This window comes from Pseudomonas frederiksbergensis (genome assembly GCF_003732705.1).
Taxonomy (GTDB): domain Bacteria; phylum Pseudomonadota; class Gammaproteobacteria; order Pseudomonadales; family Pseudomonadaceae; genus Aquipseudomonas; species Aquipseudomonas frederiksbergensis_F.
Map to the genome: position 1 here is coordinate 344,897 of NZ_MOBR01000009.1, position 56,537 is coordinate 401,433.

The window sequence follows — 56,537 nt, forward strand, 5'->3', positions numbered from 1 at the left end:
GGTTCGAGCAGTGCAAGGGCGACGTGGTGATTACCCTCGATGCCGACCTGCAAAACCCGCCGGAAGAAATCCCGCGATTGGTGGCCCAGGCTGAACTTGGCTACGACGTGGTCGCCACCGTACGCAACAATCGCCAGGATTCGGCCTTGCGCCGCTGGCCGTCGAAACTGATCAACCTCGCCGTGCAACGCTCCACCGGCGTGGCCATGAGCGACTACGGCTGCATGCTGCGGGCCTATCGCCGCACCATTGTCGACGCGATGCTCGCCTGCCGTGAACGCAGCACCTTTATCCCGATCCTGGCCAACAGCTTCGCCCGGCACACCACGGAAATTCTGGTGACCCACGCCGAGCGCGAACACGGCGAATCCAAGTACAGCCCGATGCGACTGGTCAATCTGATGTTCGACCTGATCACGTGCATGACCACCACCCCGCTGCGCCTGCTCAGCATCGTCGGCTTCTGCATGGCCGGTCTTGGCGTGCTGTTTGCCATCGCACTGATTGTCCTGCGCCTGGCCTTTGGCGCCGGCTGGGCTGGCGGCGGTACGTTCGTGTTGTTCGCCGTGCTGTTCGTCTTCACCGGCGGGCAATTCATCGGCATGGGCCTGCTGGGTGAATACCTGGGCCGCATGTACAGCGATGTCCGGGCACGCCCGCGGTTCTTTATCGAAAAAGTCTTGCGTAGCCAACCCGCCTCCCCTGCTCCCGTTGTCACGGTCGACGGTCTTACTTCCACTTCTTCAGAACAGGTTCTCTCATGAGCAAAAAAGCTGTTGTCTTCGCCTATCACGATATCGGCTGTGCCGGCATCGACGCCCTGCTTGGCGCAGGTTTTGAGATTGCGGCCGTGTTCACCCACGCCGATGACCCGAAGGAAAACGCTTTCTACGGCTCCGTTGCGCAACTGTGCGCCAACCAAGGCATTCCCGTGCACGCCCCGGAAGATGCCAACCATCCGCTGTGGGTCGAGCGCATCGCCAAGCTCAACCCGGACTACATCTTCTCGTTCTACTACCGCAACCTGCTGAGCGAACCGCTGCTGGCTACCGCGAGCGAAGGTGCGTTCAACCTGCACGGTTCGTTGCTGCCGCTCTACCGTGGTCGCGCACCCGCCAACTGGGTACTGGTCAACGGCGAAACCGAGACCGGCGTGACCCTGCACCGCATGGTCAAACGTGCCGATGCCGGCGCCATCCTCGCCCAGCACAAAGTTGCAATCGAGCGCTCCGACACCGCCCTGACCCTGCACGCCAAGCTGCGCGACGCCGCCAGTTCCCTGCTGCGCGACACCCTGCCAGCGCTGCTGCAAGGCAAAGTCAGCGAAACCCCGCAGGACGAATCCAAGGCCACCGTGTTTGGCCGTCGTACCCCGGCCGATGGCAAACTGGTCTGGAAAAAACCGGCGCAAGAGCTGTTCAACCTGGTGCGCGCCGTCACCCAACCATACCCGGGCGCGTTCTGCGACGTCGGCGAGCACAAGTTGATTGTCTGGGGCGCGCAAGTCGTCAAAGGCAATGAAGGTCAGGCCCCAGGCCGCGTGATCAGTGTCGATCCGCTGCGCATTGCCTGTGGCGAAGACTCGCTGGTGGTCACTGCCGGCCAGCGTAACGACAACGGCCTGTACCTGAGCGGCCCGCAATTGGCCAATGAGCTGGGCCTGGTCGACGGTTCGGTGCTGCGTGGTGCTGAATCCGGCCGAGCGCCGCGCCGTACCCGCGTGCTGATCCTCGGCGTCAACGGTTTCATCGGCAACCACTTGTCCGAGCGCCTGCTGCGTGACGACCGCTATGAAGTCTATGGCCTGGACATTGGTTCCGACGCCATTGACCGCCTGCGCAGCCACCCGAATTTCCACTTCGTCGAAGGCGACATCAGCATCCACTCCGAGTGGATCGAATACCACATCAAGAAATGCGACGTGGTCCTGCCGCTGGTGGCCATCGCCACGCCGATCGAATACACCCGCAACCCATTGCGCGTGTTCGAACTCGACTTCGAAGAAAACCTGAAACTGGTGCGCTACTGCGTCAAGTACAACAAACGCGTGATCTTCCCATCGACCTCGGAAGTCTATGGCATGTGCCAGGACGAGCGCTTCAACGAAGATACCTCCAACCTGGTGCTTGGCCCGATCAACAAGCAACGCTGGATCTACTCGGTCTCCAAGCAATTGCTCGACCGCGTGATCTGGGCCTACGGCCAGAAAGGCCTGAATTTCACCCTGTTCCGTCCTTTCAACTGGATGGGCCCACGCCTGGACCGTCTGGACTCGGCACGGATCGGCAGCTCCCGGGCAATTACCCAACTGATCCTCAATCTGGTGGAAGGCACGCCGATTCGCTTGTTCGACGGCGGCGAGCAAAAACGCTGCTTCACCGACATCGCCGACGGCGTCGAAGCCCTGGCGCGGATCATCGACAACGACAATGACGTGTGCAACGGCCAGATCATCAACATCGGCAACCCGGACAACGAAGCCAGCATCCGCCAGTTGGGCGAAGAGCTGCTGCGTCAGTTCGAGGCGCACCCGCTGCGCAGCAACTTCCCACCGTTCGCCGGTTTCCGCGACGTGGAAAGCAAGGCGTTCTACGGCACTGGCTATCAGGACGTGTCGCACCGTAAACCAAGCATCGACAACGCCAAGCGCCTGCTGGACTGGACGCCAACGGTGGAGATGAGCGAAACCATCGGCAACACACTGGATTTCTTCCTGCGTGAAGCCATGCTCGAAATCGCGGACAAGCGCTGATGCAGGCAGGCCTTCGAATCGATGTCGACACGTACCGAGGCACCCGTGAGGGGGTGCCCCGGTTGCTGGAAATCCTCGATGAGGCCCAGGTCAAGGCGACGTTTTTCTTCAGTGTCGGGCCGGACAACATGGGGCGCCACTTGTGGCGCCTCATCCGTCCTCAATTCCTCTGGAAAATGCTGCGGTCCAACGCCGCCGGCCTGTATGGCTGGGATATTTTGCTGGCCGGTACTGCCTGGCCGGGCAAACCGATTGGTCGCGACCTCGGGCACCTGATGCGTCAGGCCCGGGCAGCCGGTCATGAAGTCGGCCTGCACGCCTGGGATCACCACGGCTGGCAGGCCAATGCCGGGACCTGGAGCGATGCGCAACTGATCGAGCAGATTCGCCGGGGCGTCGACAGCCTCAGCGACATCCTCGGGGAAAAAATCGACTGCTCGGCCTCCGCCGGTTGGCGGGCAGACGAGCGCGTGATCGAAGCCAAGCAAGCGTTCGGCTTTCGCTACAACAGCGATTGCCGCGGCCAGAGCCTGTTCCAGCCGACCTTGGCCAATGGCCTTCTGGGCGCACCGCAAATCCCGGTGGACTTGCCAACCTTCGACGAGGTGGTCGGGCCAACCGTGGCGGCAAAGGACTTCAACGCCTTCATTCTGGACCGCTTCACCCCTGAAAAACTCAATGTCTACACGATCCACGCCGAGGTAGAAGGGATTCTGATGGCCAACGATTTTCGTCAACTGCTGGCCGATGCGCGCCAGCGTGACATCTGTTTCAAACCCTTGGGCGATCTGTTGCCCGAGTCATTCGCCAGCCTGCCGGCCGGGCGTGTGGTACGCGGCGCCCTCGACGGCCGTGAAGGCTGGCTGGGAGTACAAGGCGCATGAGTAAACGCTGGGCCTTGCCTGTGTTGCTGGTTGTCATGTTGCTGGCTTACCTGTTGCCGTTGGGCACCCACGGTCTGTGGATTCCCGACGAAACCCGTTATGCGCAGATCAGCCAGGACATGCTCCTGAGCGATAACTGGGTGTCACCGCACTTTATGGGTTTGCGCTATTTCGAGAAACCGGTGGCCGGTTATTGGATGATCGCCCTCGGCCAGGCGCTGTTTGGCGAAAACCTGTTCGGTGTGCGCTTCGCTTCAGCCCTGAGCACCGGGCTGAGTGTGTTGCTGTGTTTCCTGATTGCCCGCCGCTTGTGGAACGACCCACGCAAAAGTTTTGCCTGCGCCTTGCTGTACATGAGTTTCACCGTGGTGGCCGGTCAGGCCGGTTATGCCAATCTCGATCCGCAATTCACCTTCTGGGTCAATCTGAGCCTGGTAGCCCTGTGGTTTGCGCTGGACAGCAAAAGCACCGGTCAGCGGCTGTTGAGTTGGGCTGCGTTGGGACTGGCCTGCGGCATGGGTTTCATGACCAAGGGGTTTCTCGCCTGGCTGCTGCCGGTGCTGATCGCCCTGCCCTGGATGCTCTGGCAGAAACGCTGGCGTGAATTGCTGGTTTACGGCCCGCTCGCGGTGATTGTGGCTATCGCCGTCAGCCTGCCGTGGGCCTTGGCCGTGCATGCCCAGGAGCCCGATTACTGGCGGTTCTTCTTCTGGCACGAGCATATCCGGCGTTTTGCCGGCGACGATGCCCAGCATGACGCGCCCTGGTGGTTTTACCTGCCGCTGCTGGTGGCCTTCAGTCTGCCGTGGGCGGTGTTGCTGCCGACGGCGCTGAAGCAGGCGTGGCACACCCGCCGTCAGGCGAGCATTGCTTTCCTGCTGTTGTGGCTGCTGATGCCGTTGGTGTTCTTCAGCCTGAGCAACGGCAAACTGCCGACCTACATCCTGCCGTGCCTGCTGCCTCTGGCCCTGCTGCTGGGCAATGCCGTGGCCGATCGTTTGCAGCTTGAGCAAGGCCGGGCGCTGGGGCTTAACGGTTTGCTCAACCTGGTGCTGGGCCTGACGGTTCTGCTGGCCCTGGTTTACCTGCAACTGAAAAAGCCGCTGTACGAACTCGAGCTGCACAATTTGGTGCTGGTGTTTATCGCGCTGATCGGCTGGATCATGGCCAACCTGCTGCAAGCCTTCCGGCCCTTGCAATGCTGGGCGGCACCGGCGTTCGGCAGCTTGCTGTTCATCGGCCTGATCCCGGCCGGGTTGCCCAACTCGGTGGTGTCGAACAAGACCCCTGACCAATTCATCCTCGAACACGCCCAGGAACTCAGCCAGACCAGCCAACTGATGAGCAACGATCTGGGGGCCGCATCGGCACTGGCCTGGCGTCTGCAACGTCCGCAAGTGGCGTTGTACAACACCGTCGGTGAGCTGAAATACGGCCTTGATTTCCCCGAAGCACGCGATCGCCGAATCACCCTCGACAAAGTGCAACAGTGGATGCGCGATGCTCGCAAGCAGGGTTCGGTGGGCGTGGTCATGCGGGTCAAGGGTGACGAAGAACTGCAGGAAGTGGATCTGCTGCCTAAAGAAGGCAAGCGCTACGAGCAAGGCAATCTGGTGATTCTGATCATCCCCAAGGAAGCGTCATGAGCCTGCTTCTGTTGCTTACCGCTTGCCTGCTGACATGCCTGGGCCAGGTCGCCCAGAAGTACGCCGTCGAAAGCTGGCGCGGCAAAACCACTGGCTGGGGCGAAAAATTACGCTCGCCGTGGCTGTGGTTGGCGCTTTTCTCCCTCGGTATGGGCCTGCTGGTCTGGCTGTTGGTATTGCAGCGCCTGGAAGTCGGCGTCGCCTATCCGATGCTCAGTCTCAATTTTGTGCTGATCACCTTGGTCGCACGCTTCGTCTTTCACGAACCCGTCGACCGACGCCATTGGCTCGGTGTGGCGCTGGTAATCGGGGGTGTGGTTTTGCTGGGGCAACACACATGAACCTGCGCCGTGGAATCACCTTTGCCCTGGGCAGCGTAATGCTCGCCAGCGGCGCGCAATTGGGTATGCGCTGGAGCATGAGCCGGTTGCCGCAACCGGATCAATGGCTGACCGCCCTGGGCAATGGCAGCGTCGATCCGGTTGCTGTCGGCGTGGTGCTGGCAGCCATCCTCGCCTACGCGTTGTCGATGCTCAGTTGGCTGTTGGCCCTGCGCGACGTACCGCTGGGGCGGGCCTACTCGCTGCTGAGCATCAGCTATGCGCTGGTGTACCTGCTGGCCGCCAGCCTGCCTGCGTTCAACGAACATTTCAGTCTTGCAAAAAGCCTTGGGGTGGCCCTCGTCGTTCTGGGTGTCATCACCATCAACTCTCGACCTGCTCGCGTCTCCGTTCTCAGGAATGACCCATGAAAATCAGTGTATTTGGTAGTGGTTACGTTGGCCTGGTACAGGCTGCCGTTCTGGCTGAAGTCGGCCACGATGTGATCTGCATGGACATCGATGCCAAAAAGGTCGAATTGCTCCAGCAGGGCCATGTCAGCATCTTCGAACCGGGGCTGGCCAGTCTGGTCAGGGAGAGTCTGGAGGCCAAGCGCCTGCAGTTCACCACCGACGAAAAACTGGCCGTGCAGCATGGCGAGGTGTTGTTCATCGCCGTGGGCACGCCGTCCAGTGAAGACGGCTCGGCCGACCTGAAATACGTGCTGTCGGTCGGTGATGCCGTGGCCCGTCATCGTGAGCAACCGGTGATTCTGGTGGAAAAATCCACCGTGCCGGTCGGCACCGGCGACACCCTGCGCGCGCACATCGAGTGCCGATTGGAAGAGGCCGGCCGCCAGTTGCAATTCGATATCGTCTCCAACCCCGAATTCCTCAAGGAAGGTTCGGCGGTGGCGGACTGCCGGCGCCCGGACCGCATCATCATCGGCTGCGAGCGTGACGAAGTGCGCGACGTCATGCGCGATCTCTACGCCCCGTTCAACCGCAACCACGATCGCATCATGTTCATGGACCTGCGCAGCGCCGAGCTGACCAAGTACGCTGCCAACTGCATGCTGGCGACCAAGATCAGCTTTATCAACCAGATCGCCGAACTGGCCGAACACCTGGGCGCCGATATTGAATCCGTACGCCTGGGCATCGGCGCGGACTCGCGTATCGGCTATCACTTCATCTATCCGGGCTGCGGTTATGGCGGTTCGTGCTTTCCCAAGGACATGCGCGCGCTGATCCATAGCGCCGAACAGGCCCACTGCTCCAGCGACCTGCTGCAAGCGGTGGAAGCAATCAACCAGCGGCAGAAACACAAGCTGTTCGAACGGGTGAATGCGTTCTACAAGGGCAACCTGACTGGCAAGACCTTTGCCGTGTGGGGCCTGGCGTTCAAGCCCAATACCGACGACATGCGCGATGCGCCGAGCCGGGTGTTGCTGGAATCCTTGTGGGCCGCAGGCGCCAATGTGCGGGCATTCGACCCGGAAGCGATGCAGGAAACCCAGCATCTATACCCGGACGAATCGAAGCTGATGCTCATGGGCACCCCGGAATCGGTACTGGCCGGTGCCGATGCGCTGATCATCTGCACCGAGTGGCAGCAGTTCAAGGCACCGGATTTCGACCTGATCCGCCAGCGCCTGGCTGCGCCGGTGATCTTCGACGGGCGCAACCTGTATGACGCCGAACGCCTGTCCCGCAGCGGCTTCCTGTACTTCCCGATGGGCCGTGGGGATTCGCGTAACCTGCCGATTCCATACCAGCAATGGTCTTCCATTTCGTCGGTTGCCTGACGGTGGATGCTCAGATCCGTCGACAGTCCCTCGGTGCAGGGCTGTTGGCGCTGCTGTTGTTCATGGCCGGGGTTTATCAGCAGACTGCAATCGGCTTCGATTCGCGGTTCGTGTTGTTCGCCCAGGAAATGTTGCGCCACGGGCCAACGGTGTTCCCGACCACCTATGGCCAACCCTATGCCGACTATTCGGCGATCAGCACATTATTCGTCTGGTTGCTGTCGTTGCCGTTCGGGCAGGTGAATGCCTTCAGTGCCTGGCTTCCCAGTGCATTGGCCGGTGCGGTCATCGTCACGTTGATGTACCGACTGCTGGCGCCGTACTCCACCCGTTGGGCGTTGCTGAGCATCGCCCTGCTTCTGCTGACCAACACCTTCGTCACCGAAACCCGCGCCGTGTCCCTGGACTTGATGCTGGCGGCGGTGGCGTTTTCGGTGTTCTACCTGGGCTATGCCGCCGATCACTTTGGCGCGCCACGTCGCTGGTTGCTGATTCTTGCCTTGTTGCTGCTGGGTTTCGGGGTGCGTGGGCCGATCGGGCTCGTGGTCCCCACTGGCATGTTGTGCAGCTATTTCCTGCTTAATCGTCAATGGCAACGACTGTTTGCTTTCGGGCTGGTCGCCGCTGGATTGCTGGTTGTGTGTGTCGGTTTGCTGTTGCTGCTGGCCAAGCTCAGTGGTGGTCCGGCCTTTATGCAGGACGTGATTCGCATGCAGTTCATGGGACGCATGGATGGCAGTGAGGGGGTCAGCGGCTCGCTGTATTACTTCACCAGCTCCATGGGCAACTATGCGCTGGCGTATCCACTGGCGGTGTTGGCCCTGGCAGCGATCTGCCTGACCAACCCGCGTGAGGCCGGACCGCCATTGCGTCTGGTGCAGTACTGCGCGGCGGCCGGGCTGATCGTGATGCTCGGGCTGTCGATTCCCCAGGCGAAAAAAGCCCGATACTTGCTCCCGATGCTGCCCATGGCGGCGATCATTGCAGCGTATCCGTTTCAGGTGATGCAAGGCCGATGGTTTGGCGTGTTGCGTGGCTTGATGCAAGGGTTGTGGCTGGTGATTCCGGGGCTGTTGATCGTGGCATTGATGGTTGGCCAGCGGCGGTTCCCCGGGGTATTGACCGCACTGACACCGATATTGATTGTGCTGGGTGCGTTGCAGGTGATCGCGTTGGCCGCGTTTTTCCGACCAGCCTGGCGGGCGCAGGCAATGGCGTTTTGTGCGGTGCTGGGGCTGTGGTCGGTGTATATCCTGGTGTTCGAACCGGTGGAACGCCAACTCTACGATTCGCGCAGCTTCAGTCGCGCAGCCTTCGCCCTGGTGCAACAAGAACCGGCGCCGCTGGTGCTGTACGGCATGGGCAAGGACGCGAAGGCGATCAAGTTCATGGTCAATATCGAACAGGATTTGCAACCGGTGTTCACCGAGTCGCCGCAGGAACTGGAAACCCTCAAGACGCCAGTTTGGGTAATGATGGATCAGGGTGATTACAACGCCATGAAAGACACTTCGCTGCGGTTGCTGGAGCCCGCATTGACCGGTCGTTTCGATAAAAACGATTACGTCTTGCTGCATCTCAAGCCTTAACGCATAACCCCTGTAGGCGCTGGCGTAGGCTGCGATCTTTTGACTTTGCCGTTAAGATCCAAAGATCGCAGCCTCCGGCAGCTCCTACACAACAATCATGACTATCACCCTGCGCCGTGCCCAACCTACTGACGCCAACGCCCTCCCCGCCATCGAACGGTCGGCGGCGGCATTGTTCCGCACCGACCCGTCACTTGCCTGGCTCGCCGACTCACCCGTGACCGACGCCCGGCAACACCTGCACGCCATCGAAACCAACGATGTTTGGGTCGCTGAATCGCCCGATGGTGTACTTGCGGGATTTCTCAGTGCCGAACAAGTCGACAACCAATTGCATATACAGGAACTGTCCGTCAGCCAACACTTTCAGGGCCAGGGCATCGGTGGAAAGTTACTGTTAGCGGCGATTGAACATTCCCGTAAACGAGAACTCGGCGGTCTGACCCTGACCACCTTTCGCGACTTGCCGTGGAATGCAGCGTTTTATCAACGGTTCGGCTTTGAAACATTGAGCCCTGCTGAAACCAGCCCATGTTTATTGGCGATTTTGCGTCAAGAAGTCGCCCACGGTTTGCCCGGTGAACGGCGGTGTGCGATGTGCCTGCTACTCACACCGGCGCTTTCAAATCCACACCCAACGCCTGGGCAAACGCCTTGACCAACGGACTGCGCACGGTGTTGTGACGCAGGATCAGATTGAACGGCGTGACGATATAAATCAGGTCCGGGCGCACTGCCCGGAATTGCCCCTGAGCCACCAGGTTGGCGGCGTAATGTTGCGGCAGGAAGCCCACAAAACAGCCGGTCTTGATCAACAGCGCCACGGCTTCGACCTGGGTCGCCGAGGCTGAAAAACTGTCGTAGCGGGCAAAATTCAGTTTGTCCCGATGAATCGCGTAGCGATGGTTGACGCACTCGTAGTCCTTGAGCACGTTGCTGCCGATTTCCGCTTCCGGCACTGAGAACAACGGATGGCCGACCGCGCAGTAAACCTGCGAGCGTTCTTCGTAAAGCGCGTAGTAATCGAACTCTTCGCGTTTTTGATAAACCGGCACGATTCCCGCCACTAATCGCCCCTCCACAACCCCTCGTTCTATTTCATCCAATTGGGAGGCCTGAAGTTGAAACCTTACCTTTGGTGACTCTTCATTGATTCTTCTAAGCGCTGCAACTAACGGAGAATCAGGATCGGAAATCGTATTATCAATAACCCCCACACCCAGATCACCGATAAGTTCGTTCTGCGCCGAACTAAGCCGATCCCGAAAGTTATCGACCGAAGCAAACAAATCAATCGACGCCTGATACACCAGGCGCCCTTCTTCCGTCAGGTGAAAGCCCTCCCGACCTCGCGTGCACAGACGCATGCCGATGCGAATCTCAAGGTCGGAAATCTGTTTGCTGATGGCCGCCAGCCCCACATTCAGCTCGTTCTGCGCGGCACTGAAGCCGCCCGCCTCGACCACGGCCTTGAACACTTTGAGCAGTTTGAAGTCCAGGCCGCTGAGTGCCAATGGTGCTCGCTGAGTCGGTTTCGGCGCGGGGTTTCCGGAATTGGAAAGTGGGGTTTCCATAATGCTTATTTACCTCTGGCGCCCTAGCAAACAATCTGTGTCCAACAACAAAAACATAGCTGGCCAATAATAATGAACACAGAAAACAAGGCTTGGCAACCGCTAATAATTTCCGTACCTGAGTGCCAACTCACTGATTTCGCACCATTAAAAGCTGACACTTCGATCAGCTCTCGCCACTTCGCAACTGCCCCTTTGAAAACTGCTTTGGCCTAACCACGCCTCATTGATTTGCGGCGGGTGTTTCGGGGCCTGGCACACCGATCTGTAGGAGCGAGGCTTGCCCGCGAAGCTCTTCGCAAAACACCAGATCAATTTCTGACTTTCGCGTAACGACGAGGAAAACAACAATGTCTCAAACCACCGACCGTCTCTGGGGTGCTCGCTTCAAAAGCGGCCCGTCCGAAGCCCTGGCGGCCCTGTCCCGTTGCCCTGAGCGCTATTTCCGCCTCACGCCTTACGACCTGGCCGGCTCCAAGGCCCATGCCCGGGAACTGCAACGCGCCGGTTTGCTGACCGAGCAAGAAACCCAGACCATGCTCGACGCCTTGGCCGGTATTGGCGCTGACTTCAAGGCCGGCAGCATCGCCCCGACCCTGGATGACGAAGACGTTCACACCTTTATTGAACGTCTGCTGACCGAACGTCTTGGCGCTCTGGGCGGCAAGCTGCGCGCCGGTCGTTCGCGTAACGACCAGACCGCCAACGACCTGCGCCTGTTCTTGCGTGATCACGTGCGCACCCTGGCCGTTGAAGTGCTGGCCCTGCAACAAGCGCTGGTGGATCAGGCCGAACAACACATCGAAAGCATCTGCCCGGGTTTCACCCACTTGCAGCAGGCGCAGCCGATTGTCTTCGCCCACCACTTGCTGGCCCACGCCCAATCGATGCTGCGTGACGTGCAACGCCTGGTGGACTGGGATGTGCGCACTTCGTTGTCGCCACTCGGCGCCGCGGCCATGGCCGGTTCCGCCATCGCGCGCCTGCCCCAGCAGTCGGCCAAGGAAATGGGCTACAGCGGCGTGTGTGAAAACTCCATCGATGCTGTAGCCAGTCGCGACCACGTTGCCGAGTTCCTGTTTATCGCCAGCATGCTCGGGATCAACATTTCCCGCCTCGCTGAAGAGTTTTGCCTGTGGTCGTCGCGGCAATTTCGCTGGGTCGCGCTGGACGATGCCTACGCCACCGGCAGCTCGATCATGCCGCAGAAGAAAAACCCGGACATCGCCGAACTCGCTCGCGGCAAGGCGGGCCGCTTGATCGGTAACCTCACCGGTCTGCTGTCCACCCTCAAATCCCTGCCGCTGTCCTACAACCGCGACTTGAGCGAAGACAAGAACGGCGTGCTTGATAGCGTCGACACCCTGCTGCTGGTGTTGCCAGCCATGGCCGGGATGGTCGCGACCATGAAGGTCAACGTTGAAGAACTGCGGCGTCAGGCGCCATTGGGCTTCACCCTCGCCACCGAAGTCGCCGACTGGCTGGCCATGCGCGGCGTGCCGTTCAAGGAAGCCCACGAGATCACCGGTGCGCTGGTTCAGGCTTGTGAGAAACACGATATCGAGTTGTGGGAAGCCTCTACCGCGCTGCTGGCCGAGATCGATCCGCGCCTGACCCCGCAAGTGCGCGACAGCCTGACCCTGGAAGCCGCCATCGCAGCCCGCAGTGGCTGGGGCGGCACCGCGCCGCAACAGGTGCGCGAGCAGATCGGCCGCTTGAAAACCGCCCTCGCCGCGCAGCACAAATGGACCGAGAACTACCAGGGCTTCCGTCTCTGAAAATGGCGCAAAACCTGTAGGAGCAAAGCTTGCTCGCGATGACGGTGTGTCAATCAACACAGATGCCGACTGACGCGCCGCCATCGCGAGCAAGCTTTGCTCCTACAGGGATTGGGGTTGACCTGAAATACCAGTGTACGGAGAAACATCATGAGCCAGACTCAGGCAGAACGTCTCCAGGCGGAGCGCAACCTGGCGGACAACCAGTTTGATATCACCCAGTACCACCATGTGCCACGGCGCTATTACGGGCGGATTTTCTTCGCCACCGTGATCGTCATCGCCATTCTCGGCCTGGTCCGCGCCTTCGCCGAAGGCAAGATCGAATGGTCCTACATCGGCCAGTTCGTCACGTCCCAAGCGATCATGTGGGGCTTGTTCAACACCATCGTCATGGCGGTGCTGGCCATGGCGCTGGGCATTGTGTTCGGGGTGATCACGGCGATCATGCGCATGTCGGCCAATCCGATTTTGCGCTACGTGGCGGTGACCTACACCTGGTTGTTCCGTGGTACGCCGCTGATCCTGCAACTGTTGTTGTGGTTCAACCTGGCGCTGATCTTCCCCACCATCGGCATTCCCGGCCTGTTCGAAATGGACACCGTGAGCCTGATGACGCCGTTCGTGGCGGCCCTGCTTGGGTTGAGCATCAACCAGGGTGCCTACACCGCCGAAGTGGTGCGCGCCGGCCTGCTGTCCGTGGACACCGGCCAATACGAAGCCGCCAAGTCAATCGGCATGCCGCGCCTGCAAGCGCTGCGCCGGATCATCCTGCCGCAAGCAATGCGGATCATCATTCCGCCGGTCGGCAACGAATTCATCGGCATGGTGAAAATGACCTCCCTGGCGAGCGTTATCCAGTATTCGGAACTGCTCTACAACGCCCAGAACATCTACTACGCCAATGCCCGGGTCATGGAATTGCTGATCGTCGCCGGTATCTGGTACCTGGCCGCCGTGACGGTTCTGTCCTTTGGTCAAAGCCGTCTGGAGCGTCGTTTCGCTCGCGGCGCCGGCAAGCGTTCTTGAGGAGTTCGACATGAGAAGCATCGTCAAGGCCGTGAGCCTGAACAAATATTACGACCAGTACCACGCGCTCAAAGACATCAACATCGAAGTCGAGCAAGGCGAAGTGCTGTGCATCATCGGCCCGTCCGGTTCGGGCAAGAGCACCTTGCTGCGCTGCGTCAATCAGCTGGAAAAAATCGACAAGGGCGGACTCTGGGTCGATGGCGAACTGGTGGGTTACCGGGTCGTCGGCAACAAACTGCATGAACTCAATGAGTCGCAGATTGCCCGTCAACGCCTGTCCACCGGCATGGTGTTCCAGCGGTTCAACCTGTTTCCGCACATGACTGTGCTGCAAAACATCATCGAAGGCCCGTGCCAGGTGCTCAAGCGCTCGCCCAAAGAAGCGCACGAAGAAGCCCAGGAATTGCTGGCCCGGGTCGGCCTGGCCGACAAATGCAACAGCTACCCGATTGAACTGTCGGGCGGCCAGCAGCAACGGGTGGCGATTGCCCGCGCCCTGGCGATGCGCCCCAAGCTGATGCTGTTCGATGAACCCACTTCGGCACTCGACCCGGAATTGGTCGGTGAGGTGCTGTCGGTGATGCGCGATCTGGCGCAAACCGGCATGACCATGATCGTCGTCACCCATGAACTGGGCTTCGCTCGCGAGGTTTCCAACCGCATGGTGTTTATGGACGGCGGGCAGATCGTGGAGGCTGGAAGCCCCGAAGAAATACTAATAAGCCCACAAAACCCGCGCACCCAAAGCTTCATTTCTGCCGTTCGAACCTAAACGCCGGCTGGCGTAACAACACTCATAAGAGAACGACCATGAAGAACTTCGTAATTCCAGCAGTACTCGCCGGCCTGATGGCTTCCAGCGTCAGCTTCGCCGCCGAATTGCCGGCCAGCATCAAGGCCAAGGGCGAGATCGTCGTTGCGATCATGCCGAACTACCCGCCGATGGATTTCAAGGACCCGGCGACCAACACGCTGACCGGTCTCGACTACGACCTGGGTAACGCCCTGGCCGAGCGTCTGGGCGTGAAGATCAAATGGCAGGAAACCGGCTTCGAGCAAATGATCAATGCGCTGACCACCGACCGTGTGGACATGGTGCTGTCGGGCATGACCGACACCGTCGAGCGCCAGGCCAGCGTGACCTTCGTCGACTACTTCACCAGCGGCCCGCAGTTCTACACCTTGCAGAAGAACAAGGACTTCAACGAAATCACCGACCTGTGCGGCAAGAAAGTCGGCACCAGCCGCCGCACGACGTTCCCGGCGGAAATTGCCGAGTACAGCAAGGCCAACTGCGAAGCCGCCGGCAAACCGGCGATCGTGGTGATCGGCACCGAAGGCTCGGCAGATGCCCGCGCACAACTGCGCCAGAGCCGGATCGACGCGGCGATGCAGGGTAGCGAGACCTTGTCCTACCTGAAGACTCAGGAAAAGGACATGTACAAGACCGTGGGCCTGCCGATCTCCGTGCAATTCACCGGCCTGGGCGTGAGCAAGAAAAAGCCTGAGTTGAGCGAGGCGGTGAAAGTGGCGTTGCAGAGCATGATCGATGACGGCAGCTACCAGACCATCCTCAAGAAGTGGGACCTGGAGTTGGGCGCGATCAAGACAGTGACGGTTAACGCCGGCAAGTAATGCTTGCCCTGTAGGAGCAAGGCTTGCCCGCGAAGGCGTCAGCACATTCAACATCATCGTTGACTGACACACCGCCATCGCGGGCAAGCCATGCTCCTACAGGCTGATCGACTCAAACCCAACGTAGGAGCGAGGCTTGCCCGCGAAGAGGCCGTCACATTCAACATCATCGTTGACTGACACACCGCCTTCGCGGGCAAGCCTCGCTCCTACGGGGATTGTGTTTTACCTGAACATTAATGGAGAGCCACCTGATGTCCTCCTCGCTACAACCCACCTGGCCCGCCCCGCACAAGGCTTGCCTGGCCCTGGCCTTCGACCTCGACGGTCCGACCGGCGATGCGATGCTCAACGGTTCGATCTGGCACAAGCCCGAGTACTTCGGCTTCGGCGGTTACGGCCCTTACCGCGCCCTGCCCCGTCTGCTCGATGTGCTCGACGCGTTCCAGATCCCGACCACCTTCTTCGTCCCGGCCTGGGTCGTGGAGAATTGGCCGAAGCAATGCCAGGCGATTGTCGAGCGCGGGCACGAAGTGGCGTACCACGGCTATAAACACGAATCCTTTTACGCCCTGACGCTGGATCAGCAAAAGGACGTGATGCAGAAATCCCGCGAGGTGTTCTGGAAGCACTTGAACATCCGCGCCGAAGGTTTTCGCACGCCGTCCGGCGACTGGCGCGCCGAAACTCCGGCGATGCTGGTGGAAGCCGGCGTGACCTATTCCAGCAGCATGCGCGGCGATGATCGACCTTATCTGGTCAACGTCCCCGGCTTCGACACACCGCTGGTGGAAATCCCCGGCCGCTGGGAGATGGACGACTACGCCTCCCTCGCCTACACCCGTGCGCCGAACTTCCCTTCCGGGCTGGACCGCACCGCCAGTTACGAGCTGACCCTGGACAACTGGTGCCGCGAATATGACGGCGCCATGGATGAAGGCTTGTGCCTGACCACCCTGTTCCACCCCAAAATCACCGGCAAACCGGGACGCATCCTGTTGCTGGAAAAACTTTTCGAACACATGCGCCAGCGCGATGACGTGTGGTTCGCTACGTGCCGCGATGTCGCCCAGTGGTGGCTGAAGGAGCATCACCATGGCTGATTCCACTCTCTGGCCTAACGGCCATCGCTGCGCGGTGGTGTTGACCGTCGATTACAACGACATCCACGGCATCCTGACCCAGGCCCCGGAAGTGGCCGGGCGCGACAAGACCTTGTCGGTATGGCGTTACGGCAGCCAGCGCGGCGTGGATCGCCTACTCGGTTTATTCGAAGAATTGGGCGTCAGCAGTAGCTGGTGCATTCCCGGGATCGTCGCCGAGGAAAACCCCGGGCACATAAAAGCCATCCTGGCCGGTGGGCATGAGATTGCCTGCGCCGGGTATCGCCATCAGAACTACGACAGCCTGACGCTCGCCGAACAGAGCGCCGACATCGCCAAGGGCTGCGAAGCCTTGAGCGCATTGACTGGCCAACGTCCGGCCGGTTTCCGCATTCCGGCGGGCAACGGCAAGCCAGGCTTCATCGAAGCGCTGAGGGATCAAGGCATCCGCTGGTCTTCGTCATGGCGCGGCGATGATTTGCCGTTCGCTCACCCCACGGCTCCCGAAGTCATCGAACTGCCGTTGCACTACGAACTGGAAGACGAACCCTATTTCGCCTTCAACCTCAGCCCGGCCGTGCCGCCGGCGCAATCGCGGATCGCCTCCTACAGCCACACCCTCGGCAACCTGCAAATGGACTTCGCCGGGTTTCACCGTTTTGGCCTGTGTTACGTGCTGCGACTGCACCCGGAGATCATCGCCACGCCGGGGCGGATTGGCGTGCTGCGCGAGTTGCTTCAGGGCATTCAGCAGCATCAGGACGTATGGATCGCCACGGCTGGCGAGATCGCGCAATGGTGGGCGGATTCAGCGGTGCAGGCGACGGAGGATCATCCTTCGGCGGTGTATGAGCGGCACTATCGGGATTACGGGGTATGAGCGAGTTCGGCAGTGCCTACCAAGGCGTCATGCGCATGGAGCACTTGGCGCAGTTTTGCGTCGATACGCAATTTGAGGATTTGCCCGCGGCGCTGGTTGAGCAAGCCAAGCGGCACATCCTCGACACCTTCGGCGCGACCCTGGCCGGGGCTGGCAGTGAGGTGGCGAAACAGGCGCGCCGGGTGTTCGAAGGCGAAACCGGCAACACGCCGGTCTGGGGCACCGATTGGCACGTTGGTGCGGCCCAGGCCGCGATGCTCAACGGCATCGCCGCCCATGCGCTGGAACTGGACGATACCGGTGGTTGTGACCATTCCGGCGCGGTGGTGTTGCCCGCGGTGATGGCGGCGGTGTCCATGGCGGACAAACCGGTCAATGGCCGGGCGTTCATCACTGCGGTGGTCATCGGCTATGAAATCGGACGTCGAGTGCTGGAAGCCTGCGGCAGTTATTCGGCGCATAACGGCGCCGGTTGGCATTCCACGGCCACCTGCGGGGTGTTCGGCGCGGCAGCGGCCAGTGCGCGGATTCTCGGCCTCGACACGGCACAAACGTTGTCGGCCCTCGGCATTGCCGGCAGCTTCAGCGGCGGTCTTTGGGCGTTTATTCATGACGGTTCCCAAAGCAAAAAACTCCACAGCGGTCGCGCTGCCGAAGGTGGCTTGCTGGCCGCGCGGTTTGCCCAGCGCGGGATCACCGGGCCGACGAAACTGTTCGATGATGTCTGGGGTGGTTTTCTCAAGACCCTCGCTGGCGATGCCGCTGTGCCCGAAGCGCTGGATGCAGATCTGGGCCGGGTATGGAAACTCGCCCGCTGCTCGATCAAGCCTTACGCCGCGTGTCGCGGGACGCATTCGGCGATTGATGCCCTTGGTCTGTTACTGGCGCAGTTGCAGGTCAGTGCCGATCAGGTCGAGGACATTGAAGTGTCGCTGTGCGGGTTCTTGCTGGACATGTGCGGCGGGCAGGAAGTCGCCAGTCTGGCGGCGGCGCAGATGAGCCTGCGCTATGCCCTCGCTGCGCGGCTGGTCCTGGGGCATTGCCGATTGGAAGCCTATGACGAGGCACAACGCAGCGATCCGCGCCTGGCCCAGTGGATGTCGCGTATCCGGCTTGAAGTGGATCCGCAACTGTCCGAGGATGGCGAGCCCGTCGTGAGCGTGCGGACCGTGGACGGTCGGCAGGCGAGCTTGTGCGTTGAAGTGCCGTTGGGCGCGCCGGGGAATCCGCTGAGTGATGCGGCGCTGGAGGAGAAGTTTTTCAGTCTGGCCGGGCGGGTGTTGGCGCGGCGGCAGGCCGAAGAATTGCTTGGGCAGCTGTGGCGGGTTGAAGAGCTGGAATCTGTTGAAGGGTTGAATGGACGGCTTGAGGTTTCGGGTGGTCGTTAGATCCACCCCTCACCCCAGCCCTCTCCCCACGGGGGAGAGGGGAAAGGGAACCGATCTCCGTTGCTTTCAATGCCTGAGTTCGGCTCGGTATTTCAGGTCGATGTAGCTCTAAGAACACCTCGGTCAGTCCCCTCGCCCCTTTGGGGAGAGGGCTAGGGTGAGGGGACGATCCCAAGCCGAACACCAAAAACAAGGACTTGTGCACCACCGTGGCCACTTACTCGCTCGTTATCCGCCGGTTGATGATTTGCTCGCTGACCATCGTCGTCAGCCGCGCCATCACCAGCCCGTTGCTCACGCTGTTCCTGAGCAACAAACTCGGTCTCAACCAACAGGACGTTGGTCTGCTGCTGGGCATCGCGGTGTTTATCGCCACCCTGCTCGCCCTCTACGGCGGTTACATCATCGACCGACTGGAGAAGCGCCGGCTGTTGATCCTGGCGATGCTCTCCAGCGCCATCGGTTTCGTGTTGCTGACCTTCGCCCAGAACCTCTACCTGACCACCGCCACCCTGGTGATCACCGAAACCGCCTCGGCTTTATTCCTGATCGGCTCGAAAGCGATCCTCAGCGAAAACCTGCCCATGGGCCAACGGGCCAAGGCGTTTTCCCTGCGTTACACCCTGACCAATATCGGCTACGCCTCCGGGCCTATGCTCGGCGTGGTGATCGCCGGGGTGTATCCGATTGCGCCGTTCCTGATCGCGGGCGGCATTGCCTTCTTCAGCATCTTCTTGATGAGCGGGATTCCGAAAGACGCCGCCCAAGCGCCCGCCATCGGCCAGCCCCAGAGTTTTCTCAAGACCCTGACCACCCTCAAGAACGACCGCACGCTGATCATGTTCACCTGCGGCTGCCTGTTCAGCACCGTGGTCCACGGCCGTTTCACCTTGTACCTGTCGCAATACCTTCTGGTCACCCACGACTCCAAGCGCGCTCTGGAAACCATGGCCGCCCTGCTCGCCTGCAACGCCATCAGCGTGATCCTGCTGCAATACCAGATCGGCCGCTTCCTTAAACGTGAACAACTGCGCTACTGGATTGCCGGCGGCACCAGCCTGTTCATCGTCGGGTTGATTGGTTTCAGCCTGGCTGACAGCTTGGTGAGCTGGTGTGTGGCGATGTTCATTTTCACCCTCGGGGAAATGATCATTTACCCGGCGGAATTCCTGTTCGTCGACACCCTGGCCCCGGAAGAACTGCGCGGCAGTTACTACGGCGCACAAAACCTCGCGGCCCTCGGTGGCGCGCTGAGTCCGGTGATTTGCGGTTTTCTGCTGATGCACACCCCGGCGCCGACCATGTTCTACGCCTTGTGCGGGTTGACAGCGATGGGTGGATCCCTGTGTTTTATGGCCGGTCGGCGGGTGGCTTTACTGCAAAAATAATGCATTGAAGCTACATTAATATGAATTTGTCAGTATCTGGAATCAACGGCACACTGTGCCCGTTCCTCCCCCAATTGTTGGAACACCTTCAAGGGCTTTCTGGGTATCCCAGGTAAGCCCTTTTTTTGCCTCGTGTTTTTGTCAACGGATCAACGTCATGCTCGCACGCTGGTTACCTGCCGCCGTCAACACCCGCCCCTCGGAATGGAGCCGCGCCGCCATCGGCATGTCCCTGGGCACGCTGTTCAGCGTGTGGCTGTGCAGTCAGGTGTTCGGCATCGAAGTGGCGCAACACTTGGTCGGTCCGCTGGGCGCATCGGCGGTGCTGCTGTTCGCCGTGTCCTCCGGCGCCCTCGCCCAACCGTGGTCAATATTGGGCGGCTACTTGAGCGCCGGGGTGATTTCGCTATTGGTCGCCCATGTGCTTGGCCGCACCCTCGGCAGCGCTTGCCTCGCGGCGGGCATGGCGCTGATCCTGATGTGCTGGCTGCGTTGCCTGCATCCACCCGCTGGGGCGTTGGCGCTGCTGTTGGTGTTGGCCGACCCGGCAACCATCGCCCTGGACTGGAAAGCCCTCGGCCCGGTGATGCTCAGCGCCTCGGCGATGCTGCTCAGTGCGTTGGCGTATAACAACCTGACACGGATTCGCTATCCAAAACGGGCCGCTGAACCGGTGCCGGTGATGCCCTCGGCGGACAGCCAGGCCATTACGGCTGAGGATTTGAAACTGGCGTTGGCGGATATGGAAGCGTTCTTCGACGTCACGCCGGAAGACCTTGAACAGTTGATTCATGCCAGTGAATTGCATGCCAAGCGGCGTAGCATCGGCGAAGTGCTCAGCAGCCGAACCTGACCCACCCCCGAACCCTGTGGGAGCGAGCCTGCTCGCGAAAGCGGTGTGTCATTTAAATCAATATTGACTGACACGGCCCCTTCGCGAGCAGGCTCGCTCCCACGGGGGTTTTTTTGTGCCCTTGAAAGCCGCGGTCTTGGGATTTTGCGTTAAGGTAAAAATGCAGACAGAACCTGCACGTATCCCGGTTGTACATCACAAATTTGCACTGTTACGATCCAGCATCGCTCGCGCGCGAGTTTCTCTATAAAGAACAATAAAAGCAGGGAGTTATCGATGACTGCTCAGGTTTCATCCCAGGAGGTCAAAGCCATGGATGCCACGCAAAATGAAGTGCTGGCCGAGGTTCGCAATCACATCGGTCACCTGACCCTCAATCGCCCCGCCGGCCTCAACGCCCTCACCCTGAACATGGTTCGCCACCTGCAACGCCAGCTCGATGCCTGGGCCGAGGATTCGCAAGTCAACGCTGTGGTGTTGCGCGGTGCCGGCGAGAAAGCCTTCTGCGCCGGCGGCGATATTCGTTCGCTGTACGACAGCTACAAAAACGGCGACACCCTGCACGAAGATTTCTTCGTCGAGGAATACGCCCTCGACCTCGCTATTCACAATTACTGCAAACCGGTCCTGGCCTTGATGGACGGCTTTGTGCTGGGTGGCGGCATGGGCCTGGTGCAAGGCGCCGACATGCGCGTGGTGACTGAGCGCAGTCGCCTGGCGATGCCGGAAGTGGCCATCGGTTATTTCCCGGACGTTGGCGGCAGCTATTTCCTGCCACGGATTCCAGGCGAACTGGGGATCTATCTAGGCGTCAGCGGCGTGCAGATTCGCGCGGCCGATGCGCTGTATTGCGGTCTGGCCGACTGGTATCTGGAAAGCGAAAAACTGGGCACGCTGGACGAGCAGCTCGATCACCTTGTGTGGCACGAGTCGCCACTCAAGGACCTGCAAGGCGTGCTGGCCAAACTCGCCGCGCAACAACTGCCCGACGCGCCATTGAATGCCCTGCGCCCGGCCATCGACCACTTCTTCGCCCTGCCGGACGTGGCGAGTATGGTGGAGCAAATGCGCGAAGTGACCGTCGCCGACAGTCACGAATGGGCGAAAACCACGGCGGACCTGCTGGAAAGCCGTTCGCCGCTGGCCATGGGCGTGACCCTGGAAATGCTCCGGCGCGGTCGCAAGCTGAGCCTGGAACACTGCTTCGCCCTTGAGCTGCACCTGGACCGTCAGTGGTTCGAGCGCGGCGACCTGATCGAAGGCGTGCGCGCCTTGTTGATCGACAAAGACAAGAAACCGCGCTGGAACCCGCCGACCTTGCAGGGGCTGCACGCCGAGCACGTCGAGAGTTTCTTCACCGGTTTTGAGCAGAGCGGGAGCTGAGCCATGCACGATATCGAATTGAGCGAAGAGCAAGTGATGATCCGCGACATGGCCCGGGACTTCGCCCGCGGCGAAATCGCGCCCCACGCGCAGGCCTGGGAAAAGGCTGGCTGGATCGACGACGGTCTGGTGGCGAAGATGGGTGAATTAGGTCTGCTGGGCATGGTGGTGCCTGAAGAATGGGGTGGCACTTACGTGGATTACGTCGCCTACGCCCTGGCCGTGGAAGAGATTTCCGCCGGCGACGGCGCTACCGGTGCGTTGATGAGCATCCACAACTCCGTGGGTTGCGGGCCGGTGTTGAACTACGGCACCGACGAACAGAAACAGACCTGGTTGCCAGACCTGGCCAGCGGCCAAGCCATTGGCTGCTTCTGCCTGACCGAACCGCAAGCCGGCTCCGAAGCCCACAACCTGCGCACCCGCGCCGAACTGCGGGACGGCCAGTGGGTGCTCAACGGCGCCAAGCAATTTGTCAGCAACGGCAAACGAGCGAAACTGGCGATTGTGTTTGCGGTGACCGATCCGGACCTGGGCAAGCGCGGCATCTCGGCCTTCCTGGTGCCCACCGATACCGCCGGTTTCATCGTGGATCGCACCGAACACAAAATGGGCATCCGCGCGTCCGATACCTGCGCCGTGACCCTGAGCAACTGCACCATCCCCGAGGCTAATCTGCTGGGTGATCGCGGCAAAGGCCTGGCCATCGCCCTCTCCAACCTCGAAGGCGGCCGCATCGGCATTGCCGCGCAGGCATTGGGCATTGCACGGGCGGCGTTTGAAGCGGCACTGACCTATTCCCGGGAGCGGGTGCAGTTCGGCAAGACGATCAACGAGCATCAGAGCATCGCGAATATGCTGGCGGACATGCACACGCGGCTGAATGCGGCGCGGTTGTTGATCCTGCACGCCGCCCGGTTGCGCAGTGCCGGCAAGCCGTGTTTGTCGGAGGCGTCACAGGCCAAGTTGTTTGCGTCTGAGATGGCCGAGAAGGTGTGTTCTTCGGCGATGCAGATTCATGGCGGGTATGGGTATCTGGAGGATTACCCGGTGGAACGCTATTACCGGGATGCACGGATTACGCAGATTTATGAAGGGTCGAGCGAGATACAGCGGATGGTGATTGCTCGGGAACTGAAAAACTATCTGGTGTGAAGCCTAAAAGCTTCGCGGGCAAGCCTCGCTCCTACAGATTGTTGACGTTGATCGTTCCCACGCTCTGCGTGGGAATGCATCCTGTGACGCTCTGCGTCACGCTTGCGAAGGGACGCGGAGCGTCCCGGGCGGCATTCCCACGCGGAGCGTGGGAACGATCGGTGAGGGTTACTGACCCTTGAACTCAGCCTCACGCTTGGCAATAAACGCCGCCATCCCTTCCTTCTGATCCTGCGTCGCAAACGCCGCATGGAATACCCGACGCTCAAAGCGCACGCCTTCCGACAGGCTGACTTCAAACGCCCGGTTCACGCTTTCCTTGACCATCATCGCAATCGGCAACGACTTCTTGGCAATCAGCGCCGCAACCTTCAGCGCTTCTTCCAACAACTCATCCGCCGGCACGATCCGCGCGACAATCCCGCAACGTTCCGCTTCCACCGCATCGATCAAGCGCCCGCTCAGGCACATTTCCATGGCCTTGGCTTTGCCCACGGCGCGAGTCAGGCGCTGGGTGCCGCCCATGCCTGGCAGCACGCCGAGGTTAATTTCCGGTTGGCCGAATTTGGCGTTGTCGCCAGCGAGGATGAAGTCGCACATCAGCGCCAGTTCACAGCCGCCACCGAGTGCGAAACCGTTGACGGCGGCGATGATCGGCTTACGACGGTTGGCCACGCGATCGCTGTCGCTGAACAGGTCATCGAGGTAGATCTGCGGGTAGGTCAGCTCGGCCATTTCCTTGATGTCGGCACCGGCGGCGAAGGCTTTTTTCGAGCCGGTCAGCACGATGCAGCCGATGTTGGAATCGGCTTCCAGGCCATCGAGGGCGTGGTTCAGTTCGCTGACGATCTGCGCGTTCAACGCGTTCAACGCTTGCGGACGGTTGAGGGTGATCAGGCCAACGCGACCGTGGGTTTCCAGCAAAATCGTTTCATAGGTCATAAAGATTTCCTTCTTAAAGATTGCGCGAAATAACCATGCGCTGAATATCGCTGGTGCCTTCGTAGATCTGGCACACCCGCACGTCGCGGTAGATCCGCTCCAGCGGGAAGTCGTTCAGGTAACCGTAGCCGCCCAGGGTTTGCAACGCGGCGGAGCAGACTTTTTCGGCCATTTCCGAGGCGAACAACTTGGCCATCGACGCTTCGACCAAGGCCGGTTTGCCGCTGTCACGCAGCGCGGCGGCGTAATGCACCATTTGCCGGGCGACGGCGATTTGGGTCGCCATGTCTGCCAAACGGAACGCGACCGCTTGGTGTTCGATGATCGGCTTGCCGAAGCTTTCGCGCTCACGGGCGTAATCCCGGGCCGCTTCAAACGCAGCGCGGGCCATGCCGACTGATTGCGAGGCGATGCCGACCCGGCCGCCTTCAAGGTTGGCCAGGGCGATGCGGTAACCTTCGCCCTCCTCGCCCAACCGGTTGGCCACCGGCACCTTCACGTCTTCGAACAGAATCTGGCAGGTGTCGGAAGCGTGCTGACCGAGCTTGTCTTCGACCCGCGCGACTTTGTAGCCCGGTGAATCGGTGGGCACGATCAACGCCGTGATCCCGCGTTTACCGGCACTTGGATCAGTCACGGCGAAGACAATCACCACCCCGGCGTTCTGCCCGGAGGTGATGAATTGTTTGCAGCCGTTGAGCACGTAGTGATCGCCGTTCAGCTTGGCGCGGGTTTTCAGGCCACTGGCGTCGGAACCGGCCTGGGGTTCGGTGAGGGCAAAAGCGCCGAGCATCGAACCGCTGGCCAAAGGCTTGAGGAAACGTTCTTTCTGCTCGTCGGTGCCGTACTTGAGGATCGGCACGCAACCCACCGAGTTGTGCACGCTCATGATGGTCGAGCAGGCACCGTCACCGGCGGCGATTTCTTCCAGGGCCATGGCGTAGGCCAGGTAACCGGTGTCACAACCGCCCCACTCTTCGGGCACCAACATGCCGAAGAAACCCAGCTCGGCCATCTCGCCGATGGCTTCTTTGGGGAAGCGATGCTCGCGGTCCCATTCGGCGGCAAACGGTTTCAGCCGTTCCTGGGCGAATTGCCGGGCGGCTTCGCTGATCTGCTGTTGTTCGTCATTGGGAATCATGGTGAATCCTTAATTTGAGCCTTGGTGCACGCAGCCCTGTAGGAGCATGGCTTGCCCGCGATGGCGTCCTTAAGATCGCTATCGCGGGCAAGCCTTGCTCCTACAGGGAGGGGCGCATCAATAGAGGCATTCCACGGCCATGGCCGTGGCTTCACCGCCGCCGATGCAGATTGCTGCAACGCCGCGTTTCAGGCCTTTCTGGCGCAGGGCCGAGAGCAGGGTCACGAGGATCCGCGCGCCGGACGCACCGATCGGGTGGCCCAAGGCGCAAGCGCCGCCGTGGATGTTGACCTTCTCGTGGGGGATTTCCAGTTTGGTCATGGTCACCAGACTGACCACGGCGAAGGCTTCGTTGATTTCGAACAGTTCGACTTCGTCCAAAGACCAGCCGGTTTTCTTCATCAGCTTCTTGATCGCCCCCACCGGCGCCACCGGGAACAGGCCTGGGGTATCGGCAAACGCCGAGTGGCCGTGAATCACCGCCAATGGCTTGAGCCCACGTTTTTCGGCTTCGGAGCGGCGCATCAGCACCAATGCCGCTGCGCCGTCGGAGATCGAGCTGGAGTTCGCCGCTGTCACAGTGCCGCCGTCGCGGAACGCCGGTTTGAGCGAGGCGATCTTGTCCAGTTTGGCTTTCGGCGGCTGTTCATCGTTGCTGATCAGCACCTGCTCTTTGCCGACGGTGACGGTCAGCGGCACGATTTCGGCCTTGAAGCTGCCGTCCTGGATCGCCTGTTGTGCGCGGGTGGTCGAGGCAATGGCAAACGCGTCCTGGGCTTCGCGGGTGAAGCCGTTGGTCTCGGCGCAATCTTCGGCGAAGGTGCCCATCAGGCGGCCCTTGTCGTAGGCGTCTTCGAGGCCATCGAGGAACATCGAATCCAGCACCCGACCGTGGCCCATGCGATAGCCGCTGCGGGCGCGGTCCAGCAGGTACGGCGAGTTGGACATGCTTTCCATGCCCCCAGCGATCACCACCTCGGCGCTGCCGGCGACCAGCATGTCGTGGGCAAGGATGGTGGTTTCCATGCCGGAACCGCACATTTTGTTCACGGTGGTGCAACGGGTCGATTTATCCAGCCCGGCGCCCAGTGCAGCCTGACGTGCAGGCGCCTGGCCAAGTCCGGCGGGTAACACGCAACCGAACAGGACTTCGTCGACCGCGTCGGACGCCACACCGGCCCGCTCGACGGCGGCTTTGATCGCCGCCGCACCGAGTTGCGGCGCGGTCAGGCTTTTCAGTTCACCCTGGAAACCACCCATCGGGGTGCGAACGGCGCTGACAATAACAATCGGATCGTTGGAAAGGGTCATGACAAATCCTCCTTACTTGGCGGCCATACGCAAGGCACCGTCGAGACGGATCACCTCGCCGTTGAGCATGCTGTTTTCAATGATATGCCTGACCAGCGCGGCGTACTCGCCCGGTTTGCCCAAGCGTGGCGGGAACGGCACGCCAGCGGCCAGGGAGGCGCGGACTTCCTCGGTCATGCCGGCCATCATCGGCGTTTCGAAAATGCCGGGGGCGATGGTCATCACGCGAATGCCGAAGCGCGCCAGTTCACGGGCAGCGGGCAAGGTCAGGCTGACGATTGCGCCTTTGGACGCGGCGTATGCGGCTTGACCGATCTGGCCGTCGTAGGCCGCCGCCGACGCGGTGTTGATAATCACGCCGCGTTCGCCATCGGCATCCGCTTCGGTTTCAGCGATAGCCGCTGCGGCAAGGCGCAGCATGTTGAAGCTGCCGATCAGGTTGACGTTGATCACTTGGCTGAAACTGGCCAACGCATGTGGGCCGTTTTTGCCGAGGATCTTCTCGCCACGAACGATGCCAGCGCAGTTCACCAGTCCATGCAGGCCGCCGAACGCTTTGACTGTCGCGGCGACGGCGGCTTCGGCAGCGGCTTCGTTGCTGATGTCGGCCACGACACTTTGCGCGCCCAGACGCTGAGCCTGAGCTGCGACAGCCTCGGCATTCATGTCCACCAGCATCACTTTGGCGCCGGCACCCACCAGCATTTCAGCGGTGGCGGCACCGAGGCCGGACGCACCGCCGGTGACGAGAAAAACCTTGTTTTCGATCTGCATCTTATTTTCCTTCGATTCAAGCAGAAGCTTTGTAAGCCGCGGCCTCTTGAGCCTTGGCGATTTCCTGGTTGCGCAAGATAAAGCGCTGCAATTTGCCGCTTGGGGTCTTCGGCAATTCGCTGACAAATTCGATTTCACGGGGGTACGAGTGCGCGGCCAGACGCTTGCGTACGTGTTGGCGCAGCTCTTCGGCCAGTTCCGGCGTGGCGCGGTATTGCTCGCAGATCACCACAAAGGCTTTGACCAGTTCGGTGCGTTCCGGGTCGGGTTTGCCGACCACTGCCGCTTCGATCACCGCCGGGTGTTCGATCAGCGCGCTTTCCACGTCGAACGGGCCGACGCGGTAGCCGGACGTGGTGATCACGTCATCGCTGCGACCAACGAAACTGATGCTGCCGTCCGGATTCCACTCGACGGTGTCGCCGCTCAGGTAATAGTTGCCGACGAAAGCCTTGGTCGGTGCGCCTTCGTAACCGTTGAACCAGCACATTGGCGATTGGGTGCGGTCGATGGCCAGGATGCCCGGTTGGCCGACACCGAGTTCTTTGTATTCGTCATCCAGCACCACGATACGGTGACCCGGCGAGGCAAAACCGGCGGCGCCCATGTGAATCGGATGTTCCAGGCCATGGTGGTTGCACAGGACCATGCCAAGTTCGGTCTGGCCGTAATGGTCGTGGATCATCACGCCGAGGTTGTCGGCGAACCAGCGAATCACTTCCGGGTTCAGTGGCTCGCCGGCGCTGCTGACGATGCGCAGCCGGCCCTTGATCGATTTGGCGAACTCGTTACCACCGGCAATCAGCAAACGGTAAGCCGTCGGCGAGCCGGTCAGGTTGGTGATGTTGTATTTGTTGATCACCCGGCAGGTGCTTTCGAGGGTGAACGGGCCATCGTAGAACGTGATCGGGTGCCCCATCGACATCGGCCCGGTCACGCCGAAATAGATGCCGTAGGCCCAGCCCGGATCGGCGACGTTCCAGAACGCGTCTTCCGGGCGCAAGTCCACGGCGTCGCGGGTGTAACTCTGGAACGCGACGATGGCCTTGAGCGGCACCGACAGCGCCTTCGACGGGCCGGTGGTGCCCGAAGTGAACATCAGCAGGAACGGGTCTTCACCGGTCAGCAGCACCGGTTCGCATTCGGCGGAATAATTGGGCAGTTCGGCCCAGAAACTGTAGTCGCCCCGGACGATGCCCTGCCCTTTGGGGCCGCCAACGGTGACGATGGTCGGGCAATCGGCGACTTCCGCGAGTTTTGAGCGATTGACTGCATCGGTCACCACGACTTTGGCGCCGGAGCTGCTCAGGCGATGTTCGATGGCTTTCGGGCCGAACGCGGTAAACAGCGGCTGATACACCGCGCCGATGCGCCAGGTGGCGAACACGGTGATCAGCAATTCGATGTTGCGGGGCAGCAGGCCGGCAACCTTGTCGCCCTTCTGCACGCCCTGGGCCAGGAGGAAATTGGCGAAACGCGCGGCTTTGTCCTGCAAATCCGTGAAGGTGTACGTCGCACTGGCGCCATCGCGCCCTTCCCAGAACAGCGCAATGCGCCCCGGCAACGCGTGGCGGTCGCAACATTCGACGCAGGCGTTAAGCGCGGTCAAATCACCGTCGAGCGCGGCATTCACGGTGTGCTGGTAATCGAACTGTGAAGTGGCAGACAAATAATCGCGCATTGCCAGAATCCCTCTGTATTTTTATTAGGTTGGGGGAACCGTAATTAACACAGGAATATTCGCGCTGCCCGCCGGGTGGGGCAATGGTCAAAGCTATCAAGTTGTGTGACTGGTTTGGCCAAGACCCGACCGATCGTTCCCACGCTCTGCGTGGGAATGCAGCCCGGGACGCTCCGCGTCCCAACAGCGGACGCAGAGCGTCCATTGAGGCATTCCCACGCGGAGCGTGGGAACGATCGGTGTCTAGCTGGCTTCGTTAAGGATAAGGCTGCGGTAATGCCCCGGATTGGTTCCCGACCACTTGCGAAACGCCTTGTAGAACGAACTCGCATCGGCAAACCCCAAGCGCGCGGCAATCTCGGCAAAGCTAATGCTCGGTTCCGCCAGCCAGACAATCGCCAATTCCTTGCGCACGCTGTCTTTCAAACCCTGCCAGGTCTGCCCTTCTTCGGCCAGCCGCCGCCTCAGGGTCGAGGCCGACATGCACAGTTGCTGCGCCAGGGCTTCAGTCTCCGGCCATTGCTCGGCGGGCAGTTGCCGCAGATCGTGTTTGATTCGGCTGGCCAGGCTCTCAGGGTCGCGGTATTTGACCAGGATATTGGCCGGCGCGTGGGCCAGGAAACGCTTGAGTTCTTCGGGGCTGCGCTTGATCGGCAAATCGAGGCAATCGGCGGCGAAGATCATTCGTGTGCGGGGACGGTCGAAGCGCAGGTTCTCGGAAAACATCACCTGATAGTCATCGCAAAAGTCCGGCGCCGGGCAGCGTAGTTCGATGGCCAGGATCGGAATCCGTCGCCCCGCGAGCCAGCAGGCGACGCCGTGGACGATCATCCAGTACGTGAAATAGGTGAAGGCCCGGCGCGGCTCCTGGTCGTCTTCCAGCAAGACAATTTCCGCCAGGCTCTGCTGGCGCACCAGTTGCGCGGGCAGGTGTTCGAGCATCAACGACAGGAAGCTCAGGCCCGAAGTAAGACCCGCAGCGAGGTTTGGCTGGACCATGGCGCAGCGGCACAGAAACTCCAGGCTGCCGGATTTGAGCTGGCGCGGGTCCATGCCGAAAAACTCATCGTCACCGCGCCGGGCCAGCAAGCGCCATAGCCGTGCGTACGCAGTGGCCGGCACTCGAGCGTCGGCCGCGTTCAACAACGCCGGATCAATCCCGACCTTGTGCAACACCTCTTCGGTGGCCGCTCCAGGCGCGCAACTTTGCAACAGCGCTTCACGCACCAGTTGGATGGAGATGGTGTCTTTTTCCGACATTGCGCGGGGGAAGCCTTGTTCTGGTTGGGTGGCGGCATATTAGCTGAATCCACTCTCGTTCCCACGCTCCGCGTGGGAACGCCTCACCGGACGCTCTGCGTCCGCTCTTGGGACGCGGAGCGTCCGGGGCTGTATTCCCACGCAGAGCGTGGGAACGATCGGGCGACGGGCGAGGTGATCTTTTGGGTCGTTCAGCTCAGGTTCAGCTAAAGTCAATCAGTAGCATGTGAGAATGAGTGTCATTATGTTACAAATTAGCAACCCCACTTACTCGACACGGTGCTGAATGCTTGTTCCCTTTTTGATCATGCTGCGCGAAGGCATTGAAGCGGCGTTGATCGTCGGCATTATCGCCAGCTACCTCAAGCAAACCGGTCGTGGCCAGTGGATGCCCGCCGTGTGGATTGGTGTGTTCCTCGCCGCAGCACTGGCGCTGTTGGTCGGCGGTGGTCTGGAGTTGATGAGCGCCGAGTTCCCGCAAAAGCAACAGGAACTGTTCGAAGGCATCGTCGGTTTGGTCGCCGTTGGCATTCTCAGTTCGATGGTGTTCTGGATGCGCAAAGTGGCGCGTTCGATCAAGCATTCCCTGCACGTTTCCCTCGATCACGCATTGGCCGGTTCCAAGCACCAGGTCACCGCGCTGATCGCCATGGTGTTTTTCGCCGTGGCCCGGGAAGGTCTGGAAACCGTGTTTTTCCTGCTGGCGGTGTTCCAGCAAAGCGAAGGCGCGGCGGCACCGATCGGCGCCCTGCTCGGCCTGATCCTGGCGATTATCGTCGGTTTCCTGATCTACACCGGCAGCATGCGCCTCAATCTCGGCGCGTTCTTTCGCTGGACCGGTCTGTTCATCCTGGTGGTGGCCGCCGGCATTCTCTCCAACTCGGTGCAGGCCCTGCATGAAGCGGGCGTCTGGAATCACCTGCAAACCGTGCTCTTCGACTTCAGCGCCACGCTGCCGATGGATGGCCCGCTGGGCTCGGTGCTGGCCGGCATGTTTGGTTACCAGGACGCGCCGACCGTCAGCACCCTCGGGGCGTATCTGATTTATCTGGTGGTGGCGCTGGTGATGTTCTTCCTCCCGGCCGCCGCGCCCGTCAAGCAAACTTCTTCCGTTTCCAGCCAGTAAGGGCTTTCATGTCAACGCCTAATCCTCCCGTGGCTTCCCCTCCCCGCGCGTTGCGCTGGGCGGTGGCCGGTTCGGTGATCGTGATGATCGCGGCCGGTGGCCTGTTCTACTACGCCTCGAAAATGGCCGCCGAAAAGCGCCAGACCAACCACGACGAAGTGGTGGTGAACATTCACCCTAAAAGTTGCGAACCGAACGCGCTGACGGTCCCGGCCGGGCGCGCCAGTTTTCGCATCGTCAACCGCTCCGACCGGGCCGTTGAATGGGAAATCCTCGACGGCGTGCTGGTGGTCGAAGAACGGGAAAACATCGCCCCGGGCCTGAGCCAGGTGATCAACGCCAACCTGGCGCCCGGCGACTATGCGATTACGTGCGGTTTGCTCAGCAACCCGCGCGGCACCTTGCACGTGACGCCGACGGCGGCGTCCGATGCCGCCGCCAAGGCCCGGCCATCGATGGTCGCGTTCATTGGCCCGCTGTCGGAATTTCGCGTGTACCTGAGCAGCCAGAGCAGCGCGCTGATCAGAGCCACGACCGCGCTCAAAGACGCCATCGAGGCCGGTGATCTGGCCCAAGCCCAAGCCCTTTACGTGCCGGCCCGTGCCGCGTATCAACGGATCGCCCCGGCCGCCCAGCGTCTGGCCGAGCTGGACAATCCCGTCAACGCCCGCGCCGATTACTTCGAAAAACGCGAGCAGGATCCAGCCTTCACCGGTTTCCATCGCCTCGAATACGCGCTGTTCCAGCAACGCAAGCTCGACGCGCTGACGCCGGTGGCCATGCAGTTGATCATCGACATCACCACGCTCAAGCAGCAATTGCTCGCCCAGTCCCTGCCACCCGAGCAATTGGTGAGCATCGTGGTGCGCAACCTCAACAGCATCGCCGACGTGCGCGCCAGCAGCGGTGAAGAAGAACGCTACAGCCACACCGACCTGAACGGCTTTGCCGCCAATCTCGACGCGGCCCGCAAGGTTGTCGACCTGTTGCGGCCCTTGCTGACCAAGTCCGCTGCCGAGTTGCTGCCGAAGATAGACAGCGCCATTGCCGCGTTCGACGCCGAACTCAACGGCTTCAAGGTCAAGGATGGCTACGCCAGTTACGACACGGTCAGCGCCGAACAGCGCAAACAAATCGCCGACAAGGCCAAGGCACTGGCCGCGGTACTCGACGAAATCGATCCAGCCCTTGGCCTTTCCGGCCTGTAAGCAGAAGACGACATTTAGATGAAAGACTTAGAACAGTTTTCCGCCCAGCGTCGCCGCGTATTGATGGGCATGGGCGCCGCCGGTGTCGCATTGGCCGGCAGCGCCCTGAGCTGCCCGGCGATGGCCGCTTCCAGTCAGGTGACCGAAGCGCCAAGCAGTGAAAAAACCGAAGACCGCCACACCTTTTTTGGCAAGCACCAGACCGGCATCGTCACTCCGCGCCCGGCGTCGGGCATGTTGGTGTCCTTCGATGTGTTGGCCAGCGATCGTGATGACCTGGAGCGGTTGTTTCGCACCCTCAACCAGCGCATCGCGTTCCTGATGAAGGGCGGCGCAGTGGCGCAGGTTGATCCGAAGTTACCGCCCGTGGATTCGGGGATTCTCGGCCCGGTAGTGACGCCGGACAACCTGACCATCACCGTCTCGGTGGGTGAGTCGCTGTTCGACGAGCGCTTCGGCCTGGCCAACGCCAAACCCAAGCGGCTGATCCGCATGGTCGGCTTCCCCAACGATGCCCTGGAAGCGGATTGCTGCCACGGCGACTTGAGCTTGCAGTTCTGCTCCAACACCACCGACACCAACATCCACGCCCTGCGCGACATCGTGAAAAACCTGCCGGACCTGTTGCTGGTGCGCTGGAAACAGGAAGGCAGCGTGCCGCCGCAAGCCCCGGCCAAACCGGGTGTGCCGGCGCAAAGTGCGCGCAACTTTCTGGGCTTTCGCGATGGTTCGGCCAACCCCGATTCCAACGATGCCAAGGCCATGGACAGCATTGTCTGGGTGCAACCCGGCAGCGATGAGCCGGCCTGGGCCGCGAATGGCAGCTATCAAGCGGTGCGGATCATCCGCAACTTTGTCGAACGCTGGGACCGCACGCCGCTGCAGGAACAGGAAAGCATCCTCGGCCGGGTCAAGAGCACCGGCGCCCCGATGGGCGGCGAGCTCGAATCCCAAGTCCCGGACTACGCCAAGGACCCGGAAGGCAAGCTGACCAAGCTCGATGCGCACATCCGCCTGGCCAACCCGCGCACCGCCGAAACCCAGGCCAACCTGATCCTGCGTCGGCCCTTCAACTATTCCAACGGCGTGAACAAGAACGGTCAGCTCGAAATGGGCCTGCTGTTCATCTGCTATCAGGCCGACCTGCAAAAAGGCTTCATCACCGTACAAACCCGTCTCAACGGCGAGCCGCTGGAGGAATACCTCAAGCCAGTGGGCGGCGGGTACTTTTTCACCTTGCCGGGTGTTACGGGCGACAAGGATTTCATCGGTCGCTCGCTGCTTGACGCTGCACAACCCACAACCAACGCATAACGACGCTATAACAACCCCCAACACGGAACCGTCCCATGAAAAAGTCGCCACTCGCTTTAATGCTGACCCTTGGCTTGCTCAACACCCCGTTTTCGGCTTTCGCGGCAACGGCGCCGCTGGATTTGGTGGGACCGGTCTCGGACTACAAGATCTACGTTACCGAACAACTCGACCAACTGGGCGAGCACACCCAGAAGTTCACCGACGCCGTGAAAAAAGGCGACTTGGCCACTGCGCAAAAACTCTACGCACCGACCCGGGTTTTCTACGAGTCGATCGAGCCGATTGCCGAGCTGTTCAGTGATCTGGATGCGTCCATCGACTCCCGTGTCGACGACCACGAAAAAGGCGTGAAAGCCGAAGACTTCACCGGTTTCCACCGCATCGAATACACGCTGTTCTCGGAAAAAAGCACCCAGGGCCTGGGCGAACTGGCGGATGGCCTGAACAAAGACGTCAAGGACCTGCAAGCCCGCGTCTCCGGTCTGACCTTCCCGCCTGAGAAAGTGGTCGGCGGCGCCGCTGCCCTGCTGGAAGAAGTCGCCGCGACCAAGATCTCCGGTGAAGAAGACCGTTACAGCCACACCGACCTGTATGACTTCCAGGGCAACATCGACGGCGCGAAGAAAATCGTCGATCTGTTCCACCCGCAGATCGAGAAACAAGACGCGGCGTTCATCGCCAAAGTCGACAAGAACTTTGCGACCGTGGACAAGATCCTGGCCAAGTACAAAACCAAGGAGGGTGGTTTCGAAACCTATGACAAGGTGAAGGAAGCTGACCGTAAAGCGCTGGTTGGGCCGGTGAATACACTGGCTGAGGATTTGTCGACGTTGCGTGGGAAGTTGGGGCTGAACTGAGTTTTGTAGCGTCTCGCCAGGCCCCTTCGCGGGCAAGCCTCGCTCCTACAGGTTTATGGGTCGGTCACATTATTGTGATTTGACACCAAACCACTGTAGGAGCGAGGCTTGCCCGCGAAGGCATTCTCAAGAACAACACAGCAACCAGCCTGTGTTAATCATCACAACATCCGATACAACAACCGCTCAATCCTCACCCGACTCACCCGCTTGAGAAACTTGGCCACCGCTCCCGGGTATTCCGGCAGGGTTTCCAGGTCCAGGTAGCGCGTGACGCGTTGGGTGTTCTCGAAAATCTCCGCCAGCTCTTTACGACGCGGTGCCTGCAACTCGTTTTTCGGGTCATCGATCAACAGCGCGTTTTCCAGATCGAGACGGAACGCCCGCGGGTTGAGGTTGTTGCCGGTCAGCAAGGTGTAGCGCTCGTCGACCCACATACCCTTGAGGTGATAGGTGTTGTCGCCGTCACGCCACAGGTGCAGGTTCAACTGGCCGCTGTCGATGTTCTGCTGATGGCGTTTGGCGAAGCGGCGCAGGCTGATCTCGTAGAGATACGGCAGCGCGGCGATCACCTTGAACGGCTCGCTCGGCGGGATGTAGAAGTCGTTGGCGGTCTTGTCGCCGACGATGATGTCGATCTTCACCCCACGGGCCAGGGCGCGGTTGATTTCCCGGGTCACCTGCAGCGGCAGGTTGAAATACGGTGTGCAGATCGTCAGCTGATGCTGGGCGCTGGCGATCAGTTCGCAGATCACCCGGCTCAGCGGGTTGTTCTTGCCCACACCCAACAACGGACTGACCGACAGACCGCCCTTGGCCGTGCTGCCGGCCGTGGTGTCGTAGGTCGCGTGCTTGAGGCGGCTGCGCAGGTCGCCGATGTCGTTGCGCAGGCTGCGGGTGGTCGGCAGGTTCGGCAGGTCGAGGCGATGCACCGCTTTGGACGCGATCAAACCGTGCTGGATCAGGTGCTGCATGGAGTCAGCCAGCGCGGTGTTTTGCAGCAGGTGATAACGGTCGTAGCGGTACTTGTCGAATTTGTGCAAGTAAACGTTGTTCAGGCTCGCGCCGCTGTAGATCACGCAATCGTCGATCACGAAACCCTTCAAATGCAGCACGCCGAACAACTCGCGGGTCTGCACCGGCACGCCGTACACCGGCACAACGCTTTCATGGGTGCGGGTCATTTCCTGATACCAGGCCGAGTTGCCCGGCTGTTTGCCCGCGCCGATCAAGCCGCGCTGGGCGCGCAACCAGTCAACGACCACCACCACGTCCAGTTCCGGACGCGCCAGTTTGGCGGCGTGCAAGGCATCGAGGATTTCCTGGCCGGCTTCGTCCTGTTGCAGGTACAGCGCGACGATATAGATGCGCTGGGTCGCCTGGGCGATTTTTTCCAACAGGCAACGACGGTATTCGGCGGCGCCGGAAAGAATGGTGACGGCATCGGCGGTCAGCGGAAAACTGCGCAGTTTGGGCAGCAGAGAGCGTTTGAAAAGCGACGGCATAAGGCTCGCAAAAAGGTCGAATCCGAAGAACCCGAGAGCTTACACCATGGATCCGTTCGGGTCTTGTTACCACACTGATCGTTCCCATGCTCCGCGTGGGAATGCCGCCATGGACGCTCCGCGTCCGCTGTAAAGCTGTGACGCGGAGCGTCACGGGATGCATTCCCACGCGGAGCGTGGGAACGATCTTTTAAAAATACCCGCTTGACCAAGGAGAACGATCGTTCTACTGTTTGCCCCATGAACGAAATCACAAGCAACGACACACGCAATATCATTCTGGATATCACCGAAAAGTTGATCTACAAAAGTGGCATCGCTGCCACGGGCATGGATCTTCTGGTGAAAACCGCCGGCGTCTCCCGGAAAAGTATCTACCGCTACTTCGCCAACAAGGAGGAGCTTACCGTCGCGGCCCTGCAACGGCGCGACGTGCGCTGGATGAACTGGTACAGGACTGAAGTGGACAAGGCCGCGACCCCGGCCGAGCGCCTGCTCAACCTGTTTACCGTGCTCAGGGCCTGGTTTGACTCCGAAGGCTTCCGCGGCTGCGCCTTCATCAACACCAGCGGCGAAACCGGCGACCCGCAAGACCCGGTGCGCCTGGTCGCCAAAGAGCATAAACAGAAACTGCTCGACTACGTGGTCGAGCTTTGCACCGAACATGGCGCCACCGATCCGCAGGCACTGGGCAAACAGCTGCTGATCCTGATCGATGGGGCCATTACCGTAGCGCTTGTGATGGGTGATCACAGTGCCGCCGATAATGCGCAATGCATGGCGCGAAAGTTATTGGACCTGTAACTGCTTAATCAAGCCGTGTTTTAACTTTAGTTTTATAAGGAGACATTCAATGTCATCTAATGCCGAAGTTCGTCCGCCATTGCCGCCGTTCACCCGTGAATCGGCTATCGAAAAAGTTCGCCTGGCCGAAGACGGCTGGAACTCCCGCGACCCGCAGCGTGTGTCGCTGGCCTACACCCTGGACACCAAGTGGCGTAACCGCGCCGAATTCGCCTACAACCGCGAAGAAGCCAAAGGTTTCCTGACCCGTAAATGGGCCAAGGAACTGGACTATCGTTTGATCAAGGAACTCTGGGCCTTCACCGGCAACCGCATCGCCGTGCGCTACGCCTATGAATGGCACGACGACTCGGGCAACTGGTTCCGCTCCTACGGCAATGAAAACTGGGAGTTTGATGAAAACGGTTTGATGGCCAATCGTTTTGCCTGCATCAACGATCTGCCGATAAAGGAAAGCGAGCGTAAATTCCACTGGCCGTTGGGGCGTCGTCCTGACGATCATCCGGGACTTTCCGACCTCGGTCTGTAAACCGAGACCGATCGTTCCCACGCTCCGCGTGGGAATGCCGCCACGGACGCTCCGCGTCCGATGTGACGCAGAGCGTCACGGGATGCATTCCCACGCGGAGCATGGGAACGATCATTAGGCGACCGCGGCTTGTTCTTTCACGCCAGCCTTGGCTTCAAGCTCGCGAACTAACGGCAACACCCGCTTGCCGAAATACTCCACTTCTTCCTGGAAATGCAGGAACCCCGCCAGCACCAGATCCACCCCGACCGCTTTCAACGCGACAATCCGCTCGGCAATCTGCTGCGGCGTGCCGATCAGGTTGGTTTTGAACCCGTCGTTGTACTGCACCAGATCCTCGAACGTTGACTTGGCCCAGTTGCCCTCGCCTTCCGGCGACGCCCTGCCCGCCTGTTTCGCCGCATCACCAAACGCATTCACCGCTTCCGGGTCGGCCTGGTCGATGATCTGCGCCAGCACCGCGCGCGCTTCTTCTTCGGTGTCGCGGGCAATGACAAACGCATTCACGCCGACCTTCACCGAATGATTGTTCGCCGCAGCCTTGACTCGGATGTCATCGACCTGAGCCTTGATGCCTTCGGGGGTGTTGCCGTTGGTGAAGTACCAATCGGACACTCGCGCCGCCATGTCCCGGGCTGCGCGGGAGCTGCCGCCCTGGAAAATTTCTGGCTGGCCCAGTGGCTTGGGCTTGAGGCTGTAATTGTCGAAACGGTAGAAATCGCCACGGAAGGTGAAGTTGTCCTGGCTCCAGATGCCTTTGAGCGAACGAATGAATTCTTCGGATCGGCGATAGCGCTCATCGTGCTCCAGCCAATGTTCGCCGATGGCCTGGAATTCGCCCTTGAACCAGCCGCTGACGATGTTCACCGCCACCCGGCCATTGGTGAGTTGATCGATAGTCGCCAGTTGCTTGGCCGCCAGCGCCGGTTGCCATGGCCCGGGCAGGATCGCAGCGATGACTTTGAGTTTAGTGGTGGCGGCCAGCAGCGCGTGGCTGAAGGCGACGGATTCATGCTGGAACTCGGCGCCGTAACCGGCGGTGAAGCGAATCTGGGTCAGGGCGTATTCGAACCCGGCCGCCTCAGCCAGTTGTGCCAGTTTGCGGTTGTAATCGATGCCCCAGTGGGTGCGCTGCTCGATCTTGCTGACCACCAGCCCGCCGCTGACGTTCGGTACCCAGTAGGCAAATTTGACGGCTTGCTGACTCATTGGCGTGTCCTCGGGACTTTTGGGAAGTCTTTGGGCTAGAGCAGCAACCGTGCCAGTGCGCAAAACACAAATGTCCTGAGTCGACCGAGATCCCTGTGGGAGCGGGCTTGCTCGCGAATGCGGTTGCACATTCAGCATCTCTATTGGCTGGCAGGCCGCCTTCGCGAGCAAGCCCGCTCCCACATTGATTCGGGTGTGTCAGGGGCAATTTGCTGTTGCACTGTTTGCCCAGCAACAGTTCAGTCGCCTCCAATTCCAATCTCTCCAATAAACCCTGGCCCGACAGCCCCGGCATGGACCGTGCAATCCCCCTTGCATCCACTGCCGCCCCAAGGAGCTGTTCCCATGACCGACCACCAGGTAATCAACCCCCTATCCACCGGCACCGACTACGAAACCCTCGCCGCCCGTTTCCGGCCGATCTTCACTCGCATTGCCGCCGGCGCCGTTGAGCGTGAACAAACCCGCCGCCTGCCCTACGAGCCCATTCAATGGTTAAAGGAAGCCGGTTTCGGCGCCGTACGGGTTCCGGTGGAATATGGTGGTGGCGGTGCCTCGGTGCCGCAGCTGTTTGAACTGCTGATCGAACTGGCCGAAGCCGACTCCAATGTCCCGCAGGCCTTGCGTGGCCACTTCGCTTTCGCCGAGGACCGCCTCAACGCTGCGCCCGGTCCAGCGCGGGATGTCTGGTTCAAACGCTTCGTGGCCGGGGACATCGTCGGTTGCGCCTGGACCGAAATCGGCAGCGTGGCCATCGGTGATGTGATCACCAAAGTGTCGCCCCACGGCGATCAATGGCGGCTCAACGGCGAGAAGTTCTACAGCACCGGCAGCCTTTTCTCCGACTGGATCGACGTCTACGCCCAGCGCAGCGACACCGGCGGCGACGTGATTGCCGCCGTACGCACCCGCCAGCCCGGCATTGTGCAAAGCGATGACTGGGACGGTTTCGGCCAGCGCACCACCGGCAGCGGCACCTCGCGGTTTATCGATGCCGAAGTCGATGCCGAGAACATCATCGACTTCGCCACCCGCTTCAAATACCAGACTGCGTTCTATCAATTGGTGCTGCTGGCGACCCTGGCCGGCATCGGCCGCGCGGCGTTGCGCGATGTGGCGCAGCAGGTGCGCGAACGCAAACGCATCTACAGCCATGGCAATGCCCAACATGTCAGCCAGGATGCGCAGATTCAGCAAGTGGTCGGTGAGATTGCCGCGCAGGTGTATGCCGCCGAGGCCAGTGCCTTGAAGGCCGCGCAACCGGCGCAGAAAGCTTATGAAGCACGCTTCTCTGGCGATGCAGTATTGGAACAAGCCGCCAATGTTGCAGCGGAAATCGAATCGGCCAAGGCGCAAGTGGTGGTCACCGAATTGATCCAGCGCGCGACCACTGAACTGTTCAATGCACTGGGGGCTTCGGATATTCGCCAAGGGAAATCCCTGGATCGTCATTGGCGCAATGCGCGGACGGTTTCGTCGCACAATCCGGTGATCTACAAGGCGCGGATTGTCGGGGATTGGGTGATTAACGGGACTGAACCGCCGTTTGTTTGGCAGATCGGGAATGGGCCTGCGCTGAAGTGATGTATTGGCTGGGCTGACGCCTTCGCGGGCAAGCCTCGCTCCTACATTTGGAATGCATTGATCGTTCCCACGCTCCGCGTGGGAATGCATCTCGGGACGCTCCGCGTCCCCGCGTCCCCACGTCAACGGCGGACGCAGAGCGTCCATGGCGGCATTCCCACGCGGAGCGTGGGAACGATCAGCTGTAACAAACCTGCTTTCTAGGTAAGATACCGGCCTTCCCCGCAGCCACTTTCTGCGCCCCGCCGAATAAGCCGATTCCATGCCTTTCGAACTCAGCGTTGACCTCACCACCCTGGCCATTCTGGCCGTTGTCGCTTTCATTGCCGGTTTCATCGACGCCATCGCCGGCGGTGGCGGGCTGTTGACCACTCCGGCGCTGCTGACCGCCGGCCTGCCGCCGCACTTGGTGCTTGGCACCAACAAATTGAGTTCGACCTTCGGCTCGGCCACCGCCAGTTTCACCTTCTACCGCCGCAAGCTGTTCCACCCCAGGCAGTGGGTGCACGCCATCGTCGGTACCTTGGTCGGCGCGCTGACTGGCGCCGTGGTCGCGCATTACCTGCCTGCCGAATGGCTGAACAAGATGCTGCCGGTGATTGTCTTCGCCTGTGGCGTCTACCTGTTGTTTGGCGGCACGCCGAAAGCACCGCTGGACAGCGACGCACCGATCAAAAAGAAGTGGCAATCGACCCAAGGCTTCAGCCTCGGTTTCTACGACGGTGTGGCCGGCCCTGGCACGGGTGCGTTCTGGACCGTCAGCAGCATGCTCATGTACCCCATCGACCTGGTGAAGGCCAGCGGCGTGGCCCGCAGCATGAACTTCGTCAGCAACATCGCGGCGCTGTCGGTGTTCGTGTTTTCCGGGCAAGTGGACTGGATCATCGGCCTGAGCATGGGCCTGTCGGTGATGGTCGGCGCGTTCTTCGGCGCACGCTCCGCCATCAGCGGCGGAGCGAAGTTTATTCGTCCGGTGTTCATCACCGTGGTGCTGGGCTTGACCGTACGGCTAGCCTGGCAGCACTGGTTCAGCGTGGCCTAAGCGCCGCGCCAGATAGACGTCGATCAGGTAACGGGCAATCGAGCGCGAGGCCGGCAACGGTGGCATTGCGTGGATGTTGAACCACTGGGCGTCTTCGATCTCGTCCTCCTGGCAGACGATTTCGCCCCCCGCGTATTCAGCGTGGAAACCCAGCATCATCGAGTGCGGGAACGGCCAGCACTGGCTGCCCATGTACTGGATGTTCTTGACCTCGATCTGCACCTCTTCACGAACCTCGCGAATCAGGCAATCCTCGGCCGATTCACCCGGCTCGGCGAAACCGGCCAAGGTGCTGTAGACCCCGGCGACGAATCGCGGAGAACGTGCCAGCAACACTTCATCGCCACGGGTCACCAGCACGATCATGCTCGGCGAAATCCGCGGGTAATAGCGGATATCGCACGGCTCACAGTACATCGCCCGCTCGCGGGGAACCTGGTGCGTGGCCTGCCCGCAGTTACCGCAAAAGCGGTGTTCGCGGTACCAGGTGCCGATCTGCGCGGCATAACCGAGCACCTTGTAGACGGTGTGATCGCCTTCAAGCATGAACGCCCGCAGACCTTTCCAGTTGCAGCCCGGCACTTCGCTGGCACTGCGTAGCTCCAGCAGGTAAACCGGCTCACCATCGAGGTGGCCGATGCCGTGTTCGGCGAGGATCGACAAGTCCTGACGCTTGAGCCATTCCCGGGGGAACAGCGCGCCGTTGTCATCGAACAAAAAGCCTTCGGGGCTGCGTGCCACGGCCCAGCCGCCGGGTTGATCGGTGTCCAGTACTGCGGTGGTCCAGCGTGAAATCATGGTTAATCAGTCCAGAAATTCGGGTTTCTGTTTGCTCATATGGGCGGCCATGGCCACGCGCAAATCGGTGGATTGCAGCATGGCGGCGTTCCAGGTGGCGACGTATTCGAGGCCGTCGTCGATGCGATGGTCGCGCATGTAGCTGATCATCTCCTTGGTGCCGGTAATGGCGATTGGCGACTTGCCGGCGATTTCACGGGCAATGCCCATCACGCCATCAAGCAGGCTGTCGCGGTCGCTGTAGACGCGATTGACCAGGCCCATGCCGCGCGCTTCCTCGGCACCAAAGTTGCGACCAGTGTAAGCCAGTTCACGCAGCATGCCGTCACCGATGATCCGCGGCAAGCGTTGCAACGTGCCGACGTCGGCGGCCATGCCGATGTCGATTTCCTTGATCGAAAATTGCGCGTCTTCGGCAGCGTAGCGCATGTCACACGCGGCGATCAGGTCGATTGCGCCGCCCAGGCAGTAGCCCTGAATCGCCGCGAGCACCGGTTTGCGGCAGTTATCGACAGCATTGAAGGAGGCTTGCAGGGCGAGGATCTTGCGCCGCAGCAGCCGCGCATTGCGCCCGACGTCCTTGCCCAATTCGTTGGCCACGCCGGCCAGCATCATCAGGTCGATGCCGGAAGAAAAGTGCTTGCCGGCGCCGCTCAGGACCACCACCCGCACTTCGTCGGTGTCGTCGATCCACTGGAAAATCTCGATGATCTCGCTCCAGAACGCGGCGTTCATCGAGTTGATCTTTTCCGGGCGGTTGATCTGCACATGGGCGATTTTGTCGGCGAGTTCGACGGTAAACGCGGTGTACTGAGACATGGCAGTGATCCTTGACCGGGCAGAAAATGAGGCCCGAACTATAACAAGGCATCGCGGGTGGGAGTAAGGCAGTGGTTCGGCCAAATGCGGGACTGGTCCGGGAGGTGTAGCGTCCGGGCAGACCTCATCGCGGGCAAGCCTTGCTCCTACAAGAGCGCGCCGCCTGTAGGAGCAAAGCTTGCTCGCGATGGCCACACCACCAATCTAACTGCTCTTCACCGCCACAAACGCCGCCGTCACATAAGGCACGGTGATAACGTCTTTGCCGCGCAACGCGGGCTCACCCTCAACCAACGCCCGCATCTGCGCATCCACCTTATCCCGCTGTGCCTGGGGCAACGCCGCAATAAAACTGGTAGACCGCACCCGATTGAAAATCACATCCTCCGGCGACCCGGTATGCCCATGCCCGAAATGCTGCGCTTGCAACGGCCCGAACGCCTTGTGCGGAAAAGCCAGGCGCCAGGCACCGGTGTAGTAGCGCGGGGTATCGCCTTCCAGTGCATTGACGATCGCGTCCAGCTTCGGCACCCAACTCACCCGGGTATCGCGCAGGTTCCACACCAGGCCCAGCTTGCCACCGGGCTTGAGCACCCGGGCAATTTCGCTGAGGGCTTCGGGGCTGGCAAACCAGTGAAAAGCCTGGGCGCAGATCACGACATCCACCGAGGCATTCGGCAGCGGCAGATCGGTGGCCGTGCCGCTGACGGCCAGAACGTCGGGAAACGCGGCGGACAACTTATCCAGCATTTGCGGCACCGGTTCCACGGCAATCACCTGCGCCCCGGTGGCCACTAGCCGTCCGGTGAACTTGCCGGTGCCGGCGCCCAAGTCGATCACGGTTTTGTCGTCATTCAACCCCAACGTACCAGTCAACCAATCGGCGACTTGCGGCGGATAGTCCGGGCGGCCGCGCACGTAGGTGTCGGCGCCGGTTTTGTAGCCATCGGCGGCAGCATGGTGAATGTGTTCTCTCATGACAGTTCTCCCGATACTCAGCGATGCTTGCGAGCATAGCGTCTGGACCTGAACGTCCCCTGCAAAGATCTTCAGAAAGAAATGAATAATTGTTCACACAACGGTGTTCACTAGCCATCGCCCAAGAGGATTGCCCATGAACCGCCTGAACGCCGATTCACCGACACGTTACGACCGCCTGACCATGAGCCTGCACTGGCTGACCGCCGCACTGGTGATTTTCATGTTCGCCAGTGCGCAAATCTGGGAACAACTGGCCAAAGGCACGCCGCTGCGCAAGGGTTTGCAGTCGGTGCACATTTCCTGCGGCATCCTGCTGGCGGTGATTGTCATCGGTCGACTGCTGTGGCGTCTGTCCCGTGGCCGTCCTTTGCCGCCGGCCAATCAGGGCATGATGAACATCGCGGCGAAAACCGCGCATCTGGCGTTGTATTTGCTGCTGTTGGGCCAGATCGTGCTCGGTTTTCTGTTTCGCTGGGCCCAGGCCGAACCGTTCAACTTCTTCGGTCTGTTCGATGTCCCAACCTTGATGACCTTCGATAAAAGCATGAAGTCGGTGTTCGGCGGTCTGCATGAAAACGTGGCCTGGGCCATCGTTATATTGGCTGGGCTGCATGCGGTGATGGCACTGGTTCATCATTACGGCCTGCGGGACGGCACATTGCGCCGGATGCTGCCGGGTCGCGATGCGAACTGAAACGAATAAAACACCGTAGACGGGTGTTCTATGGATACCTGCCCACGAATCTATTTTCACTGTGAATGGAGTTTCACCCATGAATATCCGTTTCGCTGTTTTCACCGCCCCACTGTTGCTGGTCGCGGCGCTATCCAGCACTGCGGCGTTTGCCCATGGCGATGAAGATGAGCCGGCCAAGCCCAATTGCCCTAAAGGCCAGGTGTTCGACAGCAAGTCGAACAAATGCGTGCTGCAAACCAGCAGCCTGGTGCCGGATAACGACCGCGTCGACTACGCCTATCGACTGGCCAAGGACGGACGTTACGAAGAAGCCCTGGCCCTGCTCGATACGCTGAAAGATCCAAACACCGCCAAAGCGCTCAACTATCGCGGCTACGCCACGCGTAAACTAGGCCGCACCGACGAAGGCATCGGCTATTACCTGCAATCGGTCAAACTCGACCCGCAGTATGCGCAAGTGCGCGAATACCTCGGCGAGGCGTACGTGATCAAAGGACGGCTGGATCTGGCCCAGGAACAGTTGCAGCACATCAAGTCGATTTGCGGCAGCACCTGCGAGGAATACCAGGACCTGGCCGAAGCCATCAACGATTCATCGAAAACCTGACACACCGAACGGATGGAGGTCGCTATCGCCAGCGATCAGGCAATACGAGCAGAGTTGGGCCAGCATCTGGCGCGGTTATGGCGCTACGGCTTGCTGCTGTCCCGACAACGGCACGTCGCCGAAGACTTGGTGCAGGCCACCTGCGTGCGGGCACTCGAGCGGGCCGGGCAATATGAGCCCGGCACCCGCATGGACCGCTGGCTGCTGAGCATCTTGCACTCGATCTGGCTCAACGAAGTACGCGCCCGGCGTGTGCGTCTGGGCCAAGGCCTGGTGAATGCCGATGAGGCGCTGTCGTTCGACGGTGAACACGCGGCGCAAACCCATGTGCTGGCCGCCCAGGTGATCCGGCGGGTCGATGCCCTGCCCGAAGCCCAGCGCGAAACGGTGTACCTGGCTTACGTTGAAGGCTTGTCTTATCGCGAGGTGGCGGATGTGCTGCAAGTGCCCATCGGCACGGTCATGAGCCGACTGGCCACCGCCCGCCTGAAACTCGCGGAGTACCCGCCCCTGCATGCCGTACCGAACCCAACCACGGGAGAACGTCGATGAACGACCACTCACGACCGACAATACCGTCGGATGAACAGTTGGTGGCCTACCTCGACGACCAGCTCGACATCGAGCAACGCGCCCGCATCGACGACGCCATCAACGAAGACCCGACGCTCAACCTACGCCTGCAATGGCTGGCCCGTAGCAACTTGCCGTTCAAGGACGCCTATGACGAACTGGGGCGGCAAGCACCGGTGGATCGCCTGCAAGCCATGCTCGACACCTTGCCCAGCCCTGCCCGTCCGGCCCTGAACCGGCGCTGGTTTCTGGCGGCAGCCGCCGGTCTGGTGGTGAGCAGTGTGGTAGCGGATCGCTTGTTCCTCGGCTGGCAGTTGAGCCAGGAAAAAAGCAACTGGCGTGGGTTGGTGGCCGACTATATGTCGCTCTACGTGCCGCAAACCCTGGAGCACTTGCCCAGCGACGACTCCACCCAGCGCGCACAATTGCGCACCATCGACACCCGTTTGGGCCTGAACCTGGCGCCTGCAAAACTGACCTTGCCGCGCCTGGAGTTCAAACGCGCGCAAATCCTCGAGTACGACGGCGTGCCCATCGCCCAGATTACCTACCTCGATCCGACCCACGGCCCGATGGCACTGTGCGTCACCCGTTCCAACAAGGGCAGCCGGCCGTTTGCCCAGGAACGCCGGCACAACATGAACGTTGTGTACTGGGCTGACACAGAGCACGCCTGGATGCTGATCGGGCACAACACCATGGCGGATCTTGAAGACATGGCCAAGGTTTTGCGAGGTCGGCTGAGCGCATGACGGGAATCCTCACTATGCTTGGCACCTGACTTCCAAGGAGGAACCACCCATGCCCCATCCCTCGCTGCTCGCTTCACGCACGGCCCTGTTGGTGATTGACGTACAAAACGACTTCATCCCCGGCGGTCAACTCCCGGTGCCCGAAGGCGACTTGATCGTGCCTCTGATCAATCACCTCGGAGGCCAGTTCAAACAGGTCATCATTGCCCAGGACTGGCACCCGGCTGGCCACGCCTCGTTTGCGTCCAGCCATCCGCAGCGCAAACCCTACGATGTCATTCAATTGCCCTACGGCGAACAGACGCTGTGGCCGGAGCATTGTGTGCGCGGCACCCACGGCGCCGAGTTGCACGCCGATCTGGATTTGCCCCACGCGCAACTGATCATTCGCAAGGGCTGTAATCCGGATATCGACAGTTATTCGGCGTTTCTGGAGGCGGATCGCACGACCGCCACGGGGTTGGCCGGGTATTTGAAGGAACGGGGCATCGACACCGTTTACGTGGTCGGACTGGCGCTGGATTTCTGCGTGATGTTTACCGCGCTGGATGCGCGCACGGCGGGGTTCAATGCGTTTGTGGTGCTGGATGCGTGCCGGGCGATTGATCTTGATGGTTCGCTGGCGGCAGCGGTTGAGCGGATGCAGGTGGCTGGGGTTGGGTTGATTCAATCCACCCAGATACTCGACTAATAATCTCCGTAGAAAAGGACTCCCTGTGGCGAGGGGGCTTGCCCCCGTTCGACGGCGAAGCAGTCGCAAAACCCGTTAATGCGATTTAACTGAAAGACTACTGGGGCGCCGCTTCGCGCCCCAACGGGGTGATGCGGCATTCCGACAAGCCCCCTCGCCACAGGTTGGTGTGCTTGTCGTTAGATTGGGGTGGGCAACCACAACCTGAGCCGCGCGCCACCCAGCGGCGATGCTTCAACCGTCAACGTCCCGCCCTGCGCTTCCAACGCCCGACGGCTGATCGCCAGGCCCAGACCAAAGCCGCCAGTGGCGCGATCACGACTCCGATCCAGACGATAAAACGGCTCAAAAATCCGCTCGCGCTCATCCTCCGGGATGCCGATGCCATCGTCATCGACCCAGATTTCGCAGCCTTTCGGGCACACCTGCACGCCAATCTGAATGCGTTTTTCGCAGTAGCGCATTGCATTGCGCAGCAAGTTTTGCAGAGCACGCGCGGTCAGGCGCGGGTCGAGGGTGAAGCGCTCAAGCTGACCGTGCAGCAGCACGTCAATCACGATATCCGGCGATTCCAGTTCTTCATCGACGCTGCCCAAAATACTGTCGATAAACTCATCCAGCGACACTTCAACCCGCTCCGGCAACCGCGCCGGATTCTGCAGACGGCTGTAGGACAGCAACTCCAGCACCAACTCATCCAGTTCACGAATGTGCGCCACCAGCCCTTGCAGGCGTTCGCGGCTAGGCGCCGGCATATCATCGGACAGCGCCAGCGCCAGGCCGAAATCCAGGCGGGTCAGCGGCGTGCGCAGTTCGTGGGACACGGCGTTGAGCAAGTCCCGTTGCTGGTTCAGCAGGTTTTCGATGTCGCCGGCCATGGTGTCGAACACATTGGCCAGACTGCCGATGTTGGACGTGTGGGAGATCTGCGTGCGTTCGCTCAAGTGCCCTTTGCCGAAGCGCTCAGCCGTGCCTTTGAGACGTTCGAGGTCGCGCCAGTGCGGGCGCAACCACAGCAGCAGGCAGGCGAGCATGGTCGCGCCGATCAGTACGTTGATGCTCCAGTACAACAGATTGACGTCCAGCGGGTCCGGCGGCACCACCATTTGCACCACCGTCCGCTCGTTCAACGGCGCGACTGCCAGGGTGCGCCAGCCCCAGTCGCCAATGCGCACGATATTCTCGCCGCGCTGCAATCGCTCACGCTCATCGAGGGTGAAATCGGCGTCATCCTTGCCGGACAGCACGATGTGCAGCGGCTGGAACTCCTTGTCCATTTCCGCCGCCAGGGCCGGCCACTGTTCCGTCGGCACCGCGTGGAACTGTTTGACGATCAGGGTTTGCAAACCGCGGGAATAATCGAGGTTGTACGTGACAAAGCGTTCATGGAACAGCTTGATCACCACGTCCGGCACCAGGTAAATCGCCGCGCTGTACGAAACGATCGTCACCAGGTACAGGCGAAAGAGGATTCTGAACATCGCCTCAGCATTCCCACTCGGAGCGACTGAACAGGTAGCCCTTGCCCCACACGGTCTTGATCTTGCGCGCCTCGCCGGCGTGGTCGTCGAACTTGCGTCGCAGCTTGGAAATCGCCACGTCCACCGAGCGGTCGGTGCCGTTGAACTCGATGCCGCGCAGGCGTTGCAGGATCTGGTCGCGGCTCAGCACTTCGCCGGCATGCCGGGCCAGCACCACCAGCAGGTTGTATTCGCCACTGGACAACTCCACCAGTTGTTCGCGCCAGGTCACGGTGCGCTCGGACAGGTCGATGCACAGGTTGCCCATCAGGATGCGATCGTTGGCGGTCTGCGGTTCGCCGAGGCTGCTGCGCCGTAGCAAGGTGCGCACCCGCGCCAGCAGAACGCGTGGCTCGCAAGGTTTGGTGACGTAGTCGTCGGCGCCCATTTCCAGGCCCAGCACCTGATCGTGGCTGTCGTCCCGGGCGGTGAGCATCAGGATGGGCAACGTGGCCGAGTCGGCCCTGAGCAGGCGACAGACTTGCAGGCCGTCGAGCCCCGGCAGCATCAGGTCGAGGATCACCAGGTCCGGCGGATTGACCCGCGCACGTTCGCGCACATGATCGCCACGGCTGATCACGCTGACCGAATAGCCGTTGCGTTCCAGGTAGCTGGCGATCAGTTCGGAGAGCGCGGTGTCGTCTTCGACCAGGAGGATGTTGGGCATGGGGTGTTTCCAGAAAAAGAGCTGTGGCGACTGTTCGGCCCCCTTCGCGGGCAAGCCTCGCTCCTACAGAGGTATCGCATTCTCCTGTAGGAGCGAGGCTTGCCCGCGAAGGTGGCCTGACAGTCGCAAAAGTAATCAAGCGGCAAAGGATATACGCCCTCGTACGTCTAAGAGTAAAACCCTTACACAATTTCACACAGCACCTACAAAGCTTCACCGCTACTCTCGTCGCCTCCCCGTAGGATGCCGGGGTCATTATTGGGGTATTCACATGTCAAAGAACCTGCTTGCCACGCTCAGCCTGATTGCACTGGCGTTGACACTGAGCGCTTGTGACAAGTCCTCGACCGCCGAAGAGGCGGCGCCGCTGGCCGCCGTGCGTATCGAAACCATCGAAGCCCGGCCGCTGTCGATCACCAGCGAACTGAGCGGGCGCATCGCCGCGCCGCGCATTGCTGAAGTCCGCGCCCGGGTAGCCGGCGTCGTATTGCAGCGCACCTTCCGCGAAGGCAGCGACGTGAAACAGGGCGACGTACTGTTCCGCATCGACCCGGCGCCGTTCAAGGCCGATCTGGACAGCGCCGAAGCAGCGCTGCGCAAGGCCGAGGCCAATGCGTTCCAGGCCAAACTGCAAGAGCAACGCTATTCGCAATTGATCGAAGGCAACGCCATCAGCGGCCAGGACTACGACAACGCCCGGGCCAATGCCCGACAAACCGCCGCTGACGTGGCGGCCAACAAGGCGGCCGTGGCGCGGGCCAAGTTGAACCTGGGTTATGCCACCGTCACTGCGCCGATTTCCGGGCGCGTCGGCCGTGCCCTGGTCACCGAAGGCGCGTTGGTCGGGCAGAACGAAACCACGCCGCTGGCGTTGATCCAGCAACTGAACCCGATCCATGCCGACCTGACCCAATCGACCCGGGAACTCAATGACCTGCGCCGGGCGTTCCGTTCCGGGAACTTGCAGCAGGTCGGCCAGGATCAGGCCAAGGCCACGCTGATCCAGGATGACGGCAGCCTCTATCCGCTGCCGGGCAAACTGCTGTTCGCAGAGATCAGCGTCGATCCGGGCACCGGGCAGATCATCCTGCGCAGCGAGTTTCCCAATCCGGACCTCGACTTGCTGCCGGGCAGCTTCGTGCGTGTACGCATCGAGCAAGCGGTCAACCAGCAAGGCATCAGCGTGCCGCAGCGGGCCATCCAGCGTGACAGTGCCGGGGTTGCCCAGGTGTTGTTGCTCGACGCCGAGCAACGGGTCAGCCTGCAACCGGTGCAATTGAGCGCGGTGCAGAACGATCGCTGGATCGTCACCGGTGGCCTCAAGCCTGGCGATCGCATCGTCACCGAAGGCCTGCAACACGCCAAGCCTGGCGAAAAAGTGCAGATCGACGACACCCCTCTTCCACTTGCCCAGGCGACTGGTCAGTAAGCAGGACGCTTTTTTATGCCGCAGTTCTTTATCGACCGTCCGGTGTTTGCCTGGGTGGTCGCGTTGTTCATCCTGCTGGCCGGTGCGCTGGCCATTCCGCAATTGCCGGTGGCGCAGTACCCCGACGTCGCGCCCCCGCAGATCGAAATCAACGCCACGTACCCCGGCGCCTCGGCGCAGACCATCGACGAAAGCGTGGTCAGCCTGATCGAGGAAGAGCTCAACGGCGCTGATCACCTGCTGTATTTTGAATCCCAGAGCAGCCTCGGCAGCGCGACCATCAAGGCTACGTTTCAACCGGGTACCAACCCGGAGATGGCCCAGGTGGACGTGCAAAATCGCCTTAAAGTCATCGAGTCGCGCCTGCCGCAAGCAGTGAACCAGCAAGGTTTGTCGGTGGAGAAAGTCTCCTCCGGTTTCTTGCTGTTGATCACCCTGACCTCCAACGACGGCAAGCTCGACGACGTGGCGCTCAGTGATTACCTGGCGCGCAACGTGATGAACGAGATCAAGCGCCTGGACGGTGTCGGCAAAGCGCAACTGTATGGCGCCGAGCGGGCCATGCGGATCTGGATCGACCCGCGCAAGCTGATCGGTTTCAACCTCACACCGGCGGATGTGAACGCCGCCATCGTGGCGCAAAACGCCCAAGTGTCCGCCGGCAGCATCGGCGATTTGCCGACCCGCAGCACCCAGGAAATCACCGCGACCATCGTGGTCAAGGGTCAGTTGTCGACGCCGGAAGAATTCGCCGACATCGTGCTCAAGGCCAATGCCGACGGCTCTACCGTGCGCATCAAAGACGTGGCGCGGGTCGAGATCGGCAGTCAGGAATATCAATTCGGCACCCGCCTGAACGGTAAGCCATCCACCGCCGTCGGCGTGCAGCTGTCGCCGGGGGCCAATGCCCTGAGCACCGCCACCGCCGTGCGGGCGAAGATGGATGAACTGGCGCGCTACTTCCCGGCCAACGTCGAATACAAGATTCCGTACGACACCTCGCCCTTCGTCAAAGTCTCGATCACCAAAGTGGTTTACACCCTTGGCGAGGCAATGTTGCTGGTGTTTGCGGTGATGTTCCTGTTCCTGCAAAACATCCGCTATACGCTGATCCCGACCCTGGTGGTGCCGGTGGCGTTGATGGGCACCTTCGCGACCATGCTCGCGCTGGGGTTCTCGATCAACGTGCTGACCATGTTCGGCATGGTGCTGGCCATCGGCATTCTGGTGGACGACGCGATTGTGGTGGTGGAGAACGTCGAGCGGATCATGGTCACTGAGGGCCTGTCGCCCAAGGAAGCGACGCGCAAGGCGATGAAGCAGATCACTGGCGCGATCATCGGCATCACCCTGGTGCTGGTGGCAGTGTTCATTCCGATGGCGTTCATGCAGGGATCGGTCGGGGTCATTTATCAGCAGTTCTCGCTGTCCATGGCCACCTCGATCCTGTTCTCGGCGTTCCTCGCCCTGACGTTGACCCCGGCACTCTGCGCGACGCTGCTCAAGCCGATGGCCAAAGGTGAGCATCATGAAAAGGGTGGTTTCTTCGGCTGGTTCAACCGTCGTTTCGAACAACTGACCGTGCGCTATCAAGGCTGGGTCGCCTATGCGCTGAAACGCACCGGGCGTTACCTGCTGATCTACGGCGTGCTGCTGATCGGGCTGGGCGTGTGTTTCAGTCGCTTGCCCTCCTCGTTCCTGCCGGTGGAAGACCAGGGTTACACCATCACCGACATTCAACTGCCACCGGGCGCGAGCAAGAATCGCACGGTGCAGGTGGTCGAGCAGATTGAAGCGCATAACGCCAAGGAACCCGGCGTGGGCGACAGCACAGTGATTCTCGGTTTCAGCTTCTCCGGCAGCGGGCAGAACGCGGCACTGGCGTTTACCACGTTGAAGGACTGGTCCGAACGCAGCAGCGATGACTCGGCCAGCTCGATTGCCGACCGCGCCAACATTGCCCTGAGCCAGATCAAGGACGCGATGGTGTTTGCCGTGTTGCCGCCGCCGGTTGACGGCCTCGGCACGTCCAGTGGTTTCGAGTTCCGCTTGCAGGATCGCGGCGGCCTCGGCCATGCCACGCTGATGCAGGCGCGCACGCAATTGCTGGAAGCGGCGGAGAAAAGTCCGATCCTGATGAACGTGCGCGAAAGCGCCCTGGCCGAAGCGCCGCAGGTGCAACTGGAAGTCGACCGTAAACAGGCCAACGCGTTGGGGGTTTCCTTTGCCGATGTCGGCAGCGTGTTGTCCACCGCCATCGGTTCGGCCTACATCAATGACTTCCCCAATCAGGGGCGGATGCAGCGGGTCGTCGTTCAGGCGGAAGGCGATCAACGCAGTCAGGTGGAGGATCTGCTGAAGATTCACGTACGCAACAGTGCCGGGAAAATGGTGCCGTTGTCGGCCTTCGTCCAGGCCAAATGGACTCAGGGCCCGGCGCAATTGACCCGCTACAACGGCTACCCGGCCATCAGCATTTCCGGTGAACCAAAACCGGGCCACAGCACCGGCGAAGCCATGGCAGAAATCGAACGGTTGGTGGCGCAAGGCCCGGCAGGTTTGGGCCAGGAATGGACCGGTCTGTCGCTGCAGGAGCGTTTGTCCGGCAGTCAGGCGCCAATTCTGCTCGGTTTGTCGCTGCTGATCGTGTTCCTGTGCCTGGCGGCGTTGTATGAGAGCTGGTCGATTCCGACTTCGGTGTTGCTGGTGGTGCCGCTCGGCGTACTCGGCGCGGTGCTCGCGGTGACGCTGCGCGGGATGCCCAACGATGTGTTCTTCAAGGTCGGGCTGATCACCATCATCGGTTTGTCGGCGAAGAACGCGATCCTGATCATCGAATTCGCCAAGAGCCTGTACGACGAAGGCCACGACCTGATCGACGCTACGTTGCAAGCCGCGCGGTTGCGGTTACGGCCGATCGTCATGACCTCGCTGGCATTCATCCTCGGCGTGGTGCCGCTGGCGATTGCCACCGGGGCCAGCTCCGCGAGCCAGCAAGCCATCGGCACCGGGGTGATCGGCGGGATGATCACGGCAACCCTGGCGGTGCTGTTCGTGCCGGTGTTTTTTGTGGTGGTGATGAAGCTGGTGCGCAAGCGCCACAAAGACACCTGACCACCGATCCCCTGTCTGATCGCCGATCCCCTGTAGGAGCGAGGCTTGCCCGCGAAAGCGGTGTGTCAGTCAACATGAATGCTGACTGACACCGCCTCTTCGCGGGCAAGCCTCGCTCCTACAAGGGCACTCGGTATGTGGTCATAACCCACTACGCTGGGCTAAGGTATTCAAAACCCTGACCCATCGAGCCTCCATGCCCCTCCTCGCCCGCACCCACCCTCGCCTGTCTGCCGCTGCCACGCTCGGCATCGCAGTGGGCATTCTGGCTCCGGCCGATTCGATCATCAGCAAAATCCTCATCGGCTGGAATGCCGGGGTCTGGACTTACCTGATCTTGATGTTCTGGCTCGCCGCCCGCGCCAAGGCCCCGGACGTCAAACGCATTGCCGAGGTCGAAGACGAAAACGCCGGACTGGTGCTGTTCGTGGTGTGCATCGCCGCGATTGCCAGCTTGGCGACCATCACCTTCGAACTGGCCGGCAGCAAAGACCTGGAAACCTCGCGCAAGCTCATTCATTACGCCTTCACCGCTGCCACCGTCATCGGTTCATGGCTGCTGATCGGGGTGATTTTCTGCGTGCACTACGCCCGTCTGTTCTACACCTGGGATGGCAAGGAGCCGGCGTTGCGCTTTGCCGAAGGCCTGACCACCCCCAATTACTGGGACTTCCTGTACTTCTCGTTCACCATCGGCGTGGCGGTGCAAACGGCTGATGTCGGCGTCGCCACCCGAGGTATTCGCAAAATCGTGCTGGCACAATCGCTGATCGGTTTTCTATTCAACACAGCGATTCTCGGGTTTTCGATCAACATCGCCGCAGGGCTGTTCAGCTAATGTGGGATCAATCAGCTGCACAAACGTTCTAGGCATCCTCCGTGTCCCGGGCGTTAAATAAGTCGGCAATCCGTCTCACAGGTGCAGCATGTCCCCGCACAATTGGATCGACCTGGCCCAGGACGCCGACACCGGCATCGAAACCCTGCGCGCGCATTTCGAGGGCCACGCCTACGACCCGCACTGGCATGACAGTTACCTGGTGGGCGTCACCGAGCAAGGCGTGCAGCAATTCCATTGCCGCCGCGCCAGGCACCAAAGCACGCCGGGCAAGGTGTTTTTGTTGGAGCCGGGTGATATCCATGACGGCGAAGCACCGACCGAGGACGGTTTCACCTACCGCATGCTCTACCTCGATCCGCAGTGGCTGGAACGGGAATTGGCCGCGCTGTTCGACGACGCGCCGCTCAATAGCCAACTGAGTTTTGCCAACACCCTGACCACCGACCCGCAACTGGCACAGGCCACCAGCCTGGCGTTCCAGACTTTGCACGGTGGCGAGTTGAAGATCGTGCGCCAGACCGCCCTCGACGGTTTGCTCGAACACCTGACCCGCCACCTGCACTGGCGCACCCGCTACAGCGAAGATCCGCGTCTGCCGCTGGTGGCGCAACAGGCTCGGGAATACCTGCACGCCAATGCGCACCTCGACATCGGCCTCGATCAACTGGCCGCCGTTACCGGGGTTGATCGCTTTCGCCTGACCCGCGCATTCAAAGCCGCCTATGGCTTGGCGCCCCACGCTTATCTGGTGCAATTGCGCCTGTCCAAGGCCCGGCGAATGCTTGCCGGCGGTGTGCAACCGGCAGCGGTGGCCATGGAGCTGGGGTTTGCCGATCAAAGTCATTTGGGGCGCTGGTTTATCCGGGCTTATGGACTGACCCCGGCGATGTACCGCAAGCGCTGCTCAAATCTTCCAGACAGGTAACGCGGCGATTGTGAAGATCGACTTCAATGATCTTCACTGGAGTTTGCCTGCGATGTGGTCTTCTTTTCCGACGTTACTGCCCTTCCTGCTGTTTGCCTTTGTGGCCTCGATCACGCCTGGGCCGACCAATATTCTGGTGTTGAGCAACAGTGCCCGATATGGCCTGAAAGCTGCCGTCCCGATTATCTTCGGCGCCTGCGCCAGTGCGGCGACCCTTGTGTTGTTGGTCGGCACTGGCGCGGGTTCTTCGCTGACTTCGTTGCCCGGCGTACAAACCGCGATGCAGTGGGCCGGTGTGGCCTGGCTGAGCTATCTGGCCTGGCAGATTTTCTTCGCTCCGGCCGAGGCCCTTACCCCTCAGGATACTCAAGCCAGACTGGGAATGGTCGGCGCTGCCAGCCTGCAACTGATCAACCCGAAAACCTGGATGATGGCGCTGGCCGTGGTCAGTGTGTTCGCGGGGGCCGGCGAGCAACGGCTGGTTCATGTGGCGTACCTGTCACTGGTGTTCTTTATGATTTCTCTGCCTTGCCTGGGTGTCTGGGCGTTGCTCGGCGCAGGTTCCACCCGGTGGTTGCGCTCACCTCAGGCCATGCAGCGCTTCAATCGGTTGATGGCCCTGCTGTTACTGGTATCGGCGTGGTTAAGCGTGTTGATCTGACTGCC

Annotated in this window: 52 protein-coding genes (1 of these 52 cut by a window edge); 38 read left to right on the forward strand and 14 right to left on the reverse strand. The window is 60.8% G+C overall.

The annotated features are described in order from the left end of the window. The 9 genes from arnC to BK667_RS13245 all read left to right on the forward strand — a co-directional run. Positions 1-764 carry the 3' portion of an undecaprenyl-phosphate 4-deoxy-4-formamido-L-arabinose transferase gene (arnC, locus tag BK667_RS13205; protein ID WP_123508290.1) on the forward strand. Its footprint begins 256 nt before the window's first position, so only the last 764 of its 1,020 coding nucleotides appear in the window; its start codon lies beyond the left edge, outside the window; the stop codon is at positions 762-764. Beyond that, the gene (gene arnA / locus BK667_RS13210) at positions 761-2,752 is read left to right on the forward strand and encodes a bifunctional UDP-4-amino-4-deoxy-L-arabinose formyltransferase/UDP-glucuronic acid oxidase ArnA (protein ID WP_123597859.1); all 1,992 of its coding nucleotides are present in this window, start codon (positions 761-763) and stop codon (positions 2,750-2,752) included. Before arnC ends, arnA begins: the two co-directional genes overlap by 4 nt. Next, on the forward strand, positions 2,752-3,636 hold the full coding sequence (gene arnD, locus BK667_RS13215) for a 4-deoxy-4-formamido-L-arabinose-phosphoundecaprenol deformylase (RefSeq protein ID WP_123508288.1): 885 nt from the start codon (positions 2,752-2,754) through the stop codon (positions 3,634-3,636). Before arnA ends, arnD begins: the two co-directional genes overlap by 1 nt. Continuing rightward, positions 3,633-5,282, forward strand: a complete 1,650-nt coding sequence (gene arnT / locus BK667_RS13220) for a lipid IV(A) 4-amino-4-deoxy-L-arabinosyltransferase (RefSeq protein WP_123597860.1) — start codon at positions 3,633-3,635, stop codon at positions 5,280-5,282. The genes arnD and arnT overlap by 4 nt, the downstream gene beginning before the upstream one ends. Beyond that, a complete protein-coding gene (arnE, locus tag BK667_RS13225) occupies positions 5,279-5,623 on the forward strand; it encodes a 4-amino-4-deoxy-L-arabinose-phosphoundecaprenol flippase subunit ArnE (protein WP_123508286.1) in 345 nt (114 codons plus the stop codon). Before arnT ends, arnE begins: the two co-directional genes overlap by 4 nt. Beyond that, a complete protein-coding gene (gene arnF, locus BK667_RS13230; protein ID WP_123508285.1) occupies positions 5,620-6,033 on the forward strand; it encodes a 4-amino-4-deoxy-L-arabinose-phosphoundecaprenol flippase subunit ArnF in 414 nt (137 codons plus the stop codon). Before arnE ends, arnF begins: the two co-directional genes overlap by 4 nt. Next, positions 6,030-7,409 carry a UDP-glucose dehydrogenase family protein gene (locus BK667_RS13235; protein WP_123508284.1) on the forward strand — a complete coding sequence of 460 codons (1,380 nt, stop codon included), beginning with the start codon at positions 6,030-6,032 and terminating at the stop codon, positions 7,407-7,409. The genes arnF and BK667_RS13235 overlap by 4 nt, the downstream gene beginning before the upstream one ends. Then, positions 7,382-8,998, forward strand: coding sequence for a glycosyltransferase family 39 protein (locus BK667_RS13240; protein ID WP_123597861.1), 1,617 nt, complete (start codon positions 7,382-7,384; stop codon positions 8,996-8,998). Before BK667_RS13235 ends, BK667_RS13240 begins: the two co-directional genes overlap by 28 nt. Before the next feature lie 97 nt (positions 8,999-9,095). Further along, a complete protein-coding gene (locus BK667_RS13245; protein ID WP_123597862.1) occupies positions 9,096-9,656 on the forward strand; it encodes a GNAT family N-acetyltransferase in 561 nt (186 codons plus the stop codon). On the opposite strand, the gene BK667_RS13250 is transcribed toward BK667_RS13245, so the two are convergent. Further along, positions 9,607-10,572, reverse strand: coding sequence for a LysR family transcriptional regulator (locus tag BK667_RS13250; RefSeq protein ID WP_123597863.1), 966 nt, complete (start codon positions 10,570-10,572; stop codon positions 9,607-9,609). The genes BK667_RS13245 and BK667_RS13250 overlap by 50 nt on opposite strands. A gap of 350 nt (positions 10,573-10,922) precedes the next feature. On the opposite strand from BK667_RS13250, the gene argH reads away from it, so the two are divergent. The 11 genes from argH to BK667_RS13310 all read left to right on the forward strand — a co-directional run bounded on the left by argH (position 10,923) and on the right by BK667_RS13310 (position 23,167). Then, a complete protein-coding gene (gene argH, locus BK667_RS13255; protein WP_123597864.1) occupies positions 10,923-12,350 on the forward strand; it encodes an argininosuccinate lyase in 1,428 nt (475 codons plus the stop codon). A gap of 150 nt (positions 12,351-12,500) precedes the next feature. Beyond that, positions 12,501-13,379 carry an amino acid ABC transporter permease gene (locus tag BK667_RS13260; protein WP_123508279.1) on the forward strand — a complete coding sequence of 293 codons (879 nt, stop codon included), beginning with the start codon at positions 12,501-12,503 and terminating at the stop codon, positions 13,377-13,379. A 10-nt stretch (positions 13,380-13,389) separates the two neighbouring features. Beyond that, positions 13,390-14,154, forward strand: coding sequence for an amino acid ABC transporter ATP-binding protein (locus BK667_RS13265; protein WP_123508278.1), 765 nt, complete (start codon positions 13,390-13,392; stop codon positions 14,152-14,154). 38 nt (positions 14,155-14,192) lie between these two features. Further along, entirely contained in the window at positions 14,193-15,017 is an 825-nt protein-coding gene (locus tag BK667_RS13270) for an ABC transporter substrate-binding protein (RefSeq protein ID WP_123597865.1), read from the forward strand. 254 nt (positions 15,018-15,271) lie between these two features. After that, complete coding sequence (locus BK667_RS13280) at positions 15,272-16,120, forward strand: polysaccharide deacetylase family protein (protein ID WP_123597866.1); 849 nt, start codon at positions 15,272-15,274, stop codon at positions 16,118-16,120. Beyond that, positions 16,113-17,000, forward strand: a complete 888-nt coding sequence (locus BK667_RS13285) for a polysaccharide deacetylase family protein (RefSeq protein ID WP_123597867.1) — start codon at positions 16,113-16,115, stop codon at positions 16,998-17,000. The genes BK667_RS13280 and BK667_RS13285 overlap by 8 nt, the downstream gene beginning before the upstream one ends. 29 nt (positions 17,001-17,029) lie before the next feature. Further along, positions 17,030-18,388: an MmgE/PrpD family protein gene (locus tag BK667_RS13290; protein ID WP_123598013.1), complete on the forward strand. Its 1,359-nt coding sequence runs from the start codon at positions 17,030-17,032 to the stop codon at positions 18,386-18,388. A gap of 209 nt (positions 18,389-18,597) precedes the next feature. Continuing rightward, entirely contained in the window at positions 18,598-19,776 is a 1,179-nt protein-coding gene (locus BK667_RS13295; RefSeq protein WP_123598014.1) for an MFS transporter, read from the forward strand. A gap of 157 nt (positions 19,777-19,933) precedes the next feature. Beyond that, a complete protein-coding gene (locus BK667_RS13300) occupies positions 19,934-20,629 on the forward strand; it encodes an HPP family protein (protein WP_123597868.1) in 696 nt (231 codons plus the stop codon). A 276-nt stretch (positions 20,630-20,905) separates the two neighbouring features. Continuing rightward, positions 20,906-22,012, forward strand: coding sequence for an enoyl-CoA hydratase/isomerase family protein (locus tag BK667_RS13305; RefSeq protein ID WP_123597869.1), 1,107 nt, complete (start codon positions 20,906-20,908; stop codon positions 22,010-22,012). A 3-nt stretch (positions 22,013-22,015) separates the two neighbouring features. Further along, the gene (locus BK667_RS13310) at positions 22,016-23,167 is read left to right on the forward strand and encodes an acyl-CoA dehydrogenase family protein (protein ID WP_123597870.1); all 1,152 of its coding nucleotides are present in this window, start codon (positions 22,016-22,018) and stop codon (positions 23,165-23,167) included. 168 nt (positions 23,168-23,335) lie between these two features. Here the strand turns inward: BK667_RS13310 and BK667_RS13315 are convergent, their stop codons facing one another. The 6 genes from BK667_RS13315 to BK667_RS13340 form a co-directional block, all read right to left on the reverse strand. Further along, the gene (locus tag BK667_RS13315) at positions 23,336-24,109 is read right to left on the reverse strand and encodes an enoyl-CoA hydratase (RefSeq protein ID WP_123508270.1); all 774 of its coding nucleotides are present in this window, start codon (positions 24,107-24,109) and stop codon (positions 23,336-23,338) included. Between the two features lie 13 nt (positions 24,110-24,122). Beyond that, entirely contained in the window at positions 24,123-25,250 is a 1,128-nt protein-coding gene (locus BK667_RS13320; protein WP_123597871.1) for an acyl-CoA dehydrogenase, read from the reverse strand. Positions 25,251-25,367: 117 nt separating this feature from the next. Next, a complete protein-coding gene (locus BK667_RS13325; RefSeq protein WP_123597872.1) occupies positions 25,368-26,561 on the reverse strand; it encodes an acetyl-CoA C-acyltransferase in 1,194 nt (397 codons plus the stop codon). 12 nt (positions 26,562-26,573) lie between these two features. Then, positions 26,574-27,335 (reverse strand): SDR family NAD(P)-dependent oxidoreductase, encoded by a 762-nt coding sequence (locus BK667_RS13330; RefSeq protein ID WP_123597873.1) that lies wholly within the window; start codon positions 27,333-27,335, stop codon positions 26,574-26,576. Positions 27,336-27,351: 16 nt separating this feature from the next. After that, the gene (locus BK667_RS13335) at positions 27,352-29,016 is read right to left on the reverse strand and encodes an AMP-binding protein (RefSeq protein WP_123597874.1); all 1,665 of its coding nucleotides are present in this window, start codon (positions 29,014-29,016) and stop codon (positions 27,352-27,354) included. A gap of 243 nt (positions 29,017-29,259) precedes the next feature. Further along, on the reverse strand, positions 29,260-30,276 hold the full coding sequence (locus BK667_RS13340; protein ID WP_123508265.1) for an AraC family transcriptional regulator: 1,017 nt from the start codon (positions 30,274-30,276) through the stop codon (positions 29,260-29,262). A 286-nt stretch (positions 30,277-30,562) separates the two neighbouring features. Between BK667_RS13340 and efeU the strand changes: the two genes are divergently transcribed. From efeU to efeO (BK667_RS13365), 4 genes are read left to right on the forward strand one after another with little or no spacing between them, the layout of a single operon-like run. Further along, on the forward strand, positions 30,563-31,402 hold the full coding sequence (gene efeU / locus BK667_RS13350; protein WP_123508264.1) for an iron uptake transporter permease EfeU: 840 nt from the start codon (positions 30,563-30,565) through the stop codon (positions 31,400-31,402). 8 nt (positions 31,403-31,410) lie between these two features. Further along, entirely contained in the window at positions 31,411-32,610 is a 1,200-nt protein-coding gene (efeO, locus tag BK667_RS13355; RefSeq protein WP_123597876.1) for an iron uptake system protein EfeO, read from the forward strand. A gap of 18 nt (positions 32,611-32,628) precedes the next feature. Next, complete coding sequence (efeB, locus tag BK667_RS13360; RefSeq protein WP_123597877.1) at positions 32,629-33,924, forward strand: iron uptake transporter deferrochelatase/peroxidase subunit; 1,296 nt, start codon at positions 32,629-32,631, stop codon at positions 33,922-33,924. Between the two features lie 35 nt (positions 33,925-33,959). Continuing rightward, on the forward strand, positions 33,960-34,784 hold the full coding sequence (efeO, locus tag BK667_RS13365; protein ID WP_123597878.1) for an iron uptake system protein EfeO: 825 nt from the start codon (positions 33,960-33,962) through the stop codon (positions 34,782-34,784). 161 nt (positions 34,785-34,945) lie between these two features. On the opposite strand, the gene pssA is transcribed toward efeO (BK667_RS13365), so the two are convergent. Further along, the gene (gene pssA, locus BK667_RS13370; protein ID WP_123508260.1) at positions 34,946-36,289 is read right to left on the reverse strand and encodes a CDP-diacylglycerol--serine O-phosphatidyltransferase; all 1,344 of its coding nucleotides are present in this window, start codon (positions 36,287-36,289) and stop codon (positions 34,946-34,948) included. 240 nt (positions 36,290-36,529) lie between these two features. Here pssA and BK667_RS13375 point away from each other — a divergent pair, with 240 nt between their 5' ends. Together BK667_RS13375 and BK667_RS13380 are read left to right on the forward strand one after the other, a co-directional pair. Beyond that, entirely contained in the window at positions 36,530-37,093 is a 564-nt protein-coding gene (locus BK667_RS13375; RefSeq protein WP_123597879.1) for a TetR/AcrR family transcriptional regulator, read from the forward strand. Between the two features lie 49 nt (positions 37,094-37,142). Continuing rightward, positions 37,143-37,622 (forward strand): nuclear transport factor 2 family protein, encoded by a 480-nt coding sequence (locus tag BK667_RS13380; protein WP_123408108.1) that lies wholly within the window; start codon positions 37,143-37,145, stop codon positions 37,620-37,622. Between the two features lie 114 nt (positions 37,623-37,736). Here the strand turns inward: BK667_RS13380 and sfnG are convergent, their stop codons facing one another. Next, positions 37,737-38,831: a dimethylsulfone monooxygenase SfnG gene (gene sfnG / locus BK667_RS13390; RefSeq protein ID WP_123597881.1), complete on the reverse strand. Its 1,095-nt coding sequence runs from the start codon at positions 38,829-38,831 to the stop codon at positions 37,737-37,739. Positions 38,832-39,176: 345 nt separating this feature from the next. Here sfnG and BK667_RS13395 point away from each other — a divergent pair, with 345 nt between their 5' ends. Both BK667_RS13395 and BK667_RS13400 read left to right on the forward strand, forming a co-directional pair. Further along, positions 39,177-40,415 (forward strand): acyl-CoA dehydrogenase family protein, encoded by a 1,239-nt coding sequence (locus BK667_RS13395; RefSeq protein WP_123597882.1) that lies wholly within the window; start codon positions 39,177-39,179, stop codon positions 40,413-40,415. Between the two features lie 262 nt (positions 40,416-40,677). After that, on the forward strand, positions 40,678-41,457 hold the full coding sequence (locus BK667_RS13400) for a TSUP family transporter (protein WP_123408103.1): 780 nt from the start codon (positions 40,678-40,680) through the stop codon (positions 41,455-41,457). Here the strand turns inward: BK667_RS13400 and nudC are convergent. The 3 genes from nudC to BK667_RS13415 all read right to left on the reverse strand — a co-directional run bounded on the left by nudC (position 41,425) and on the right by BK667_RS13415 (position 44,052). Continuing rightward, positions 41,425-42,255: an NAD(+) diphosphatase gene (gene nudC, locus BK667_RS13405; protein WP_123597883.1), complete on the reverse strand. Its 831-nt coding sequence runs from the start codon at positions 42,253-42,255 to the stop codon at positions 41,425-41,427. The two genes, BK667_RS13400 and nudC, sit on opposite strands and share 33 nt — an antisense overlap. 6 nt (positions 42,256-42,261) lie before the next feature. After that, positions 42,262-43,074, reverse strand: coding sequence for a crotonase/enoyl-CoA hydratase family protein (locus BK667_RS13410; RefSeq protein WP_123508252.1), 813 nt, complete (start codon positions 43,072-43,074; stop codon positions 42,262-42,264). A 204-nt stretch (positions 43,075-43,278) separates the two neighbouring features. Then, on the reverse strand, positions 43,279-44,052 hold the full coding sequence (locus BK667_RS13415; protein WP_123597884.1) for a class I SAM-dependent methyltransferase: 774 nt from the start codon (positions 44,050-44,052) through the stop codon (positions 43,279-43,281). A gap of 136 nt (positions 44,053-44,188) precedes the next feature. Here BK667_RS13415 and BK667_RS13420 point away from each other — a divergent pair, with 136 nt between their 5' ends. From BK667_RS13420 to pncA, 5 genes are all read left to right on the forward strand, one after another. Continuing rightward, the gene (locus BK667_RS13420) at positions 44,189-44,749 is read left to right on the forward strand and encodes a cytochrome b (RefSeq protein WP_123597885.1); all 561 of its coding nucleotides are present in this window, start codon (positions 44,189-44,191) and stop codon (positions 44,747-44,749) included. Positions 44,750-44,828: 79 nt separating this feature from the next. After that, positions 44,829-45,359, forward strand: coding sequence for a tetratricopeptide repeat protein (locus BK667_RS13425; protein WP_123508249.1), 531 nt, complete (start codon positions 44,829-44,831; stop codon positions 45,357-45,359). A gap of 12 nt (positions 45,360-45,371) precedes the next feature. Continuing rightward, the gene (locus BK667_RS13430) at positions 45,372-45,911 is read left to right on the forward strand and encodes an RNA polymerase sigma factor (RefSeq protein ID WP_123508248.1); all 540 of its coding nucleotides are present in this window, start codon (positions 45,372-45,374) and stop codon (positions 45,909-45,911) included. After that, positions 45,908-46,684 (forward strand): anti-sigma factor family protein, encoded by a 777-nt coding sequence (locus tag BK667_RS13435; protein ID WP_123597886.1) that lies wholly within the window; start codon positions 45,908-45,910, stop codon positions 46,682-46,684. The genes BK667_RS13430 and BK667_RS13435 overlap by 4 nt, the downstream gene beginning before the upstream one ends. Before the next feature lie 49 nt (positions 46,685-46,733). After that, complete coding sequence (gene pncA / locus BK667_RS13440; RefSeq protein ID WP_123597887.1) at positions 46,734-47,375, forward strand: bifunctional nicotinamidase/pyrazinamidase; 642 nt, start codon at positions 46,734-46,736, stop codon at positions 47,373-47,375. Positions 47,376-47,554: 179 nt separating this feature from the next. On the opposite strand, the gene BK667_RS13445 is transcribed toward pncA, so the two are convergent. Next, the gene (locus BK667_RS13445) at positions 47,555-48,856 is read right to left on the reverse strand and encodes an ATP-binding protein (RefSeq protein ID WP_123508245.1); all 1,302 of its coding nucleotides are present in this window, start codon (positions 48,854-48,856) and stop codon (positions 47,555-47,557) included. A 4-nt stretch (positions 48,857-48,860) separates the two neighbouring features. Beyond that, entirely contained in the window at positions 48,861-49,562 is a 702-nt protein-coding gene (locus tag BK667_RS13450; RefSeq protein ID WP_027923024.1) for a response regulator, read from the reverse strand. Positions 49,563-49,833: 271 nt separating this feature from the next. Between BK667_RS13450 and BK667_RS13455 the strand changes: the two genes are divergently transcribed. From BK667_RS13455 to BK667_RS13475, 5 genes are all read left to right on the forward strand, one after another. After that, entirely contained in the window at positions 49,834-50,991 is a 1,158-nt protein-coding gene (locus BK667_RS13455) for an efflux RND transporter periplasmic adaptor subunit (RefSeq protein WP_123597888.1), read from the forward strand. A 15-nt stretch (positions 50,992-51,006) separates the two neighbouring features. Beyond that, positions 51,007-54,105, forward strand: coding sequence for a multidrug efflux RND transporter permease subunit (locus BK667_RS13460; protein WP_123597889.1), 3,099 nt, complete (start codon positions 51,007-51,009; stop codon positions 54,103-54,105). A gap of 196 nt (positions 54,106-54,301) precedes the next feature. Then, positions 54,302-54,943: a DUF1345 domain-containing protein gene (locus BK667_RS13465; protein ID WP_123508242.1), complete on the forward strand. Its 642-nt coding sequence runs from the start codon at positions 54,302-54,304 to the stop codon at positions 54,941-54,943. An 88-nt stretch (positions 54,944-55,031) separates the two neighbouring features. Next, positions 55,032-55,871, forward strand: a complete 840-nt coding sequence (locus BK667_RS13470) for an AraC family transcriptional regulator (RefSeq protein ID WP_123597890.1) — start codon at positions 55,032-55,034, stop codon at positions 55,869-55,871. Between the two features lie 52 nt (positions 55,872-55,923). After that, entirely contained in the window at positions 55,924-56,532 is a 609-nt protein-coding gene (locus tag BK667_RS13475; protein WP_123597891.1) for a LysE family translocator, read from the forward strand. Positions 56,533-56,537: the final 5 nt, after the last annotated feature.

What these genes read in the sequence shown, in the direction of transcription:
- efeO (WP_123597878.1), top strand. Translation starts at nt 33,960, where the DNA reads ATGAAAAAGTCGCCACTCGCTTTAATGCTGACCCTTGGCTTGCTCAAC.
- BK667_RS13280 (WP_123597866.1), top strand. Translation starts at nt 15,272, where the DNA reads ATGTCCTCCTCGCTACAACCCACCTGGCCCGCCCCGCACAAGGCTTGC.
- BK667_RS13305 (WP_123597869.1), top strand. Translation starts at nt 20,906, where the DNA reads ATGACTGCTCAGGTTTCATCCCAGGAGGTCAAAGCCATGGATGCCACG.
- BK667_RS13245 (WP_123597862.1), top strand. Translation starts at nt 9,096, where the DNA reads ATGACTATCACCCTGCGCCGTGCCCAACCTACTGACGCCAACGCCCTC.
- BK667_RS13470 (WP_123597890.1), top strand. Translation starts at nt 55,032, where the DNA reads ATGTCCCCGCACAATTGGATCGACCTGGCCCAGGACGCCGACACCGGC.
- BK667_RS13460 (WP_123597889.1), top strand. Translation starts at nt 51,007, where the DNA reads ATGCCGCAGTTCTTTATCGACCGTCCGGTGTTTGCCTGGGTGGTCGCG.
- BK667_RS13410 (WP_123508252.1), bottom strand. Translation starts at nt 43,074, where the DNA reads ATGTCTCAGTACACCGCGTTTACCGTCGAACTCGCCGACAAAATCGCC.
- efeO (WP_123597876.1), top strand. Translation starts at nt 31,411, where the DNA reads ATGTCAACGCCTAATCCTCCCGTGGCTTCCCCTCCCCGCGCGTTGCGC.
- BK667_RS13400 (WP_123408103.1), top strand. Translation starts at nt 40,678, where the DNA reads ATGCCTTTCGAACTCAGCGTTGACCTCACCACCCTGGCCATTCTGGCC.
- pncA (WP_123597887.1), top strand. Translation starts at nt 46,734, where the DNA reads ATGCCCCATCCCTCGCTGCTCGCTTCACGCACGGCCCTGTTGGTGATT.
- BK667_RS13250 (WP_123597863.1), bottom strand. Translation starts at nt 10,572, where the DNA reads ATGGAAACCCCACTTTCCAATTCCGGAAACCCCGCGCCGAAACCGACT.
- BK667_RS13310 (WP_123597870.1), top strand. Translation starts at nt 22,016, where the DNA reads ATGCACGATATCGAATTGAGCGAAGAGCAAGTGATGATCCGCGACATG.
- sfnG (WP_123597881.1), bottom strand. Translation starts at nt 38,831, where the DNA reads ATGAGTCAGCAAGCCGTCAAATTTGCCTACTGGGTACCGAACGTCAGC.
- arnT (WP_123597860.1), top strand. Translation starts at nt 3,633, where the DNA reads ATGAGTAAACGCTGGGCCTTGCCTGTGTTGCTGGTTGTCATGTTGCTG.
- BK667_RS13330 (WP_123597873.1), bottom strand. Translation starts at nt 27,335, where the DNA reads ATGCAGATCGAAAACAAGGTTTTTCTCGTCACCGGCGGTGCGTCCGGC.
- BK667_RS13300 (WP_123597868.1), top strand. Translation starts at nt 19,934, where the DNA reads ATGCTCGCACGCTGGTTACCTGCCGCCGTCAACACCCGCCCCTCGGAA.
- BK667_RS13270 (WP_123597865.1), top strand. Translation starts at nt 14,193, where the DNA reads ATGAAGAACTTCGTAATTCCAGCAGTACTCGCCGGCCTGATGGCTTCC.
- BK667_RS13240 (WP_123597861.1), top strand. Translation starts at nt 7,382, where the DNA reads ATGGTCTTCCATTTCGTCGGTTGCCTGACGGTGGATGCTCAGATCCGT.
- BK667_RS13315 (WP_123508270.1), bottom strand. Translation starts at nt 24,109, where the DNA reads ATGACCTATGAAACGATTTTGCTGGAAACCCACGGTCGCGTTGGCCTG.
- BK667_RS13340 (WP_123508265.1), bottom strand. Translation starts at nt 30,276, where the DNA reads ATGTCGGAAAAAGACACCATCTCCATCCAACTGGTGCGTGAAGCGCTG.
- efeB (WP_123597877.1), top strand. Translation starts at nt 32,629, where the DNA reads ATGAAAGACTTAGAACAGTTTTCCGCCCAGCGTCGCCGCGTATTGATG.
- BK667_RS13265 (WP_123508278.1), top strand. Translation starts at nt 13,390, where the DNA reads ATGAGAAGCATCGTCAAGGCCGTGAGCCTGAACAAATATTACGACCAG.
- efeU (WP_123508264.1), top strand. Translation starts at nt 30,563, where the DNA reads ATGCTTGTTCCCTTTTTGATCATGCTGCGCGAAGGCATTGAAGCGGCG.
- BK667_RS13455 (WP_123597888.1), top strand. Translation starts at nt 49,834, where the DNA reads ATGTCAAAGAACCTGCTTGCCACGCTCAGCCTGATTGCACTGGCGTTG.
- pssA (WP_123508260.1), bottom strand. Translation starts at nt 36,289, where the DNA reads ATGCCGTCGCTTTTCAAACGCTCTCTGCTGCCCAAACTGCGCAGTTTT.
- BK667_RS13375 (WP_123597879.1), top strand. Translation starts at nt 36,530, where the DNA reads ATGAACGAAATCACAAGCAACGACACACGCAATATCATTCTGGATATC.
- BK667_RS13335 (WP_123597874.1), bottom strand. Translation starts at nt 29,016, where the DNA reads ATGCGCGATTATTTGTCTGCCACTTCACAGTTCGATTACCAGCACACC.
- arnF (WP_123508285.1), top strand. Translation starts at nt 5,620, where the DNA reads ATGAACCTGCGCCGTGGAATCACCTTTGCCCTGGGCAGCGTAATGCTC.
- arnD (WP_123508288.1), top strand. Translation starts at nt 2,752, where the DNA reads ATGCAGGCAGGCCTTCGAATCGATGTCGACACGTACCGAGGCACCCGT.
- BK667_RS13465 (WP_123508242.1), top strand. Translation starts at nt 54,302, where the DNA reads ATGCCCCTCCTCGCCCGCACCCACCCTCGCCTGTCTGCCGCTGCCACG.
- BK667_RS13420 (WP_123597885.1), top strand. Translation starts at nt 44,189, where the DNA reads ATGAACCGCCTGAACGCCGATTCACCGACACGTTACGACCGCCTGACC.
- arnA (WP_123597859.1), top strand. Translation starts at nt 761, where the DNA reads ATGAGCAAAAAAGCTGTTGTCTTCGCCTATCACGATATCGGCTGTGCC.
- BK667_RS13235 (WP_123508284.1), top strand. Translation starts at nt 6,030, where the DNA reads ATGAAAATCAGTGTATTTGGTAGTGGTTACGTTGGCCTGGTACAGGCT.
- BK667_RS13290 (WP_123598013.1), top strand. Translation starts at nt 17,030, where the DNA reads ATGCGCATGGAGCACTTGGCGCAGTTTTGCGTCGATACGCAATTTGAG.
- BK667_RS13320 (WP_123597871.1), bottom strand. Translation starts at nt 25,250, where the DNA reads ATGATTCCCAATGACGAACAACAGCAGATCAGCGAAGCCGCCCGGCAA.
- BK667_RS13425 (WP_123508249.1), top strand. Translation starts at nt 44,829, where the DNA reads ATGAATATCCGTTTCGCTGTTTTCACCGCCCCACTGTTGCTGGTCGCG.
- BK667_RS13285 (WP_123597867.1), top strand. Translation starts at nt 16,113, where the DNA reads ATGGCTGATTCCACTCTCTGGCCTAACGGCCATCGCTGCGCGGTGGTG.
- arnE (WP_123508286.1), top strand. Translation starts at nt 5,279, where the DNA reads ATGAGCCTGCTTCTGTTGCTTACCGCTTGCCTGCTGACATGCCTGGGC.
- nudC (WP_123597883.1), bottom strand. Translation starts at nt 42,255, where the DNA reads ATGATTTCACGCTGGACCACCGCAGTACTGGACACCGATCAACCCGGC.
- BK667_RS13475 (WP_123597891.1), top strand. Translation starts at nt 55,924, where the DNA reads ATGTGGTCTTCTTTTCCGACGTTACTGCCCTTCCTGCTGTTTGCCTTT.
- BK667_RS13325 (WP_123597872.1), bottom strand. Translation starts at nt 26,561, where the DNA reads ATGACCCTTTCCAACGATCCGATTGTTATTGTCAGCGCCGTTCGCACC.
- BK667_RS13450 (WP_027923024.1), bottom strand. Translation starts at nt 49,562, where the DNA reads ATGCCCAACATCCTCCTGGTCGAAGACGACACCGCGCTCTCCGAACTG.
- BK667_RS13395 (WP_123597882.1), top strand. Translation starts at nt 39,177, where the DNA reads ATGACCGACCACCAGGTAATCAACCCCCTATCCACCGGCACCGACTAC.
- BK667_RS13260 (WP_123508279.1), top strand. Translation starts at nt 12,501, where the DNA reads ATGAGCCAGACTCAGGCAGAACGTCTCCAGGCGGAGCGCAACCTGGCG.
- BK667_RS13380 (WP_123408108.1), top strand. Translation starts at nt 37,143, where the DNA reads ATGTCATCTAATGCCGAAGTTCGTCCGCCATTGCCGCCGTTCACCCGT.
- BK667_RS13435 (WP_123597886.1), top strand. Translation starts at nt 45,908, where the DNA reads ATGAACGACCACTCACGACCGACAATACCGTCGGATGAACAGTTGGTG.
- BK667_RS13415 (WP_123597884.1), bottom strand. Translation starts at nt 44,052, where the DNA reads ATGAGAGAACACATTCACCATGCTGCCGCCGATGGCTACAAAACCGGC.
- argH (WP_123597864.1), top strand. Translation starts at nt 10,923, where the DNA reads ATGTCTCAAACCACCGACCGTCTCTGGGGTGCTCGCTTCAAAAGCGGC.
- BK667_RS13445 (WP_123508245.1), bottom strand. Translation starts at nt 48,856, where the DNA reads ATGTTCAGAATCCTCTTTCGCCTGTACCTGGTGACGATCGTTTCGTAC.
- BK667_RS13430 (WP_123508248.1), top strand. Translation starts at nt 45,372, where the DNA reads ATGGAGGTCGCTATCGCCAGCGATCAGGCAATACGAGCAGAGTTGGGC.